Source organism: Microbacterium sp. NPDC008134 (genome assembly GCF_042957055.1).
Classification (GTDB): domain Bacteria; phylum Actinomycetota; class Actinomycetes; order Actinomycetales; family Microbacteriaceae; genus Microbacterium.
The window spans coordinates 167068-222331 of record NZ_JBIBHO010000001.1; the positions used below are offsets into that span (position 1 = coordinate 167068).

Annotated in this window: 54 protein-coding genes (2 of these 54 running past the window's edge); 27 read left to right on the top strand and 27 right to left on the bottom strand. The window is 68.2% G+C overall.

Annotated elements, in window-relative coordinates; genetic code table 11:
* The 4 genes from ACFY9N_RS00830 to ACFY9N_RS00845 form a co-directional block, all read right to left on the bottom strand.
* On the bottom strand, positions 1-299 hold the 5' portion of the coding sequence (locus ACFY9N_RS00830; RefSeq protein ID WP_391476280.1) for a DEAD/DEAH box helicase. 2743 nt of this gene lie to the left of the window's left edge; the window shows 299 of its 3042 coding nt (coding positions 1-299); its start codon is at positions 297-299; its stop codon lies beyond the left edge, outside the window.
* Positions 300-312: 13 nt separating this feature from the next.
* Complete coding sequence (locus tag ACFY9N_RS00835; RefSeq protein WP_391476281.1) at positions 313-1920, bottom strand: phospholipase D family protein; 1608 nt, start codon at positions 1918-1920, stop codon at positions 313-315.
* Between the two features lie 172 nt (positions 1921-2092).
* Positions 2093-3280 carry a DUF6361 family protein gene (locus ACFY9N_RS00840; protein ID WP_391476283.1) on the bottom strand — a complete coding sequence of 396 codons (1188 nt, stop codon included), beginning with the start codon at positions 3278-3280 and terminating at the stop codon, positions 2093-2095.
* A gap of 5 nt (positions 3281-3285) precedes the next feature.
* Entirely contained in the window at positions 3286-4572 is a 1287-nt protein-coding gene (locus ACFY9N_RS00845) for a hypothetical protein (protein ID WP_391476284.1), read from the bottom strand.
* A gap of 124 nt (positions 4573-4696) precedes the next feature.
* Between ACFY9N_RS00845 and ACFY9N_RS00850 the strand changes: the two genes are divergently transcribed.
* Positions 4697-5911 (top strand): exonuclease domain-containing protein, encoded by a 1215-nt coding sequence (locus ACFY9N_RS00850; protein ID WP_391476285.1) that lies wholly within the window; start codon positions 4697-4699, stop codon positions 5909-5911.
* 310 nt (positions 5912-6221) lie between these two features.
* Here the strand turns inward: ACFY9N_RS00850 and ACFY9N_RS00855 are convergent, their stop codons facing one another.
* The 3 genes from ACFY9N_RS00855 to ACFY9N_RS00865 all read right to left on the bottom strand — a co-directional run bounded on the left by ACFY9N_RS00855 (position 6222) and on the right by ACFY9N_RS00865 (position 9437).
* Positions 6222-7070 carry a hypothetical protein gene (locus ACFY9N_RS00855; protein ID WP_391476287.1) on the bottom strand — a complete coding sequence of 283 codons (849 nt, stop codon included), beginning with the start codon at positions 7068-7070 and terminating at the stop codon, positions 6222-6224.
* A 199-nt stretch (positions 7071-7269) separates the two neighbouring features.
* Positions 7270-8217, bottom strand: a complete 948-nt coding sequence (locus tag ACFY9N_RS00860; protein ID WP_391476288.1) for an ADP-ribosylglycohydrolase family protein — start codon at positions 8215-8217, stop codon at positions 7270-7272.
* Positions 8218-8531: 314 nt separating this feature from the next.
* Positions 8532-9437: a hypothetical protein gene (locus ACFY9N_RS00865; protein ID WP_391476290.1), complete on the bottom strand. Its 906-nt coding sequence runs from the start codon at positions 9435-9437 to the stop codon at positions 8532-8534.
* Between the two features lie 233 nt (positions 9438-9670).
* Between ACFY9N_RS00865 and ACFY9N_RS00870 the strand changes: the two genes are divergently transcribed.
* The 3 genes from ACFY9N_RS00870 to ACFY9N_RS00880 are packed head-to-tail and all read left to right on the top strand — an operon-like array spanning position 9671 to position 10798.
* Complete coding sequence (locus ACFY9N_RS00870; RefSeq protein ID WP_391476291.1) at positions 9671-9994, top strand: hypothetical protein; 324 nt, start codon at positions 9671-9673, stop codon at positions 9992-9994.
* An 11-nt stretch (positions 9995-10005) separates the two neighbouring features.
* Positions 10006-10572 (top strand): hypothetical protein, encoded by a 567-nt coding sequence (locus tag ACFY9N_RS00875; protein WP_391476293.1) that lies wholly within the window; start codon positions 10006-10008, stop codon positions 10570-10572.
* Entirely contained in the window at positions 10565-10798 is a 234-nt protein-coding gene (locus ACFY9N_RS00880; protein WP_391476294.1) for a hypothetical protein, read from the top strand. The genes ACFY9N_RS00875 and ACFY9N_RS00880 overlap by 8 nt, the downstream gene beginning before the upstream one ends.
* A 1-nt stretch (position 10799) precedes the next feature.
* Here the strand turns inward: ACFY9N_RS00880 and ACFY9N_RS00885 are convergent, their stop codons facing one another.
* Positions 10800-12050 (bottom strand): MFS transporter, encoded by a 1251-nt coding sequence (locus ACFY9N_RS00885; RefSeq protein WP_391476296.1) that lies wholly within the window; start codon positions 12048-12050, stop codon positions 10800-10802.
* A gap of 82 nt (positions 12051-12132) precedes the next feature.
* Between ACFY9N_RS00885 and ACFY9N_RS00890 the strand changes: the two genes are divergently transcribed.
* Entirely contained in the window at positions 12133-12438 is a 306-nt protein-coding gene (locus ACFY9N_RS00890; RefSeq protein ID WP_391476298.1) for an ArsR/SmtB family transcription factor, read from the top strand.
* Positions 12439-12482: 44 nt separating this feature from the next.
* Positions 12483-12920: a hypothetical protein gene (locus ACFY9N_RS00895; protein ID WP_391476299.1), complete on the top strand. Its 438-nt coding sequence runs from the start codon at positions 12483-12485 to the stop codon at positions 12918-12920.
* Positions 12921-13055: 135 nt separating this feature from the next.
* On the opposite strand, the gene ACFY9N_RS00900 is transcribed toward ACFY9N_RS00895, so the two are convergent.
* Complete coding sequence (locus ACFY9N_RS00900; RefSeq protein WP_391476300.1) at positions 13056-13283, bottom strand: hypothetical protein; 228 nt, start codon at positions 13281-13283, stop codon at positions 13056-13058.
* Positions 13280-13552: a helix-turn-helix domain-containing protein gene (locus tag ACFY9N_RS00905; RefSeq protein WP_391478430.1), complete on the bottom strand. Its 273-nt coding sequence runs from the start codon at positions 13550-13552 to the stop codon at positions 13280-13282. The genes ACFY9N_RS00900 and ACFY9N_RS00905 overlap by 4 nt, the downstream gene beginning before the upstream one ends.
* Before the next feature lie 69 nt (positions 13553-13621).
* Between ACFY9N_RS00905 and map the strand changes: the two genes are divergently transcribed.
* Entirely contained in the window at positions 13622-14395 is a 774-nt protein-coding gene (gene map / locus ACFY9N_RS00910) for a type I methionyl aminopeptidase (RefSeq protein WP_391476301.1), read from the top strand.
* Between the two features lie 128 nt (positions 14396-14523).
* Here the strand turns inward: map and ACFY9N_RS00915 are convergent, their stop codons facing one another.
* Complete coding sequence (locus ACFY9N_RS00915) at positions 14524-16083, bottom strand: glycosyltransferase family 2 protein (protein ID WP_391476303.1); 1560 nt, start codon at positions 16081-16083, stop codon at positions 14524-14526.
* 225 nt (positions 16084-16308) lie between these two features.
* Positions 16309-16566 (bottom strand): hypothetical protein, encoded by a 258-nt coding sequence (locus ACFY9N_RS00920; RefSeq protein ID WP_391476304.1) that lies wholly within the window; start codon positions 16564-16566, stop codon positions 16309-16311.
* 147 nt (positions 16567-16713) lie between these two features.
* Between ACFY9N_RS00920 and ACFY9N_RS00925 the strand changes: the two genes are divergently transcribed.
* The 3 genes from ACFY9N_RS00925 (at position 16714) to ACFY9N_RS00935 (ending at position 21206) form a co-directional block, all read left to right on the top strand.
* The gene (locus ACFY9N_RS00925; RefSeq protein ID WP_391476306.1) at positions 16714-17343 is read left to right on the top strand and encodes a PadR family transcriptional regulator; all 630 of its coding nucleotides are present in this window, start codon (positions 16714-16716) and stop codon (positions 17341-17343) included.
* Between the two features lie 75 nt (positions 17344-17418).
* On the top strand, positions 17419-19113 hold the full coding sequence (locus tag ACFY9N_RS00930; RefSeq protein ID WP_391476307.1) for an ABC1 kinase family protein: 1695 nt from the start codon (positions 17419-17421) through the stop codon (positions 19111-19113).
* Positions 19114-19268: 155 nt separating this feature from the next.
* Positions 19269-21206, top strand: a complete 1938-nt coding sequence (locus ACFY9N_RS00935) for a BCCT family transporter (RefSeq protein WP_391476308.1) — start codon at positions 19269-19271, stop codon at positions 21204-21206.
* A gap of 95 nt (positions 21207-21301) precedes the next feature.
* On the opposite strand, the gene ACFY9N_RS00940 is transcribed toward ACFY9N_RS00935, so the two are convergent.
* Together ACFY9N_RS00940 and ACFY9N_RS00945 are read right to left on the bottom strand one after the other, a co-directional pair.
* Complete coding sequence (locus tag ACFY9N_RS00940; protein ID WP_391476309.1) at positions 21302-21574, bottom strand: hypothetical protein; 273 nt, start codon at positions 21572-21574, stop codon at positions 21302-21304.
* 107 nt (positions 21575-21681) lie between these two features.
* A complete protein-coding gene (locus ACFY9N_RS00945; protein ID WP_391476310.1) occupies positions 21682-23244 on the bottom strand; it encodes an SDR family oxidoreductase in 1563 nt (520 codons plus the stop codon).
* A 92-nt stretch (positions 23245-23336) separates the two neighbouring features.
* Here ACFY9N_RS00945 and ACFY9N_RS00950 point away from each other — a divergent pair, with 92 nt between their 5' ends.
* Complete coding sequence (locus tag ACFY9N_RS00950; RefSeq protein ID WP_391476312.1) at positions 23337-23570, top strand: hypothetical protein; 234 nt, start codon at positions 23337-23339, stop codon at positions 23568-23570.
* Between the two features lie 160 nt (positions 23571-23730).
* On the top strand, positions 23731-25299 hold the full coding sequence (locus ACFY9N_RS00955) for an MFS transporter (RefSeq protein ID WP_391476313.1): 1569 nt from the start codon (positions 23731-23733) through the stop codon (positions 25297-25299).
* Positions 25300-25313: 14 nt separating this feature from the next.
* Here ACFY9N_RS00955 and ACFY9N_RS00960 read toward each other — a convergent pair whose 3' ends face one another.
* Together ACFY9N_RS00960 and ACFY9N_RS00965 are read right to left on the bottom strand one after the other, a co-directional pair.
* Positions 25314-25880, bottom strand: coding sequence for a MarR family winged helix-turn-helix transcriptional regulator (locus tag ACFY9N_RS00960; protein ID WP_391476314.1), 567 nt, complete (start codon positions 25878-25880; stop codon positions 25314-25316).
* Positions 25880-26119 carry a hypothetical protein gene (locus tag ACFY9N_RS00965; protein WP_391476316.1) on the bottom strand — a complete coding sequence of 80 codons (240 nt, stop codon included), beginning with the start codon at positions 26117-26119 and terminating at the stop codon, positions 25880-25882. Before ACFY9N_RS00965 ends, ACFY9N_RS00960 begins: the two co-directional genes overlap by 1 nt.
* Positions 26120-26245: 126 nt before the next feature.
* On the opposite strand from ACFY9N_RS00965, the gene ACFY9N_RS00970 reads away from it, so the two are divergent.
* The 4 genes from ACFY9N_RS00970 to ACFY9N_RS00985 all read left to right on the top strand — a co-directional run bounded on the left by ACFY9N_RS00970 (position 26246) and on the right by ACFY9N_RS00985 (position 28746).
* A complete protein-coding gene (locus ACFY9N_RS00970) occupies positions 26246-26689 on the top strand; it encodes a MarR family winged helix-turn-helix transcriptional regulator (protein ID WP_391478431.1) in 444 nt (147 codons plus the stop codon).
* Positions 26690-26771: 82 nt separating this feature from the next.
* Positions 26772-27101: a hypothetical protein gene (locus ACFY9N_RS00975; protein ID WP_391476317.1), complete on the top strand. Its 330-nt coding sequence runs from the start codon at positions 26772-26774 to the stop codon at positions 27099-27101.
* 1 nt (position 27102) lies between these two features.
* On the top strand, positions 27103-27393 hold the full coding sequence (locus ACFY9N_RS00980) for a hypothetical protein (RefSeq protein ID WP_391476318.1): 291 nt from the start codon (positions 27103-27105) through the stop codon (positions 27391-27393).
* Between the two features lie 159 nt (positions 27394-27552).
* Entirely contained in the window at positions 27553-28746 is a 1194-nt protein-coding gene (locus tag ACFY9N_RS00985; RefSeq protein WP_391476319.1) for an MFS transporter, read from the top strand.
* A gap of 253 nt (positions 28747-28999) precedes the next feature.
* Here ACFY9N_RS00985 and ACFY9N_RS00990 read toward each other — a convergent pair whose 3' ends face one another.
* The 5 genes from ACFY9N_RS00990 to ACFY9N_RS01010 all read right to left on the bottom strand — a co-directional run bounded on the left by ACFY9N_RS00990 (position 29000) and on the right by ACFY9N_RS01010 (position 37271).
* Entirely contained in the window at positions 29000-34453 is a 5454-nt protein-coding gene (locus ACFY9N_RS00990) for a GH92 family glycosyl hydrolase (protein WP_391476321.1), read from the bottom strand.
* Positions 34454-34743: 290 nt separating this feature from the next.
* Positions 34744-35496 carry an SDR family NAD(P)-dependent oxidoreductase gene (locus tag ACFY9N_RS00995; protein WP_391476322.1) on the bottom strand — a complete coding sequence of 251 codons (753 nt, stop codon included), beginning with the start codon at positions 35494-35496 and terminating at the stop codon, positions 34744-34746.
* A 298-nt stretch (positions 35497-35794) separates the two neighbouring features.
* Positions 35795-36118 (bottom strand): hypothetical protein, encoded by a 324-nt coding sequence (locus tag ACFY9N_RS01000; protein WP_391476323.1) that lies wholly within the window; start codon positions 36116-36118, stop codon positions 35795-35797.
* Complete coding sequence (locus tag ACFY9N_RS01005; RefSeq protein ID WP_391476325.1) at positions 36115-36702, bottom strand: Asp23/Gls24 family envelope stress response protein; 588 nt, start codon at positions 36700-36702, stop codon at positions 36115-36117. The genes ACFY9N_RS01000 and ACFY9N_RS01005 overlap by 4 nt, the downstream gene beginning before the upstream one ends.
* Complete coding sequence (locus ACFY9N_RS01010; protein WP_391476326.1) at positions 36699-37271, bottom strand: RNA polymerase sigma factor; 573 nt, start codon at positions 37269-37271, stop codon at positions 36699-36701. The genes ACFY9N_RS01005 and ACFY9N_RS01010 overlap by 4 nt, the downstream gene beginning before the upstream one ends.
* Positions 37272-37409: 138 nt before the next feature.
* On the opposite strand from ACFY9N_RS01010, the gene ACFY9N_RS01015 reads away from it, so the two are divergent.
* From ACFY9N_RS01015 to ACFY9N_RS01055, 9 genes are all read left to right on the top strand, one after another.
* Entirely contained in the window at positions 37410-37934 is a 525-nt protein-coding gene (locus tag ACFY9N_RS01015) for an Asp23/Gls24 family envelope stress response protein (protein ID WP_391476328.1), read from the top strand.
* On the top strand, positions 37931-38119 hold the full coding sequence (locus tag ACFY9N_RS01020) for a DUF2273 domain-containing protein (protein ID WP_391476329.1): 189 nt from the start codon (positions 37931-37933) through the stop codon (positions 38117-38119). The genes ACFY9N_RS01015 and ACFY9N_RS01020 overlap by 4 nt, the downstream gene beginning before the upstream one ends.
* Positions 38119-38514 (top strand): hypothetical protein, encoded by a 396-nt coding sequence (locus ACFY9N_RS01025; protein WP_391476331.1) that lies wholly within the window; start codon positions 38119-38121, stop codon positions 38512-38514. Before ACFY9N_RS01020 ends, ACFY9N_RS01025 begins: the two co-directional genes overlap by 1 nt.
* On the top strand, positions 38511-39092 hold the full coding sequence (locus ACFY9N_RS01030) for a DUF6286 domain-containing protein (RefSeq protein ID WP_391476333.1): 582 nt from the start codon (positions 38511-38513) through the stop codon (positions 39090-39092). Before ACFY9N_RS01025 ends, ACFY9N_RS01030 begins: the two co-directional genes overlap by 4 nt.
* Entirely contained in the window at positions 39089-39703 is a 615-nt protein-coding gene (locus tag ACFY9N_RS01035) for a hypothetical protein (RefSeq protein ID WP_391476334.1), read from the top strand. Before ACFY9N_RS01030 ends, ACFY9N_RS01035 begins: the two co-directional genes overlap by 4 nt.
* 120 nt (positions 39704-39823) lie before the next feature.
* Positions 39824-39997 carry a CsbD family protein gene (locus ACFY9N_RS01040; protein ID WP_247623784.1) on the top strand — a complete coding sequence of 58 codons (174 nt, stop codon included), beginning with the start codon at positions 39824-39826 and terminating at the stop codon, positions 39995-39997.
* 410 nt (positions 39998-40407) lie between these two features.
* The gene (locus ACFY9N_RS01045) at positions 40408-40977 is read left to right on the top strand and encodes a 2'-5' RNA ligase family protein (RefSeq protein WP_391476336.1); all 570 of its coding nucleotides are present in this window, start codon (positions 40408-40410) and stop codon (positions 40975-40977) included.
* Between the two features lie 213 nt (positions 40978-41190).
* The gene (locus ACFY9N_RS01050; protein ID WP_391476338.1) at positions 41191-42492 is read left to right on the top strand and encodes an ABC transporter substrate-binding protein; all 1302 of its coding nucleotides are present in this window, start codon (positions 41191-41193) and stop codon (positions 42490-42492) included.
* 123 nt (positions 42493-42615) lie between these two features.
* A complete protein-coding gene (locus tag ACFY9N_RS01055) occupies positions 42616-47160 on the top strand; it encodes a discoidin domain-containing protein (protein ID WP_391476339.1) in 4545 nt (1514 codons plus the stop codon).
* A gap of 232 nt (positions 47161-47392) precedes the next feature.
* Here the strand turns inward: ACFY9N_RS01055 and ACFY9N_RS01060 are convergent, their stop codons facing one another.
* The 3 genes from ACFY9N_RS01060 to ACFY9N_RS01070 are packed head-to-tail and all read right to left on the bottom strand — an operon-like array spanning position 47393 to position 50326.
* The gene (locus ACFY9N_RS01060; protein ID WP_391476341.1) at positions 47393-48475 is read right to left on the bottom strand and encodes a glycosidase; all 1083 of its coding nucleotides are present in this window, start codon (positions 48473-48475) and stop codon (positions 47393-47395) included.
* Positions 48476-48509: 34 nt separating this feature from the next.
* The gene (locus ACFY9N_RS01065) at positions 48510-49388 is read right to left on the bottom strand and encodes a carbohydrate ABC transporter permease (protein ID WP_391476342.1); all 879 of its coding nucleotides are present in this window, start codon (positions 49386-49388) and stop codon (positions 48510-48512) included.
* Positions 49385-50326 carry a carbohydrate ABC transporter permease gene (locus ACFY9N_RS01070; protein WP_391476343.1) on the bottom strand — a complete coding sequence of 314 codons (942 nt, stop codon included), beginning with the start codon at positions 50324-50326 and terminating at the stop codon, positions 49385-49387. The genes ACFY9N_RS01065 and ACFY9N_RS01070 overlap by 4 nt, the downstream gene beginning before the upstream one ends.
* Positions 50327-50444: 118 nt before the next feature.
* On the opposite strand from ACFY9N_RS01070, the gene ACFY9N_RS01075 reads away from it, so the two are divergent.
* Positions 50445-51557: a LacI family DNA-binding transcriptional regulator gene (locus tag ACFY9N_RS01075; protein WP_391476344.1), complete on the top strand. Its 1113-nt coding sequence runs from the start codon at positions 50445-50447 to the stop codon at positions 51555-51557.
* On the top strand, positions 51554-52315 hold the full coding sequence (locus ACFY9N_RS01080) for an HAD-IIB family hydrolase (RefSeq protein WP_391476346.1): 762 nt from the start codon (positions 51554-51556) through the stop codon (positions 52313-52315). Before ACFY9N_RS01075 ends, ACFY9N_RS01080 begins: the two co-directional genes overlap by 4 nt.
* Positions 52316-52437: 122 nt before the next feature.
* Here the strand turns inward: ACFY9N_RS01080 and aztD are convergent, their stop codons facing one another.
* The 3 genes in view from aztD to ACFY9N_RS01095 are tightly spaced (at most 29 nt apart) and all read right to left on the bottom strand, a layout consistent with a single transcriptional unit that may run on beyond the window.
* Complete coding sequence (gene aztD / locus ACFY9N_RS01085; protein WP_391476347.1) at positions 52438-53640, bottom strand: zinc metallochaperone AztD; 1203 nt, start codon at positions 53638-53640, stop codon at positions 52438-52440.
* 29 nt (positions 53641-53669) lie between these two features.
* A complete protein-coding gene (gene aztC / locus ACFY9N_RS01090; protein ID WP_391476348.1) occupies positions 53670-54587 on the bottom strand; it encodes a zinc ABC transporter substrate-binding protein AztC in 918 nt (305 codons plus the stop codon).
* A 1-nt stretch (position 54588) separates the two neighbouring features.
* A protein-coding gene (locus ACFY9N_RS01095) for an ABC transporter (RefSeq protein WP_391476350.1) crosses the window boundary here: on the bottom strand, positions 54589-55264 show its 3' portion. Its footprint extends 608 nt past the window's final position; only the last 676 of its 1284 coding nucleotides appear in the window; the start codon falls outside the window, past its right edge — the gene reads right to left on this strand; it ends in the stop codon at positions 54589-54591.

A 55264-nucleotide genomic window follows, 5' to 3' on the forward strand; every position in this document is an offset into this window, starting at 1 on the left:
GCGAGAAGAGTCAAACGTGTGGCCATTGCGAGATGCTTGTCGCCGGTGACATTAAGGCGCTTCAGGTTCTGATTCGCCAGGTCGGCGTTGCTGCAGATGTAGACGATGTCGATGCGTCCGACACTGTCGTCGTTTTCGAGCTTCTCGATGGCTCGCGCGATCACACCGCGGGCGATCACGCTCTTGCCGAGGCCCGTCTCGTCAGCGATGAGGAATCTGCCAGTGCTGGACTCGCTTCCATAGAAACGGTCGATCACGTGGTTGACGGCATCCCGCTGGAAGCCCTTGAGGCCGGCCATGACCCTTTCGGCGTCAACGGCCACTGGGTTGACTCCTGTTCGCGTCGACCGCGTCGACAACGGAGGCCCAGAGGTGAGAGAAACCGTCGGGAAGAGCGTGCGCCTGTTCCTCGTCAGACAGATGAGCGAGCACGCCCTCGATATCGGTGAGCACGTGCGGAGAACTCGCTGAAGCCCGGACGAGCAGTTCCAGCAGCCCGGAACCGTCCTCCGAGATGCCGCTGCCGAAGCCGGTGGCGAACGCGGCGAAAGTAGTCGAAGAGCTCGACGCCACGCCTCCTGCAGACTGCAGCATGAGGCGAATGAAGCGCGCGAGTGCGCCTGGCTCGGTCAAGTGGCCGGCCACAATCGCGTCGCCCCGCCCAGGAACGTCGTTGATGATCTCCGCGATCACGAGCGTCTGCGCTCGACGCCCTTCGTCGTCTTTCACAGTCAGAACGATGAATGGCGTGATCTGATCGAGAGGAAGCGGCCCCCACCGCCGCGGAGCATCGGCCGGTGGGAAGGAACCATCGAAGGCCTCGCTCTGCGTGAGAAGGCGCCACGAGAGATGGACGTCGGCAGGGGGAGCCGGCGTGTCGTCATCTACCCATAGCGATAGAGCGAAGGGATCGTCGATGTGGATCTGCAGCGATAGGCGAGACGATGCGAGGCGGCGAAGGACATCATCGAGGCGGCGTTCCGCTTCTTCGTCTTCGGATGCCGTTTGCCCGCCGTCCGTCTCATAGTTCTCGAGGAGTGGCGCGAGCGACTGGGCGATGACGTCGACGCCGAGACGCTTGGTCGGTCCGTCCAGCTCGACCATCGCTTCGACATTCCGCGTCCACGCGGGGATAGTGGCGTTTGCGGAGCCGATCACCATCGTTGAGCCGCCGCCGGCGCGATCATGCACGAGCAACTTGGCGTGGAGGCCGCTCAGTGAAGATGCGACGGTATCCTGCACCTCGGCATCCGCCAGCGCCTGATCGACGTAGTCGTCGAGCACCTGCATCGTGAGGTCGGGGAACGACGAGGGCTGTAGCCGATCAAGTTGTTCGGGGCGGCTCACAAGAATCGTCTCGTGGTCGGCCCGAGCTCGAAGACGACGAACGCCGTCGTCGGTCACGAAAGGCGACACGATGAGCGTCTTGATTGCGTCGTGCGAGATCTGCGGGTCCTGCCCCACACCGAGAATGTGGACGTTCATGCGTTTGGCGTCGTCTGGACGTTCCCACTCGACGGTCTCCCACGCATCGGCTAAGTGGTCAACGCGGGCTCGTCGAGCTTCGGTCATGCGGGGTGCCGTGCGGCGGTCCGTGGCAAGCCACCTCAGGAGCCGGACCATGCCGGCGTTCGCTCGCTCGGTCGCGGCTTCCCTCGCCGAAGCGGGCGCCCCGTCGAGCGTCACGACGGCATCCCAGGTTCGATCATTCGTCAAGTTGCGGCTACTGCAGATGAATCGATACCGGCGCTCATCACCAGCGGCGAACTCGAGGAACCACACTTTCGGGTGAAACAGTCCGTGGGGCATGAGCACCGGGTGAATCATGGGCTCAAGTACGGTGACCAGATCGCTGGCGGCGCCGAGGCCGATAAACCCGGCATGTGCAAAAACATCCACACGATCGACGGTGCGACGCACGGAGCTGAGTATCCCGACTGAGTCCTCCGATGAACCGGTGGCTCCCATGAGAGACAGCGGAACCGCGAGGGCTGCCTCCAGAGTGAGCGTGAACGTCGTGCCCACCGCATGGGACAGAGTGAACCCTGCGGGAGGACGGAGGAGATCAGAGAGCAGTGAGCGGGAATCAGGTTCAAGCACGCTTCAGCCCTTCGTGGATGTCGCGCACGACGCCCTGTACCGTGCTCCAACGGAACGTGAGTCGATTACTGCCGGATGCGCCGCCCCAAGTCTCCAAGCGGCGGGCGTTACCAAGGCGTGCTTTCGCGCCCTTGGTGAGTCTTTCGCGTCGGCGGATGATGGTTTGCGCATCGAGGTTGTCGGCGATCGCTGCTACGTCCGATTCTCGAACGATCGAGCTCCACTCGGTGATGAACTGACGTGTTGCGCGCGGGATCGAGGAAGGCACTGTGCCCTCGGCTCGGAGGGTGCCGATGAGTTCCTCCAATTCCCACGATCTTGCGCGGGGGGCGAGCGTGGCTGCCCACCCGTCGAGCGCGTCGCGATAGTGATCGACTCGGGAATCCTCTCGGGAAGTCAGCCGGTCGGCGTCGACCGCGAGGAGGTAGTTGTAAAGGAGCTGCGCACCGAGCATGACGGCAGAGAAGTCCTCGCCCTGCTCCATCACGCCGCGTGCCCGGGCGGGTGCTGTGCGTATGGCGGCATCTGTCCACGGAGCGGAACTCTCGGGATCGGGCGCTACCTGCGTAAGGTGCGCGAGGAGCGATCCATTCGCGTGCTCGAGAATACGGTCCCGCAGCCAAGCTGCTTCGTCGTGACGGAGCGCGAAGCCTTCGGGGATTGACTCCGGAAAGCCGTCGGGTTTCGTGGGCACTGACCAGATCGACGCGATGGTCGTGTTGCCGTCGTCGTCGACTCGCCGCGTCGGAGAAGACATGTCGAGCGCGTCCGCGCGACTTGTGGGATGCGAGAGGATGCCGTAACGCTGGAGCATCGACCAGTACACGGACGACGGCAGATTCTTCAGCGCGGCGCCAGCGCGCTCGCCGAGCAGCCCTTGCGAGTCGATCGACGATCGAAGAGGCGAGATGATGGCGCGTTCGATCTCATCGAGTCGCCGCGCGCGCTGGCCAGGGTTAGCCCGAGCAGCGTGTTGGAAGCACCACGGAACGAAGAGGAGGTACCGCGCTCGGGTGTGAAGCGTCGAGGTGCCGGGGAAGAGCGCGTCGGCGATGGCATCCCGCAGAAGACCGAGGCCGAGTTCGTCGCGACTGTCGCGGAGGGTGAATAGCGATGCTAGCTCGCGCATTCGCCGTTGCTCGTCGGCGGAGACGTCGAGCCAAGTGATCGAGGAGGGCATCGGGACTAGCTGTCCTTATCAGCGTCCTTGCGCCGCCGAAGAGTCCTCTCCGCAAAGCTCGCAAACGACCCCGCCGCATCCTTCGCCCGATCGACGGCATCCGATCCGAACCGCATCGAAGCGTTGACGACGTCTGCTCCCGTCCGTAGCGCGGCCTCGACGCCGTCCGTACCGGCTTCGACGATGTCGTCGCGGGTGTCGCCGACCGCCGTCGTCCATCGCCGCGCATCCACCGATGCGTCGCCGGCCTCGATCCCGAGGCGGCCATGGAAGTCGCCGACGCGGCCGACCACGCGATTGCGCGAACGCACCACCGTCGGCGACTCGATCGGGTTGAAGAGCACTTTCGCGTTGGCGGTGGAAGCAGCCGCGTCGATCCTCTCGATCATGCGAAGTGTCGAGCGGGAGATGAGCTCGATGCGATTGGCGCGCGCCGTCTGCAGCGCGATGCGGTGCTTGTCGAGCTCGTCGGGCGAGGTGTCGAGCACGCGGTCGAGTTCGAGGATCGCGAGCGCATCATGCAGCTGGAAACAGCGCGCGATGACCGCGAGCCACTCCTGCACCTTGTCTTCGGCATCCTTCGTCGAGTCGACGAGCTCGCTGATGCGCGACTTCTTCTCGATCTTCTCCGCCAAGGCGTCGAGCTGTCGAAGCGCGTAGGCCTGCGTGCGGGTGATCGTCATCGACGTGCCCTGGATCTTCGACCAGGTCACGTCCGACACCCGCCCGACCTGCTTGCGGATCACCATCGCTTCTTCGATCACCAGATCGACGCCGATCATGTCGGCGATCACGGCATCCTTCTGCGCGCGAAGGATGTCATCGACCTTCTCGTCGATGACGGCGAGGTAGTCGGTGATCTCGTCCATCGTCTGCTGCATCGCGAGCTGCGCCATAATGCCCGCTGCTCCCGCGAGCATCGCGGGGTTGGTGAGGATCGAACCCGGGGTCTTGAGGAACTGGAGGTTCTTCGCGATTCCTCCTCCGGGCGCTTTCAATGAAGCGTGCCAATTGCCGGTCGTCGAGTTCTGCATCTTGGGGAGTAGCTTGGTCGCGGCATACGACTCCTCGGTCAGCTTCATCCAGCGACCGGAGTTGGCAGCAATCTCCGAACCCGTCTGGAGGGTTGCCGCTCCGCCGCCGAAGGCGCTGCTCAGCCGAGGCAGGTCAAGCTCACGCGATGCAAGGCCGTGCGACGTGAGGAAAAGCTCGACGGCCGACGGCGGGCCGATGAGGGCGATCCCGTCACCGTCGCTGATCAGTTCGATCTCGGAGAGGTCGGCGTCGTCCATCGAGAGTCCTTTTTCTTATGCGCCGGAGCGCGCTCTTGTTGATTCTGGCGCATGGAACCGACATGCGCATTCATCGCATGGGACATTTCGCACTGGCACGATGCTCCATCGATACAGTGACCTCATGTCGTTGATTCCCCCTCCGTCCACCGGCTTCGCAACGATCGATTTCGAGACCACCGGCTTCTATGCCGAAGGCACTGATCGCGCGATCGAGATCTCCGTGGTGCACTCCGAGCCTGACGGCACCATAACGGGCCAGTGGGAGACGCTGATCAACCCCGGGCGCGACCTGGGGCGGCAAGACATCCATGGCATCTCCGCGCGTGAGATCCTGCGGGCTCCCCTGTTCGGCGGCATCACGGGCGACCTCGTCGATCTGCTGTCCCAGCGGGTGATCGTCGCCCACAACGCATCCTTCGACATGCGGTTCCTCGAGGCCGAGCTGAGTCGCGCGGCTTACTGGGCCGGCGTGCCGTTCGTCAGCCTGTGCACGATGCGACTAGCTCGCACCCACATCGGCGGCAGCAGCACACTCGCCGACTGCTGCGCGGCGTTCGACATCGATCTGAGCGGGGCGCACCGCGCGGCCGTCGATGCTCGGGCGACCGCGGAGCTGCTCGCCGCGTTCGTCGCCAGCACCGGTCAGTCGAGCTGGCAGGAGTTGCTGGGACGGGCCGAACGTCTCGCCCCACACGCCGGCGACCGGGCTGAGTGGCTCGCGCGGTCTGCGGTGGTGGACTACTCGCCGAGTTTCCTCGAACGCATCATCGACCGTGTTCCCGACGTCAGTGACACCGACGAGCAGGCGGAGTACATCGCCCTCGTCGAGCGCTGCCTGCTCGATCGATATCTTTCCGAGCACGAGAAGGACGCTCTGGTCGCGCTCGCCGATCGCGCGGGCATCTCGCGTTCCACGGTCGAGTCGTTGCATCGTGACTACCTCGCCGCGCTCGTGAAGGTCGCGTGGTCCGACGGCGTCGTCACCGAGGAGGAGCGTGAAGACCTGATCGCGGTCGCGCTCCTTCTCGAGGTTCCCGTTGAGATCGTGTTGGATGCCGTCGCTCGGCCGGTCGAGGTCGATGTGGTCGCCGAACCGACGAGCTTCACGCTCAGTCCAGGGGATGTGGTCGTGCTCACGGGCGAGATGACACGCGCCCGCTCTGAATGGGAGCAGCGCCTTCGCGAGCACGGCATCATCCCGAAGCCCGCGGTGACGAAGGCGGCGCGGCTCGTGATCGCGGCCGATCCCGACTCGCTCTCGGGCAAGGCGCGGAAAGCTCGTGACTACGGCATCCCCATCGTGGGGGAGGCGTGGCTCGCCGAGCGGTACTCCTGATCAACCCGGGTTGATCAGAGGTGCTTTCGCGCACGCTGCGGGCGGGTGGGTGCGTGAACCGGCCCACCCACCCGCATCGGTTACTCGTGAGGCTCTGTCGCCGCTGACCAGCGCGCTCGGTTCTGTCGGTACCTCTTCATCATGAAGAGGTACCAGCCCACGACGGGTGCGGCGCCCACGGCGCCGAACAGGCCCATCCAGGAGGGATGCAGAACCGACAGCACGACGCAAGTGATGAGGACAGCGAAGACGGCGCACGTTGCGATGAGATGACTCGCCGGACGCGTGATGGTCTCAACCCATGGATCTCTCATGTGCACGGCCCTCCTGCGTAGGTGTCCACCCACCACACCATGCCAGGAACCACCATGGGCTGGGTAGCGGTGACCTGGACGCACTTCTTCGGGCTCGAGTTCTGCGCGACGCCAGCGTTGTAGGCGAGCGAACCCGTGGCGAGTGCGCACACCGGAGCCATGACACCGCAGCTGAACGAGCCGACGACACCACCCCAGCCGCCCGAGGCGATTGCGGCGGTCTCAGCCCGGTCGAATCTGACGCGGTACTGGAAGATACTCGGTTGGTCGACGGTCGGGTCGGCCACGACGGGGTACGTCGTGTCACCGCTCCGGTGCTCCACGACCTGGGTCAGGACCGGTCCTTCGGCCACGTAGTGCGTGGCAACGGGAGCTCCCGAGGCATCGGTCGCCCAAGGCGCATCGATGCTGGCGACGATCACCTCGGTCTCCGGGGATCCAGCGGCGGGCTGATCGCTGACAACGACAGCGCTTCCATCGCCCTGAATCTCAACGGAGTTTCCCGCGCCGAAGTCGTAGGCGAACTCCTGTGGCTGTAGCGACGAAGTGATCACGGTGCTGATTCGCACTGCATCTTCGGAGGCGACGACGTTCACGGCAGGGGTCAGCTGGTTTCCGGCGTAGGTCACGGATCCGTCGGCGCTCACCGCTGCGTCGCCCAGGGCGGATGCTCCCGGCAGCGAGATCGTGGTGCTTTGCTCTCCGGAATCGGATGAGAAGGTGAGGCCGTCGCTCGCAGCGCGGCTTATGACCGTTTCACCCCCTTGAGCGAGCGGGGCGCTGAGGTGATCCTCGTGCTCGTGGATGTCGACCGCGCTGAGCTCGGTGGGCGCTACAGCCGCCACTATCTGAGCGGCCTGGTCAGGGTCGGCGTCAAGCGATGCATACGCGGGCGCGGTTCCGCTCGCTAAAAGGCCGAGGAGTATTGCGCTTGCGACCAGCGGGGCGTGAGGTCGTCGAATCTTCATGCTTAGTCCTTTCGCCAAGGGATTGGATTGGGCACCGGCGACGATACGTATCTCGAAAGCTGATGTCTGTAAGGGATCACCCGTACATCGCCACTGCTCGCTCCACCTGTCCCCGCAAGTCCCCCGCCGAGTACCCCGGCCACCCGTGCAACACCGGGATCCACTCCTGCGGCAACGCCGAAGCACCCCACACCGCCCCGCCCAACGACCCAGCGATCGCGGCAACCGTATCCGTATCGGCCCCACCCCGCACGGCCCCCTCCAACGTATCCACCATCGACGAAGCCCCAACCACCGCCGCCAACGCCCCCTGGAATGCCCGCACGACCCACCCGTTCTGCGCCATGAAGTCCCGCGGATGCGCCCCGGGCGCCATCGCCTCATCGATCAACGCGCCCCAGCGCGCAGCATCCGCCGCCGGCAGCAGGGACAGCTGACCGCGCACGTCCAACTCGCCGGTGAGGATCGTGTGCCGGATCGCCGCCGACCAGAGGATGCAGGCCGAGGCGCTGTCCTGCTCCCAGTGCGTGAGCTTCGAGATGACTTCGGCGGCGGCCGCGAGTTCCGTGGCGGGCCGATCGAGATACCCGAGCGCGAGCGGACCCGTGCGCATGAGCGCCCCGTTGCCACCGCTGCGTCCGGCGCGTTCGTGCTCGGAGCGGGATGCCGCGAGCACGTCGGTCTCGGTGAACGGCTGCGGGATGCGCGCGAGCACCGCGCGGGTCTGCGCGCCGACGTCCTTCGCGGTCTGCGACCACCCGATCCAGCGCCCGACGATCTCCTCGCGCGACGCGGCATCCTCGAGGCGATCACCGCGCGCGAGCACGTCGAGGATCGGCACGGCCATGCTCGTGTCATCGGTCCACTCGCCGACACCGTGCCCGAACTGCCCGACGCCGAACACGGGCGTCACCGCATCGTCGAGCGCCGGACCGAACTCGTACTGCGACCCGAGCGCATCGCCTGCGGCCGAGGCGAGCACGGCGCCGATCGCGCGGTCGAGCTGAGGGGCGGTGAGGGGCATAGCGCGGGCCTTCCGATGATCATGGTCGATTCAGTTGTATCAAGACCGGGAAGTCGCGCTCCTGAACATCGACGGCGTCGGAACTCTTCCGGCGCACGATTGCAAAGGAGCAAGTATGCGAGTCGCGGCCTATTACTCGATTAACCCGAGCGACCCGGACGTTCACCACGTCTACGACGACTGTGTGAGCGGGAAGCAGATCCCGCCGTACAACCGGCGCTCCGGCACCAACGGATATCGGATGTGCGACCACTGCGCCGAACGTTGACGCGATGTGGTGGGGCGCGGATTGCGCCCCACCACATTGATCTCGTTTACAGTCCTCGTCCGGCTGGTAGGCGATGGAAGCTCTCTCCATTGGCGAGCTTCCGCGCGGCTTCCCGCGCGGCATCGTGCCGACGTTTCCGCAGACGGTAGTAGAGCGAGGCGGCAATGCGACGCGCTTCAGGCGCGGGGTTGCCTGCGAGGGCGATGGAAGCATTGGCCGCGAGGGCGGTGAGTTCATCGTGGGCTTCAGCCGACGACCCCGTCCTCGGATCGTACGCGTGCAGTACCTCTCGAGCCAGTTCCTCTGCGGGATCGAAGAGTGCCTTGGAACGAAAGCTGATGACGAGTTGAGCGGCTAGAAGGAGTGGCGCGAACACCGGCGCGATGAAGAGGAAAAGGATGTCGGTCAGATAGTCCGTGACTATGGACGGCCAGAAGTAATAGTGGCGCGGTTCGTCCTCTGGATCCCGCCTGTGACCTCGGATGAAAGCGAGCGCGCATGCATATGCGGCAGGAACTGCCGCCAGCATGAGGATCCAGGCTACGGGAGCGAGCGATCCTTCGATCTCGCACGCGATTGCCGCAGACACTAAAGCGACGGTGCGAAGGCCTGAGAAGGAGCGGCTACGAACAGCAGAGACACACGTCACTACAGAGATGACCAGCAATGGCGCAGCGAGCCACGCGCGCGCCGGATCGACTACCCAGACGATGCTCCCACTGAGCCACTCAGGCGGAGCCATGCCGAGCGAGCCGAAGAAATCCTCGAGCCCGGAGAGAGGTCCTCCGGCCCAGCTGGGAGGTTCCGTCATGTTCCAAATGGGTGAAGTCCAGAACCAGATGCTGAGCCAAGAGATCACCACCCATTCGACCAAGGTGTCCCAGCGGATTCCGAAGAGAGCGTTGACCTCAGCGCGGATGGTCGTGGCGTCGGGATGCTTTAGATCTGACATCTGTTCCTCGTTTCTGACCGCATCGCGCGGCCACTCACCCTATGCGCCACAACTGACATGGCGAGTGCTTCGGGCGCATGCTCCATGCGTTACGGACCCTTCGACAGGCTCAGGGACCCAGGTGTGCGCAGGGACCGGAGCCGTGCGCCCCGCTGTCAACCCTCCGCACCCCCATCCACCCACCCGCTAACCTGGCCCCACCGACACACCGATCCCGACCGGAGGGGACCCGCATGTCATCCGAAGCCACCACCACGTTCCATTCGAACGCCGACGCCGCGACCACCGCGGCAGCCGTGCAGAAGACGCTCGCCGACACGAAGGCGAAGGTGCTCGGGCAGAGCCCCGACGGCACGCAGATCGACTTCCAGACCCGCAAGACCATGCTCAACTGGGAGCTCATCGGACGCGCGACGGTGACGCCCGCGGCATCCGGATCCGACGTGCACCTCTGGCTCAACGTGCACCACAACCGCCCGCCGGCGCTCATGGACGGCGTCAAGAACAAGAAGGCCGTCGAGAAGCTCGCGGGTCAGATTCAGGCGAACCTCGGCTGACGGCATCCACTGTGTCTTTCGTCCAGATCGCCGACGGCCTCGCGATCATGGACGAGGTCGAGCGCATCCGGCGGGGTGAGCGCCGCGGGTCGAACGGGTGTATCGACGTCGAGGTGCACTGGCGCGAGCTGAGCCCGAGGGCGATCGAGCACGATGACGTGACGATCGTGCCGCTCGCGCGGTCGGATGGGTCGTTCGAGAACGACGCCCGCATGGCGTCGCTCGAAAACACCCTGATGCGCGACTTCGTGCACTTCTTCGGCGGTGACGGTTTCCATGCCGAGTCGGTCCTCGACCCCGAAGACGGATACGGCAAGACGCTGAGCAGGCGAGAGCTCGTCACCTTCCCCCGCTACGTCTGGCGCGTGCGCGAGTACGCCGTCACGATCGTGCGCGAGGTCGATCCGCAGGCCTCGGATGCCTCGACCCTCGCCCTGCACGTCTTTCCCGCCGAGTGGCGCTTCCCTCCGGTCGGTAACTCCGAGACGAAGCGTGCCGCTTCGCGTCGCCGCACGATGGAGAAGCGGACACAGCAGGCCGACCTCGATTGGACCTGGCCGGAGGATGCCGGTGGCTGACCGGCATCCGTGTTGCGAGCCGTTCCGCGACGACGACCGCACCGACCCGAACGACGAGCAGCGCGCGGGCCGCGTGCGGATCGTCGAGACGTCCGAGCCCGGCTGGTCGATGACCTACCGCGTCGAATGCACGACCTGCGCCCGCCGCTTCACCGTGAAGCAGATCGACGGCCCGGCGCTGCGGTGGACCTGGGTGCCGCCGGTTGAGAAGCGTAAGCGCGCCTGAATCAGCGCCGCCGCACCCGCAGCCCGAACGCGACCACCGCCAGCGCGATCACCACGATCCCGTACCCGACGCACACCGCCTCGAGCCCGACGACGCCGACGAGCAACCCCGCAACCACCGCCGGAACCCCGAACGCGAGATACGCCAGCACGTAGATCACGGCGAACGTGTCGGCGCGCTCGGTCGCGGGGATCTTCGGCGTGAGCGACGCGACCATTCCCGAGAACGCGGTGCCGAAGCCCATGCCCGTGACGCCCGCGGCGACGAGGTAGAACGCCAGCGACTCCACCGAGAGTGCTGCGAGGGACAGCGCGGTTCCGACGGCGAGGGCCGCGGTGCCGAACAACACCGTGGTGCGAGCGGGCAGCTTGCGAAGAGTGAAAGCCGTCACGGCCCCGACTCCCGCGAGCAGCACGACGCCGAGCCCCTGCCAGATGTGCGCCTCGCCGCCGAGCTCGCCGCGCACGATGTTCGCGCCCAAAGAGAGGAACAGCCCGCCGGTCGCCCAGCCCGCGATGATCGCGGGGGCTCCGCGCCAGAAATCCGAACGGATGCCGGTGGGCACCGACAACCGGAAACTCAACGACGCCCAGACTCCGGGTCGACGCGGCGAGGTCTCGGGGATTGCGAAGAACAGCGCCGCGAGCAGCACGTAGGCGGTGGTGAGCGGCGCGAAGACGTCGAGCAGCGCCTCGCCGGTCCCGTCGAGCAGCAGGCCCGAGAGTAGTGCGCCGGAGGCGAGGCCGATCCCGGGGCTCAAGGAGTTCCAGAGGGCGGCGGCCTTCGGTCGTCCGGCCGGGGCGAAGTCGAGTACCGTCGCCGAGAGCGCCGAGATGAGGAGTCCACTCGCCGCGCCCTGCAGGATGCGGGCGAGGAAGAGGGTGGCGACGGCATCCGCATGCCAGAACAGCACCATGCTGGCGGCGAGCACCAGGAATCCGCCGACCGCCACCGGCCGCCGGCCGATGTGGTCGGAGAGCGATCCGGCCATGAGGAGAGTGAGCAGCAGCGCGACCGCATATACGGCGAACACCGCGCTGATCACGATCGCGTCGAACCCGATCTGCTGCGCGAGCACCGGGTAGAACGGCGACGGCGCGCTCGCGCCCATCATCATCAGGATCTGCGCGACGACCGCGAGCGGGAACCCGATGCGGGAGCGGATGCCGGCAGCCGCCGCACTGGGTCCCTGAGCCTGTCGAAGGGCCCCACCCCGCTGCACCGGCACGGTGATCGACTCGTTACTGGTCATGCGACACTCCTCAACCGTTCGAGATTTATCGAACCATCCGACCGTACTCGCCATCCGTCGATTGTTCAACTATTCTCGAACTATGCCTGGCGATCTTCCGCACCCGCAGCGCTCCGAGATCCAGCTGACCGACGTGCTCTTCGCCCTCAGCGACCCCGAGCGCCTCGCGATCACGCGCCAGCTCGCCGACGGCCCGCTCGACATGGCCGCCTGCCACGCCACCGACCCGAATCTGCCGAAGTCGACCAAGTCGCACTTCATGAAGGTGCTGCGCGAGGCAGGCGTCATCCGTAACGAGCCCGACGGCCGGCGCCGTCGCCTGACCCTGCGCCGCGACGACCTCGACGCGCGGTTCCCGGGACTCCTGGACTCGGTCCTCGCGGAGTAGCCCGACCCGTTGCATCCGCCCCCGACCTCAGCGAGGCTCGATGCATGACCATCAGCGCTGACAGACTCGACGAGTACTTCACCCGCTACGCGGCCGCCCTCACGAACTTCGATGCCGAGGCATCCGCTCGGCTGTGGGCCGAACCCGGCGTGATCGTCGACGACCGTGCGTCGATGGTCGCCGAATCGCGCGAGACCATGGTCGAGGGGCTGACCATGTCATACCCCCTGTACAAGAAGCTCGGACTCGCCTCGGTGCGCCACGAGGTGCTCGACAGCACCGACGTCTCCGAGAAGCTCGCCCTCGTGCGCGTGCGCTTCGTCTTCCTCGATGCGTCCGGCGCGCAGCTCACCGACACGACCAGTTACTACCTGCTGCGCGACGGCGGCTCCGGCCTGCGCGCCACGGTATGCATCGAGACGGATGCCGCCGAGAAGATTCAGGAACTCGCGGCGTCGCGCGGCGTGGAGCTGCCGGGCTGAGTCGCGCGCGGTTCATAACTCCTCAGATCTGGTCGCCGCAGGCGGATGGTTGCGCAGTTCCGGGGCGAATCGCGATGAATCTCCGGAGTTATGCACGCCTGATGGCGACGACGGATGCCGCGGCTCTCGCTCGCGCTAGTCGTCGCCGAGTTTCCCGCTGAGGAACGGCCCCAGGATCGTCGCGCCGATGAGCGCTCCGATCGCGCCCCCGACGCCGAGGCCGAGCCAGAGGTTGTCGCCGAACACCAGGAGCCCGCCCGGTGCGCCCAGCGCGGCGCCGAGGAGGCCGCCGAGCGTGGTGCCCATCGCGGTCGCCCGACGCGGTGCGGTGGGCTCCTGCGGATCATCGGGCTCGCGAGTCATGACGCTACGCGCCGCGGAGCCGCGGCATCCGCCCCGATCTCCGCCCACACCGCATCGAGCGACAGGCCCAGGACCCCGGCGATCGCGGCGATCGTCGAGAAGGCGGGGGTCGCAACGCGTCCGGACTCGATCTTGCGCAGCGTCTCGGGCGAGACTCCGGCGTCGAGCGCCACGCCCAGCATCGACCGCTTGCCCCGCGCGGCGCGCAGGAGGGCGCCGAGGCGCTCGCCGCGTTCGACCTCGGCGGGGGTGAGGGGCAGGCGGACCATCATGGTGCCCATACTAATCCCGGGATAGGATTACCGGGATAGTTATCGGTACGAATCGGAAAGTACGCCATGATCGAGATCCTCACGCCCGACCAGGTCGACCGCGCCCGCGCGACCGGAGCCCTCGTCGGCGACATCCTGCACGCGCTGAAGGCCCGGGCATCCGTCGGCACCAACCTGCTCGACATCGACCGCTGGGCGAAGCAGATGATCGAGGATGCCGGCGCCGAATCCTGCTACGTCGACTACGCCCCCTCGTTCGGCGACGGACCCTTCGGGCACTACATCTGCACCGCCGTGAACGACGCCGTGCTGCACGGCATGCCCCACGACTACACGCTCGCCGACGGCGACCTGCTCACCCTCGACCTCGCCGTCTCGCTGCACGGCATCGCGGCCGACGCGGCGATCAGCTTCATCGTCGGCGCGAAGCGCGACCCCGAGGACGAGCGCCTGATCGAGACGACCGAACGCGCGCTCGCCGCCGGGATCGCCGCGGCGCGCCCCGGCGCGCGCATCGGCGACATCTCGCGCGCGATCGGCACCGTGCTCAAGGCCGAGGGCTACTCCATCAACATGGATTTCGGTGGCCACGGCATCGGTTCGACCATGCACCAGGACCCGCACGTCGCCAACAACGGACGCCCCGGCCGTGGCTACGTGCTCCGCCCGGGGCTGCTGCTCGCGCTCGAGCCGTGGATCATGGCCGACACCGCCGAACTCGTGACGGATGCCGACGGCTGGACCCTGCGCAGCGCCACGGGCGCTCGCACGGCGCACACCGAGCACACGGTCGCGATCACCGAGGACGGGGCTGAGATCCTGACGCTGCCGACGCGGTAGGCCAAGTTTCTCGGGGAGAGGCCCTTCGACAGGCTCAGGGACCCAGTTGGCGGGGCCCTTCGACAGGCTCAGGGACCCATACAGAGCTGGGTTGCTGAGCCTGTCGAAGCATCCCCGCCAAGGAACCGCTACCCCCGCCGCGCGGCCCGCACCTTCCGCGCCGTCCGCCCGGCGAGGTCGCGCACGCGCCCACCGCTCGACCGTCGCAGTTCGACCCCGCCGCCCTCGACCGTCCCGAGCGCCACCGGACTCCCGGCCAGGAACGGCGACGACCCTGCCGAGCCGAGAGTCGAGGCATCCGCCGTCACCGGCACCTCGAACGTCCACCCCGCCTTGCGCACCTTCGCCGTCAGGTGCAACGCGCCCGATTTGCCGCCGAACACGCGCAGAGGATCGATCGCGATCTTCGCCCGTCCGCGGTGATCGAGCTTCGCGGTCGTGAGGCGTCGGTCGTCGTCGGGGCGCTCGCCCGCGAGGAACACCTCGATACTGTCGTTGCCGAGCTCTTTGCCTGCGACGAGCGCGTCGGGCGGCAGCTCGTTCGCGGACTCCAACGGCAGCGACGACAGGCGCCCGCTCTCGGGATCGAACACCAGGGCATCCCGATCGTCACGGGTCACGCGCACCTCGAGGTCGAGATGGAGGCCGCCACCGCGCGACCACTGCGCTTCGGTGATGCTCGCCGTGCAGTCCAGGGCGCTCTCGAACTCGGCGAAGCGCACGAGATCGTCGCGCAGCCCGGCGCGGAGGAGCGCCACCCGGATGCGTCCGGGGAAGGCGAGGCCGCGATCGACTCCCGGCCCGAAACGCCGTTCGACGAGCGGGGTGACGGTGTCGAGCAGGCGGTCGCGGTACTCGGCGGGGTAGCGCAGCATCCGCTTTCCGGCCAGGCGTTTCAGCACCTTGCCGCGCAGCCAGTGTCGCAGCAGCCGATCTCGCAGCGCGCCCGGATCGGTGTTCCGCTCGACGATGTCGAGTACGGCTTCGAGGTGCGGGTAGTACGACTCGGGATCGATGCGCGACGAGCTCGCGCTGCCGGGTTGCTTGACCCAGGCGTAGCAGGGCGTGCTCGCCAGGATCGAGATGGTCGATGCCTTGAAGTACGCCTGCATGACGTAGAGGTGGTCTTCGAGTCGCACGCGGCCGTCGGGAAAGCGGATGCCGTTGCCGCGCAGGAACGCCGTGCGGAAGAGCTTGTGCGGGGTGAGCATCTCGAGGAGCGGATCCGCGCCGACCTTCGCATTCGGAACATCGCGTCGCCAGATGCGCGTGGGGAGGGGTCGTCCGACCCCGACCTCACGGCCGACGACGACGTCGGATCCGTTCGCGTCGGCGTAGTCGCAGAGCGCCTCGAGGGCGGTGTCGAAGAGGTAGTCGTCCTGATCCACGAACTGCACGTACGTGCCCTGGGCGGCGTCGACGCCGGCGTTGCGCGGGGTTCCGGGCCAGCCGGAGTGCGGCAGGTTCAGGATGCGCACGTGCGGGCGATCCTCCGCGATGCGCACGAGGCGCTGCTGGGTCGCCTCATCGGAGCCGTCGTCGCAGAGCAGGATCTCGAACTGGTCGGGGCGCAGGCTCTGCCGGTCGAGCGAGGCGATCAGGTCGCGGAAGCTCTGCCGCGGATTGAAGACGGGCACGATCACACTGACCCGGATGGACGACTTTTGAATTCCGATATACGACGACATTGATGCCAGTGGAACATCTGTGGCTGTGCCGCGCACCGGGATTGCATTTCCGCCGGGCGTGTGGTGCTTCGCCGGGGTGGGGCCCTTCGGCAGGCTCAGGGACCCAGTCGTGCGGGGTGGGGCCCTTCGACAGGCTCAGGGACCCAGTGGCTCGCCGCAGGAGCCCGGTCGCTCGAGGCACTCAGCCCTGGGGCGCTGAGCCTGTCGAAGCGTCGCAGGGCGGCCTCACGGCGCAGGCGGTGCCGGAGGAGCGTCGGGACCAGGCGGCGCCTCTGCCGAAGCATCCGCCTCCCGGGTCTTCTTCTTCTGCGCGTCGAACGCGACCCCGATCGCGATGCCGATCGACATGCCGAGGCCCGTGCCGAGGCCGATGTTGTCGAAGAGCAGCAGGCCGGCCAGCATGCCGAAGGACAGGCCGAGGGCGATGCCCATGACGAGGCCGTTCTGGGTCTCCTTCTCCGGCTTCTCTTTCGGATCTGTCATGTCTTCGACGGTACGGATGCGGGCGAGCGGGCGCATCCCCCGCGCGGGGGACCCTTCGACAGGCTCAGGGACCCAGAGTTCCCACCCCACTTCCAGGCTGAACGATATATCGTTGAGTATCGTTCACCACCCCATCTGGAGGTCATCATGAACAACGCATTCCCCTTCGGCGGAACCGGCAGCAGCGGCAACAGCTCCGACAACCCGCTCGGCAACATCTTCGGAACCGGCGGCCTCGGCGGCCCGAACGGTCCGGCCGGCGCCCTCTTCGACGCCTTCGATCAGCTGCGCAAGTCGTTCGACCAGCAGCGTCCCTCCGGCGGCAGCCGCATGGCTCGCGGCGACGTGCGCGCGGCGGTGCTCTCGCTTCTCGCCGAGCGCCCGATGCACGGCTACCAGATCATCAACGAGATCTCCGAGCGCAGCGGCGGATCGTGGAAGCCGAGCGCCGGCTCGGTGTACCCGACGCTCCAGCTGCTCGCCGACGAGGGCCTGATCGCGGCCGATGAGCAGAACGGTCGTAAGACCTACTCGCTCACCGAGGCCGGTCGCGCCGTCGCCGATGAGACGACCGAGACCAAGGCGCCGTGGGTCGCGAGCGACGGCAACAGCAAGCGCAACGATCCTCGTTTCCACGCCCTGCCCAAGGCCGGCGTCGACCTCGCCGCCGCCGCAGCCCAGGTCGGCCGTAGCGGATCCGCCGAGCAGGTGCAGGCCGCGATCGACGTGCTCGACGACGCCCGCCGTAAGCTGTACAGCATCCTCGCGCAGGACTGATCCGGCCGGGATGACGCGCTTCTCCCCGCCCGGTCGCCGGGTGGGCTTTCCCGACGACGGCGGAGGAAGAACACGATGACGGATGCCCCGGCGCAGAGCGCCCACCGCGCTCGCTACCGTCGCATCATCTCCTTCGCCGCGCGCGAATTCGTGAAGATCTGGTGGTTCGAGCTCGTGCTGCCGAAGTTCGGCATGAGCGGCGTCTCGGAGCGCACGCGCGCCCCGCGCATGCAGAAGTTCGCGCGCCGTTTCCACGGGCTGGCGGTCGAGCTCGGCGGGCTCATGATCAAGGTCGGCCAGTTCATGTCATCGCGCCTCGACGTGCTGCCGCCCGAGATCACCGCCGAGCTCGCCGGGCTGCAGGACGAGGTGCCCGCCGTACCGTTCCCTGCGATCCGGGCGCTCGCGGAGGCTGAACTCGGCATCCCGCTCGAGCGCGCGTTCGCCTGGGTCGACGAGGCGCCGCTCGCCGCGGCATCCCTCGGTCAGGCCCACCGGGCCACGCTGTCGGAGCAGGATGCCGCCGACACCGGCCTCGACACCGTCGTGATCAAGGTGCAGCGCCCGGGCATCGACGGCATCGTCGCGACCGACCTGTCGGCGCTCCGCCGGGTCGGGAAGTGGCTCACCCGGGTGCGCATAGTGTCGGACCGGGTGGATGCTCCCGCCCTCGTCGAGGAGTTCGCGGCCACGAGCCTCGAGGAGATCGACTACCTGCACGAAGCGGCATCCGCCGAGCGTTTCCGGGAGGCCTTCGCCGACGACCCGCGCGTCGATGCCCCCGAGATCGTCTGGGAGCGCTCGACCCGCCGCGTGCTGACGCTGTCGGACGTCACGGCCATCAAGATCAACGACACCGACGCGCTGCGCGCCGTCGGCATCGACCCCGCGCAGGTCGCCGAGGTGTTCGCCGAGGTCATGTTCGACCAGGTGTTCACGCACGGTTTCGTGCACGCCGACCCGCACCCCGGCAACATGTTCGTGACGCCGCGGGCGCCGGGAGCGGATGCCGGTGCACCCCCGTGGCACCTGACCTTCATCGACTTCGGCATGATGGCCGAGGTCCCGGCGAACCTGCGGGCCGGCCTGCGGACCCTGCTGATCGCGGTGACCGCGCGGGACAGCCGCGGGCTCGTCACGGCCGCGAAGGAGATCGGGGTGCTGCTGCCCTCGGCCGACACCGGCGAGCTCGAACGTGCCCTCACCGCCCTGTTCGCGCGGTTCGGCGGAATGGGGTTCGCGGAGCTGGCGAAGGTCGACCCGCGCGAGTTCGCCGACTTCGCCGACGAGTTCGGCGACATGGTGCGTCGGCTGCCGCTGCAGCTTCCCGAGCACCTGTTGCTGCTGATCCGCGCGGTCTCGCTCACTTCGGGCATGTGCAGCGCACTCGACCCGACCTTCAACGTGTGGGATGCCGCCGAGCCCTACGCCAACCGCCTGCTGCGCGACGAGAGCGGCAACCTCGTGCAGGACTTCGCCCAGCGCGCCATGAAGACCGCCGGCATCACGATGCGCCTGCCCGACAAGATCGACGCGATCATCACCCGCGTCGACGACGGCAATGTCACCTTCGACACCTCGCGCCTCGAGCGGCGGCTGGACCGGCTCGAGGGCATCGCCCGCCGGATCGGGTCGGGCGTGCTGTTCGCCGCGATGCTCGTCGGCGGGGCTCTGCTCGTCGAACCGGTGCCCGGTCTGGGCTACGCATTGCTCTGGGCATCCGCTCTGCCGCTGCTGCACTCGGTCTTCGGCGGGTTCTTCCGGCGGTAGGCGCGGGGTGCCCTGCGACGCTTCGACAGGCTCAGCGACCCAGGCCGGAGCTTCGGTGTCGCTGAACTCGATTCCTGAGCGAGCGAAGCGAGACGAAGGGCCGCCCCGCGCAAGCCCCCCGTCCCTATGAACCCGCCGTGAGAGAATCGATGTCCATGGAGACACCCGACCAGAAGCCTCCCCGCACCACCGCCACCAACATCGTGCCCAAGGCCACGGAGACGGGCCGCAAGATCGTCCGCGATATCTCGGCTGTTCCGCCGCGCGGACTGCACCCCGCGCTGATCCCCGGAGTATCGGTCGAGGAGACCGGTCGCACCTACCGCACCGACCGCCTCGTGTTCGGCGTCGCGCTCGCCGCGACCGTGGCGTTCATCGCCTGGGGCGTGCTCGCGGGCGACAACCTCTCGGGCACCGCCAGCACCGTGCTCGCCTGGGTGACCGAGTACTTCGGCTTCTTCTTCACGACGATCGCCACCGTCATCCTCGTGTTCATGCTGTTCGTCGGCTTCAGCAAGTACGGGCGCATCCCGCTCGGCCGCGACGACGAGGAACCCGAGTTCTCGATGTTCTCGTGGATCTCGATGCTCTTCGCCGCGGGCATGGGCATCGGCCTGGTGTTCTGGGGTGCCGCTGAGCCGCTGACGTTCTTCGAGACCCCGCCGCCCGGCACCGTCGAGGCGAGCACCCTCGAGGCCATGCACACCGCGCAGGCCCAGGTGCTCTACCACTGGGGTCCACAGGCCTGGGCGTTCTACGCGCTCGTCGGAGGCGCGATCGCCTACGGCGCGTTCCGTCGCGGTCGCACCCCGCTGATCTCGTCGATCTTCGCGCCGTTCCTCGGCGAGGGCCGCACGACCGGACCCCTCGGCCGCACGATCGACATCTTCTCGATCATCGTCACCCTCTTCGGCACGGCGGCGTCGCTCGGACTCGGCGCCCTGCAGATCGGACACGGCGTCGAGATCGTCAGCGGCATCGGTGAGGTCGGCAACGGCATCCTCATCGCGGTCATCGCCGTGCTCACCGCCTGCTTCATCGCCTCGGCCGTGTCGGGGGTCTCGAAGGGCATCCGCGCGCTGTCGAACACGAACGCCGTCATGGCACTGGTTCTCGCGTTCTTCGTGTTCTTCGTCGGGCCGTCGATGCTCATCCTCAACGTGATCCCCTCGGTGGCCGTGCAGTTCCTCGGCGACCTGCCGACGATGATCGCCCGCTCGGCGTCGCAAGGCCCCGAGGCCGAGGCGTTCCTCTCCGGCTGGACGATCTTCTACTGGGCGTGGTGGATCTCGTGGTCGCCCTTCGTCGGCATGTTCATCGCCAAGATCTCGCGCGGCCGCTCGCTTCGCCAGTTCGTGTCGGTCGTCATCGTCGTGCCCTCGGCGATCTCACTCGTCTGGTTCGCGATCTTCGGCACGACGGCCATCCAGCAGCAGATGGACGGTGCCGGCCTCATCGTCGACCCGCCCGAGGAAGTGCTCTTCGGCGTGCTCGAGAACCTGCCGTTCCCGTTGATCACCAGCATCCTGCTGATCCTGTTGATCTCGATCTTCTTCATCACGGGCGCCGACTCCGCCTCGCTCGTCATGGGCACCTTGTCACAGCAGGGTCGCCCCGAGCCCTCGCGCTGGGTCACGGTGACCTGGGGTGCGCTCGTCGGCGCGATCGCCGCCGTCGTGCTCGTCTCGGGCGACGAGGGGAGCGGACTGCAGTCGCTGCAGAACGTGACGATCATCGCGGCGCTGCCGTTCGCGGTGATCATGGCGTTCATGATGGTCGCGTTCATGATCGACCTGCGCCGCGACCCCATGATCCTGCGCGACCGGTATGCCCGTGCGGCGGTGCGCCACAGCGTCATGGCCGGTCTCGAGGAGTACGGCGACGACTTCGCCCTCGTGCCCGTCGAGTACGACCACTCCGAGGACGACCTCGCCTGGATCGACGAGGAGACCGTCGACGAGACGCTCTCCGAGGTCTACGAGGCGGCGACGGAGGCGATCGACATCATCCCGCCCGCGGAGGTCGAGGCCGCGGTGGATGCCGCGGTCGATCCCGAGCAGACGGATGCCCCGGAGCGGCCGCGCGTGGACTGATCGGGTGTGTGCGGGGTGGGTGCTTCGACAGGCTCAGCAACCCAGTTTCGACACTGGGTCCCCGAGCCTGTCGAAGGGTCCCGCCGCGCGAAAACCTAGCCGAACAGGCGCGTCAGGCGCACGACCAACAGGCCGACCGAGGTCAGTAGTACGAAGTAGCTGAGCACGAGGCCGAGGATCGCGGCGAGCAGCATCCGTCCGCGGTGACGCACGGCGCGGTGCCCGACGAACACGGCCACCCCGGCGACGACGATCGACACGAGATACCCGACGACACCGCTCGTGAACGTGAGGAACACGATCAGCGCCGCGATTCCGGCCGCCAGGGCGATGAGGTGACGGTACGGGTTGGGCTCGGCGTCGGTCATCCCCGAGCCTATCCAGGCGGATGCCGCCGCCCCTCCCGTTTCGAATCGCTCACTTCGTCGTTTCTCCGGCCGGATTTCTGCAAAGTGAGCGATTCGAAAGCCAAAGGCTACTTCGCACCCTCGGCCGCGCCGGTGATGCGGGCGGCCATGCCGGCGAAGATCGCGCCGTGGAACGGCAGCACCGCGAACCAGTACAGGCGCCCACCGAGCCCACGTGGGAAGAACACCGCGCGCTGCTCGTACCGAGCCCCCGCGCCGTGCGGCAGTGCCCGCAGCTCGAGCCACGCCGATCCCGGCACCTTCATCTCGGCGCGCAGCCGCAGCAGACCGCCACCGGCATCCGAGGCATCCGTCTCGACCCCCGGCTCCTCGACGGCCTCGACGCGCCAGAAGTCGATCGCGTCGCCGACCCGCGCTTCGGTGCGGCTGCGGCGCCCGCGGCGCAGGCCGACGCCGCCGACGAGGCGGTCCATCCACCCGCGCACGGCCCACAGGAACGGCGACGAGTACCACCCGTTGGTGCCGCCGATGCCCTCGATCACGCGCCACAACTGGTCGACGGATGCCTTCGTCTCGAGCGACCGGGCATCGGTGAACACCGTCCGGCCGGCCCAGTCGGGGTCGCTCGGCAGCGGATCGCTCGGAGCGCCCGAGACCTCGGAGTCCTGCCAACTGGTCTCGATCGTGTCGGCATCCGTGCGCCCGATCGCGAGCGCGACGGCCCGACGATACGGCGTCAGCCCGCCAGAGGGCCGCGGGATCAGCTCGTCGACGTCGTGGTTCTTCACGACGCACTCGTTCTGCAGCGAGGCGACGAGCGGCCGAGCGATCGAGCGTGGCACCGGCGTCACCAGGTTCACCCAATGCGAGGCGAGGCCCGGGGTGAGCACGGGCAGGGCGGCGATCGCGCGCTGGGGGAGTCCGGCTTCGACCGCGTAGCCGTTCATCATCTGCCCGTACCGCAGCACGTCGGGCCCACCGATGTCGACCGCACGGTTCACACTCGAATCGACCCGCGCCGCGCCGAGCAGGTAGTGCAGCACGTCACGGATCGCGATCGGCTGGATGTGATTGCGCACCCACTTCGGGGCGGGCATGTACGGCAGCACCTCGGTGAGGTGGCGGATCATCTCGAACGACGCCGATCCCGACCCGATCACGACACCGGCCTGCAGCACGAGTGTGGGCACTCCGGATTCGAGGAACACCTCACCCACCCGCACGCGCGAGCGCAGGTGCGGCGACAGCTTCACGTCGTCGGGATGCAGCCCGCCGAGGTAGACGATGCGGCGCGCTCCGGCCTTCGCCGCGGCATCCGCCACCGTCTGCGCCGCGCGCTCGTCGGCCTCTTCGAAGCCCTTGCCCGCCCCCATCGAGTGGATCAGGTAGTAGACGACGTCGACGTCGCGCATGGCCTCGGCGACGGCATCCGCATCGTCGGCCGAGCCCTCGACGATCTCGCAGTCGGCACCCCAGGGGAAGGATGCCGCGCGCGCCGCGTCTCTGGCCAGCACCCGCACCCGGTACCCGGCGTTCAGCAGGCGCGGTGTCAGGCGTCCGCCGATGTAACCGGTGGCGCCGAGCACCAGCGCGACGGGGGCGCTGCCGTCGTCGCGGGGGGTCGCGCGAAGGTCGTCTTCACGTCCGGTGGGCTGCGTGAGTTCGGTCATGCGTCGAGCGTAGGTCGGACGGGCCGGTACTTCACTAGGCTGGCGCTTCACTAGTCAATCTAGTAATCTTTCGGCGGAGGAGAGTGGTCATCATGTCCCGCAGTGCGGAGAACGCCGTCACAAAGCTCGATCACCGCGCCCGCGCGCAGCCCATCGACCTCACGCCCGTCTCAGCCCGAACGGCCGTCGGCAGATACTCGGGCATCGCGAAATCCCCCCGCCGCACGACGCCGCTGTGGCAGAGCGCGGGCATCGTAGGTCTCATCGCGCTCGTCGCCGCCGGCTCGCTCCCGCTGGTCGCCGACCTGCTGTCGGTCGCGAGCTGAGACGAGAACCCATCGATTCCGCGGTGACCCACCGCGGCCGCTCTCGATGAGGAGTGCGCAGTGAGAGTTCGGGGAGGCGATGGGGTATCGCCTCCCCGACACCTGCCCCCGGCATCCTGCCCCGGGCGCCGCACCTCCGGGTGCAGAAAGTGAGAACGACATGTCCGATCCCGTGAAGAGCGAATCCCTCTGGCAGCGGCTGTGGCGCAGGTTCCGCCCCGCGCCCACTGAGCCGCGACGCCTCACGGTCGACGACGTGACGGTGGTCGACCGCCCCATGCTCCGTCGCGCGGTCGCCGGTACCGTAGTCGGCAACCTCATGGAGTGGTACGACATCGGCGTCTACGGCTACCTGGCGGTGATCATCGGGCGGGCGTTCCTGCCGGATGCCGAACCCGGGGCGCAGTCGCTCTTCTCGCTCGGTGTGTTCGCCGTGACGTTCGTCGCCCGCCCGCTCGGCGGCATCGTGCTCGGCCAGCTCGGTGATCGGATGGGTCGCCAGCGCGTGCTCGCGTTCACGCTGATCATGATGGCCGCCGCGACGTTCCTCATCGGCGTGCTACCGGATTTCTCGGTCATCGGCGTCTGGGCGCCGATCCTGCTGATCGTGCTCAAGCTCGCCCAGGGCTTCTCGACGGGCGGCGAGTATGCCGGTGCGACCACCTTCATCACCGAGTACGCGCCTGACAAGCGCCGCGGGTTCTACGCCTCGCTGCTCGACCTCGGCTCGTACATGGGCTTCGCGATCGGTGCCGCGTTCGTCTCGATCCTCCAGCTCACGCTGTCGGCCGACGTCATGCAGGGCTTCGCTTGGCGCATCCCGTTCCTGGTGGCGCTGCCGCTCGGACTCATCGCCATCTACTTCCGGCTCAAGATCGAAGACACGCCCGCCTTCCAGGAGGCGCAGGATGCCGCGGCCCGCGCCGCCGACGAGGCGCAGGCGGCGGCCGACGCCCCCAAGGGCGTCATCGCCCTCATCCGCGCGTACTGGCGCGAACTGCTCACGGCGTTCGTGCTCGTCGCCGCGGCGAACACCGTCGGCTACGCGCTCACCTCGTACATGCCGACGTATCTCACCGGAACCCTTGGCTACGACGAGGTGCACGGCACGCTGCTGACCCTGCCGGTGCTCGTGGCGATGGCCCTCTGCATCCCGCTCACGGGGCGTCTCTCCGATCGCATCGGCCGCAAGAAGGTGCTGTTCATCGGCTCGGTCTCGGCGATCGTGCTCGCGGTGCCCGCGTTCCTGTTCATGATGCACGGCGCGATCTGGTCGACCGTACTCGGGCTCGTACTGCTCGCGTTCCCGGTGACGTTCTACGTCGCCAACCTCGCCTCGTCGCTGCCGGCCCTCTTCCCGACGTCGTCGCGCTACGGCGGCATGGGCATTTCGTACAACCTCGCCGTGGCACTCTTCGCCGGTACCGCGCCGGTCGTGATGGAAGCGCTCGTGCAGATGACGGGCTCGTCGCTGGCGCCCGCGTTCTACGTGATCGGCACGTCGATCGCCGGGTTCGTCGCGGTGGTGGTGCTCAAGGAGTCGGCACGGCGCCCGCTTCCGGGGGCGATGCCGAGCGTGCAGACCGAGGAGGAGGCGATCGCTCTCGTCGAGGGGCAGGACGACAACCCCGACCTCGATCTCGACGAGCTCTTCCCTGAGCGGGTGGAGCAGGCGGCGGATGCTGACGGGGCCGAGCCTGCCGAACCGGCCGAACCCGAGAAGGTCTGAGGCGGGGCGGGCGGCTACTCGCCCGCCGCTCCCTCTTCCTGCGCCTCTTCGTGATCGCGGATCACGTCGCGCAGCTCCTGGTCGAGATCGGCGGCCTCTTCGATCGCCGACGTCATGCCGGCGAGGAAGCGAGTGACCACCGCGCGCTCCTTGTCGGACATCTCGTCGACGAGCGACAGCATCCGTCGGTGCATCGCGCCCAACGTCTGGCGCACCTCGTCGTCGCTGCTCACGGTCGGAACCACGATGCCGGCGCGACGGTCGGTCGGGTGCGCCTCACGACGGACGTGGCCGCCCTTCTCGAGGCGGTCGATGAGGGTGGTGGTGGATGCCGTGGAGATCTGCAGCATGCGGGCGATGTCGATGGAGCGCACGATGCGGCCGGCGCGCTGCTCGCGCAGCAGGAAGCGCAGGGCGACCAGATCGGTCTCGTTCATGCGCATCGACGCGCGGGTGCGTGCGCGCATCGCGGTCTCGGCGGAGCGGTAGCGGCGCAGCAGGTTGAGCACGTCGACCGTGCTGGCGGAGTCGGCGTCGGGGTACCAGTAGCCGGAGCGGCCGAATTCTTCGGAGTTCTCCATCACGCCACCACCTCGTCGTCGCCCGCGATCGTCTGCTCGCTCTCCAGCATCTCGATCACGCCGGTCTCGACCTCTGCGGGAACGATGCGCAGGAGCCCACCGGTGATCGCGTCGTTCTCGGCGGCGGCGATCTGCTCGAGCCGCCATAGGGGCACGGTGGGGAAGCGCTCGCGCAGGCGCTCGAGCATCTCGGAATACAGGATGTATCCCGCCTCGTCGAGCGTGAATCGGTCGGCCATGGGGTCCCTTCCAGTGGCGGTATTCCATCCTCTCACCCGGAACACCCCTGATCGGCCATTGAAAATCGCTAGCCCACCTTGTTACCTGGGTGTCTTGTAGCATGGAGGTGTCAGGGGGTGACGAACATGATGAACGAGACGGCCACGATCACGTCGGTGCTGGTGCACTGCGTCGACGAGTTCCGTCGTGTCGATGCGCAGCTCGCCCGGCGTCAGGCGGCCAAGCGCGAGCCGAACGACACCGATCGCGTCGCGATGCGATTCATCACGGATGCTCCCACCGACGCTCCGGTGACGCCCGGCGACCTCGCTGCGCACCTCAGCGTGAGCACGGCCGCGATCACCAGCGTGATCCGCCGCCTGCAGGAACGCGGGCAGATCGTCGTCGCTGCGCATCCGGCGGACGCTCGGTCGAAGGTCCTCCGGCCGTCGCTGCGCGACCTCAACTCTCCGGCCGACGAGCTCACGCAGCGCATCGAATCGATCTCGAGCGAGTTCACGCCCGAGCAGACCGAGACGGTGGCTCGTTTCCTTCGCCGTTTGACCGAAGAGATCTCGGATCTGACGTAGAACCGGTAAATCCGAGTTGGCAAAGTAACTAGGTAACCTAGTAAAGTAAATCCCACGCAGTCTCGATTACGAGGAGAGCAGCATGGGACATCTGACCTACGGCAACACCGACGCAGCGATCGAAGTCGCGGACGCATTGCTCGTGCACTTGCGCGCCGTGACGGTCACGAAGCTGAGACGCAACGAGTCGTTCGCGCTCACTGTCCCCACCTGCGACGGATCGGTGCAGACCCTCTGGGTGCACGCGTCCATCCCCCTCCGGTTCTCGTTCGAGGGTGACCCGCAGCTGCACCGTCCGCTGCTCGCGAAGATGATGGAGGCCGCGAACTCGGCGAACGGCCTCGACCTCTCGCGCGACGAGTACACCGAGTCGCTCGAGCAGGCCCGCGAACTCCAGGCTGTGAGCGCCTGACATGCCCGGTCGAGATCGCAAGGCGTCGCGCGCGTCGCTCGCGCAGCCGCGGCGCCGCTTCACGCTCGCCCGTCCTCCTCGCGGCCTGTGGGTCGAGGTCGAGCGCGGGTTCCACGTCGGCAACGAGCGGGGAGTGTTCCTCGGATCGGTCAAGGCCGCCGACCCCGAGCCCGGGTACCACGCGTTCGGTGCGACCTCGGAGCACGTCGGGTGGTTCGACGAGCTCGAAGCGGCCAAGTCGGCCGTGGTCGCGGCATCCGCTCTTCCGGCGGCGGGCGAGCTGACGCACTGAGGTTTCGCGGGGTGGGGCCCTTCGACAGGCTCAGGGACCCAGTCGCGCACCTGGGTTGCTGAGCCTGTCGAAGCATCCCCCGCGAGGGACCCGGTCGAGCGGCTGGGTTGCTGGGCCTGTCGACGCATCCCCCCGTGGCGCGACGATAGCGTCGTGGTGATGAGAAACGACCGCCCCGACCGCACCACGCGGCGCGCACGTCTCGCCGTGTCGGCACTGTTCCTGACCAACGGCGCACTCTTCGCGAACATCCTGCCGCGGTACCCCGAGATCAAGGCCGCGCTCGGACTCGACAACCTCGGCTACGGGATCAGCGTCGCCGCGTTCCCGGCCGGCGCGATCGTTGCCGGTCTCGCCGCGGCCGTGCTCATCCGTCGAGCCGGGTCCGCGCGGGTGGCCGTGATCGGCACCGTGCTCACGAGCCTCGGTCTGCTCTCCGCCGCGCTCGCACCGTCGGGCGCGCTGTTCGCGGTCGCGCTCTTCTTGGGCGGGGCATCCGATGCGATCACCGACGTCGCCCAGAACGCGCACGGACTGCGTGTGCAACGGCGTTACGGACGCTCGATCATCAACTCCTTCCATGCGATCTGGTCGATCGGAGCAGTCATCGGCGGTGTCATGGCGGCCGGCGCGATCGCGCTGCGGCTCCCGGTGGGGATCCATCTCGGCATCTCGACCGCGGTGTTCGCGACCGTCGCCCTGATCGCGCTGCGCTTCTGCCTGCCCGGTCGTGACGACGAATCCGCCGACGCCGCACCGAACGGAGCATTCGCAATCGTCCGAGGTCGCCCGTCGGCGCGCACCCTGCTGATGCTCGTCGCGCTCACCCTCATCGCCATGGCCGGGGCAGTCGCCGAAGACGTCGGCAACACCTGGGCGACGCTGTACATCGGCCAGGAACTCGGGGCAGCGGCCGCCATCGCGCCCCTCGGATTCATCGCGCTCGTCGGCGCGCAGTTCATCGGACGGATGCTGGGCGACCCCCTGACCGATCGCTTCGGGCAGCGCGCGGTCGCCCGAGCCGGCGGCCTCATCGCGGCAACCGGGATGACAGTTGCGCTCCTGTTCCCGAGCGTGCCCGGAACGATCGCCGGGTTCGCGGCCGTCGGGTTCGGGATCGCGACGCTCATCCCGGCGGCAATGCACGCCGCCGACGAACTCCCGGGGCTGCGCCCGGGCGCAGGGCTCACGGTGGTGTCGTGGTTGCTGCGACTCGGGTTCCTGCTGTCACCGCCGTTCATCGGATTCCTCGCCGAGACCGAGGGGCTGCGCGTAGGGCTCGTCGTTGCGCCGGTCGCCGCTCTCGTCGCGGTCGTGCTGGCTGGTGCGTTGGAGGGGCGCCGCATTCGGTAGGGGTGTCTCGGGGCGGGGCCCTTCGACGGGCTCAGGGACCCAGTTTCTGGGGCGGGGCTCGAAGCACCCCCACGCGGAGGAGATCTCGCCTAACTCAGGAGAGTTCGCGGCATCCGCTCCTGCGTTACGTGAGATCTCCTCCGCTGGTGCGCGGTGGGGCCCTTCGACGGGCTCAGGAACCCCCAGTGTCCGGGGCGGGGCCACGCACGGGAGAGGGGCCCGCTGGCGAACCTGCGGGCCCCTCTCCGTGCACTCAGACCTGCGCGCCTCGGCGACGGATCATCAGCCCCGCGCCGGCGAGCAGTGCCAGGATGCCGAGCATCCAGAGCAGCGATGCCTCGCCGCCCGTCGCGGGCAGCGTGCCCTCGTCGGAACCGGTGCCGTCACCGGCATCCGTCCCGTCGCCCGGGGTGACGGCCCCGCCGCCGCCCGTGCCGGGGTCGGTCGGGTCGGCCTGCGGCGCCACCGTGACGATGCTCTGCGCGGTCGCCGTCGTGCCGTAGTCGTCGGTCACCGTGTAGACGAGCGTGTACGCGCCCGCCGACGGTGCGACCATGCGCGCCAGGGCTTCCGTCTGCACGAGCTCGACCTCGATCCGGTCGGTGAGGTCGACGCCGTTCGCGTCCTTCGCCGAGACTCCGGCGAGCTCGTCGAACTCCTCGCCCTCGACGACGGTGCGGGTCGGCGGGACGCCGCCGAACGTCGGCTCGACCGCGGTCACGGTCACCGTCCGCTCGACGACCGTCTCGTTGCCGGCCAGGTCGGTCACCCGGTAGGTGAGCGTGTAGACACCGGGCTTCGTGGTGTCGACCGTGCCCTCGACCGTGATGGCCGACGTCACGTCGCCGTCGATCTCGTCGGTCGCCGAGACGCCCGCGAGCGGCTCGAACGGCTGACCCTGCGCCACCTCGGACTCGGCGGGCAGGCCCGCGAACTCCGGACCCTTCTCGTCGTCGGCCGTGCGGGTGAGCGTGACCTCGTCGATCACCTTGCGATCCATCGTCTGATAGGTCGTGAGGGTGATCGCCTCGGGCGTCACATCGACGTCGGTGTACTGCGGCTGGTTCGACTGGTCCTTGATGGCCGCCTCGGGAGACGACGCGTCGAGACCGTAGAACTTGCTGCCGCTCGAGGAGTTGCCGGTCACGTACAGCACCTGCCCCTCCTCGGCCGCGAGGGTCACGCCCGACTTCTCCTGCGCCTCGAGGTCTCCGGCCGGCGTCGTGCCGTCCATGAGGTAGCTGCGCGTATAGATGTGGTCGTGACCGGCGAGCACCAGGTCGACACCGAGTTCGCTGAACACCGGTGCGAGGGCCGCACGGCGCTCCTTGACGTCCTGCTCCACGGAGTGGAACGCGGCGGAGTACAGCGAGTGGTGCATGACCACGACGATCCAGTTCGCCTCGGCGCCCTGCTCCTCGACCACCTGACGCAGGAAGGCCGCGTGGTCCTCCTCGTTCGCGCTGCGCGCGTTGGTGTTGATGTTGAGGTAGAGCACGCCGTTGTAGGTGTACCAGTAGTCGCCGCCTGCACGCCCGTCGATGCCCTCGTACCCGTGGATCTCGGAGCGGTTCGGGGTGAAGAAGTGCGAGTTGAACTGGTCGGACTGGTTGTCATGGTTACCGATGGTCGCCGTGAAGGGCACCTGCTTGAGCAACTCGGGGGCGATCAGCGAGGCGTACTCGTCTTCGGAACGGTGCGTCTCGATCTGGTCACCACCGCTCACGATCATCGAGGCATCCTTCTCGTACTGGTCGATCTGGGTGAGCGATGCGGCCCAGCGGTCGCGGTCGTTCTGCCAGCTGCCCGACGCACCGATCTGCGCGTCCGTCAGGTAGACGAAGCTGTACGACTCGTCGAACGTGCCGGTCCACAGCTCGTACGAGCGCGACCATCCCATCTCGTCGTTGCCGACCCGGTACAGGTACGAGGTCTCCTCGGCCAGGCCGTCGATGATGACCTGGTTCGAGTAGCGACCGTCGCGCGCCTGCGCGGTGGTGGCATCGATCGTGCGCGCCTCGGCGACCGGGAACCCGGCGCCGGTACGAGCGGATGCCGGTGCGACCTGCACCTGCGCGGCGATCTGACGGTCGGTGTAGAACGTCAGGTTGCGCTGCGTCTCGTCGGATCCGACGTGCAGGAGCACGTCGGAGATCGCGGCGGGAGCACCCTCGGCGGCGATGGTGAGCGACTTCAGCTGCATGAACACGTCGGAGCTCGTGGCGTTGGTGTTGTGCACCTGCACCGTGATCGTGTTCGTGCCCGCCTGCAGGACGGATGCCGGAACCGTGAACGCACCGGTCAGCGGAGCCGTGCCGTTGTCTCCGGCGTAGACCATGTTGCTCGGGCCGTTGCCGATGCGTGCATCCGCGAAGCCACCGACGAGCGTGCCGTTGACGTAGACGCGCGCGGCGTCGTCGTAGGCCAGCTCGCCGTTCAGCTGCGTGATCTGCGCGAGATCAGCGGCGTCGATGTCGAACGTCGTGCGGAAGAAGAACGCCTCCGTGTTGGTGGTGCCCGCCTTGTACTGGGTGACGAGGGTGTTCGGCGTGTAGCCGCCCCCCAGGTCGCCGATCGCGCCGCCCTTCGCCCCGAAGCTGACGGTGCCGGTCTTCCACGACGAGTCGTCGTAGTCGGCGGCGGTCCAGCCGGTGTGGGTCGGAAGGCCCGCGGCGGGGTCGTCGGCCGTGTCGTGGAAGCGCCACACGGTGTCGGCGCTCGTGACCGCGGTGCCGTCGATCTCGATCGGTGCCTGCACGGTCGGCTCGGTGGGCTCCTGCGCGTCGGGACGCACGGGAAGCGCGGGCTCGCCGGGCTCGGTCGTGTCGACCGGGCGCAGGGCGACGTCGAAGACGTGCATGATGCCCTTCGACACGTCGTTCGGCAGGGTGACGCTCGCGACCTGCTTCTTCGGGTCGAGCGGAACGACCGCCGTCGCGAAGAGGTTCGGCTTGGCGGTGTCGGAGCCACCGCTGAGCGTGTTGCGCTTCGTGAGCGGCACCAGGCGGATGTTGCCGGGCTCGGCGCCCGTGTTCGTCCAGTCGGTGAGACGCACGTCGACCTTCTTGGTCGTGCCGTCGGAGTACGTCACGAGAGCGGTGCCGCGCGACGGTCCGTTGGTCGCGAGACCCAGGAACGAGATCCCGGATGCCGAGACGTCGCCGAAGTCGAGGACCTGGCCGTTCGGGATCCAGTGGTCGACCTCGCCGGCCACCGTGTCGGGCCACGTGAATTCGACACCGGTCTCGCCGAGCGGGAGCTTCGCCCCGCCCGTGACGCCGGCCGCCGCGAGGTCTTCACGCGAGAGACCGATGCCACCGGCATCCAGCCCACCCATGTTCACCGCGCCGTCGGACGTGATGCCGACCGAGTTGCGGCTGTCGCTGCCGTCGCGGAACGACGGGGGCACGTCGCCCTCGCCGGTGCCCCACGTTCCGGCCGTCGCGCCCATCGTGAAGTCGAGCGTGCCGCCCGAGCGCGCGAAGTCGGCGGGCAGCCACGACGCGGTCTGCGCCTGACCGTTCACCGACAGGCCCGTCGTATAGCGACGGTCGTCGCCGGCGCCGGGTGCGTCGATCGTGATGGTGCGGTCGGAGCCGATCGAGGTGATCTCGATGTGCTCGAACATCGGCGCCGAGACCAGCAGGTCGGCGGTGCCCCAGATCGCGGGCATCAGACCGATGTTGGCCCAGACGTACCAGGCGCTGAACGAGCCGAGGTCGTCGTTGCCGAACAGGCCGTCCGGGTCGGTCGTGAAGAGCTCGTCGGCCGCGCGGTACAGCGTCTCGGTCGTCTTGTGCGGAGCCTGCAGCCAGTTGTACACCCAGGGGAGGCCGAAGCTGGGCTGATTGGCGATGTACGCCGCGTCGCTGAACGCGCCCGCGTCGAGGTCGCGCAGGATGTGGTCGAGCTGCTCGGTCGCGGCGTCCTCCCCGCCGCGCAGGTCGATGAGCTCGGCCATGTTGTGCGCCACGTTGAAGCCGTACTGGTAGCCGGTCGACTGCTCGAACTGCGCGCCCTGGGTGGTGAGCGAGGTGTTCAGGAAGCCGTTGCGGTTGCGGGCGTCGATGTGCCCGGTGGCCGTGTTGAAGATGTTCTTCCAGTTCTGCGAACGGGTCGAGAACTGCTCGTACGCCGCCTCGTCCCCGAGGCGCTTCGCGAGCTGCGCGATCGCGAAGTCGTTCGTCGTGTACTCGATCGTGCGCGAGGTCGCGGCGCCCTGCTTGTCTCCGTCGATCCATCCGTGGATGCCGTACATCACGGCATCCGATCGTCCGGTGTTCGTCATCGGCAGCGTCTGCGTCGCGAGCATGGTCTCGAGAGCCTTCGCGCGGTCGTAGTCGGTCGAGCCGAAGTCATCCGTCGCCGCGACGATGTTCTGCAACGAGTCGCCGCTCATCTTCGTCTGGATCTGGTTGTAGGTCGGCCAGCTCGTCCACTTGCCCGACTGCGTCACCATGTCGACGATCGACTGGTTGATGTCGCTCGCGCGGTTCGGGAAGAGCAGGGCCACGAGCTGCGACTGGCCACGGTAGGTGTCCCAGCCCGAGAAGTTCACGTAGAAGTCGCGACCCTCCTCGACCTGGTGCAGCTGACCGTCGTAGCCGGTGTAGGTGCCGTCGACGTCCTGGAACGTGTTCGGGTGCAGCAGCGAGTGGTAGAGCGAGGTGTAGAAGGTGATGCGGTCGCGGTCGGTGCCGCCGGTCGCATCGATCGACCCGAGGGCCTCTTCCCACGTCGCGCGCGCCTGGGCGCGGGTCTGGTCGAAGTCGAGGGCCGCGGTCTCGGCCTGCGCGTTCGCGCGGGCGCCGTCGACCGAGACGTAGCTCAGGCCGATCTTGGCCGTGACGTCGGCGCCGTCGGCGAAGGTCAGGTAGGCGCCGGCGCCGTGCTTGGTGGCGGCGGATGCGTCGGTGCCACCCGCCTGCACGCCTGCCGGCGTCCAGGTGCCGAACGACTCGACCGGCTGGTCGAAGGTCGCCGAGAAGTAGGCGGTGTACTGCGAGCCGCCGTTGCAGACGATGTTCGCCTTGACCGAGCCGGAGAGCTCACCCGTCGCCGGGTCGAAGGCGATGTCGGAGGCGTGCACCTGGTTGTTCGACCCGCCGGCTTCGAACAGCAGCGTCGAGGTCTCGGCTGCGGCGTCGAACGAGTAGCGGCTCACCGCGGTGCGGGTCGTGCTGGTGAGCTCGGCCTGCACGTTCTCGAGGCCGATGGAGTAGTACCCGGGCTCGGTCTCTTCGTTCGCGTGGTCGAAGTCGAGGAAGTACTCGCCGATCGCGCTCGCCGGGTTGCTCGGCAGGGCGCCGTCGCTCAGGGCGCCGGTGAAGGGGATGACCGGGAAGTCGAAGCCACCGAAGTTCGACCGGCATCCGGTGCCCGAGAGGCGGGTCATGCCGAAGCCGCGGAGCTGATCGGCGTTGTACTCGTAGCCGCCGTACTGCTGGCCGTTGCCGGTCTCGAAGGTGGTCGGGCTCGACTGCACCATGCCGAACGGCACGGTCGCGCCGGGGTAGGTGTTGCCGTAGTGGTCGTTGCCGCGGGCGGTGTTCTGGTCGTTCATCTCGGTGCCGATGAACTGGTCGACGGCCTCGAACGGGGTGAGGGTCGAGACCTCTTCGGCGTAGGCGGCGGGCGTCACGAGGACGGACGACGCCGTGAGGGCGGTGATGACTCCGGCGGCGAGGGCCGCACGGCGCCTTCTCATGTGTCGGCCGGGGGCGGCCGAACGCATGGGGGGCATGGATTACCTCCGTGTGGTGGGTGGGGAGGCGTTGCCCACATATCTGACAACGCTGTCAGGAACACTATGGAGGTTTCTGGACGGGATGTCCAACAAAAGGTGAACGTTTGGGGTGGAGGTGCGCGGGGTGGGCCCTTCGACAGGCTCACGGACCCAGTCACTCAACTGGGACCCGGTCGAACAAGTGCTTTGCTGAGCCCCAGAAACTGGGTTGCTGAGCCTGTCGAAGCAGCTCGCCCCGCGGCATCCGTCCGTTACTGGGCGGTGTAGCCGCCGTCGACGAGGTGGTAGCTGCCGGTGACGAAGCTGGCGGCGTCGCTGGCGAGGAAGGCGATGAGGTTCGCGACCTCGTCGGCCTGGCCGAGGCGGCCGATCGGGTGCTTGCTCACGAGGTATGCCTTCGCCTCTTCGCCCATGGTGGCGAGCAGCGGGGTGTCGATGAAGCCGGGGCCGACCGAGTTCACGCGCACGCCCTGCGCCGAGTACTCGAGCGCGGCCGACTTCGTCATGCCGACGACGGCGTGCTTGGCGGCGACGTAGGCGGGCGAGTTCGCGAAGCCGACGCTGCCGAGGATCGACGCGATGTTGACGACCGAACCGCCGCCGTTCGCGAGGATCGCGGGCAGCTGCGCCTTCATGTTGCGGAAGACGGCGTTGAGGTTGATCGAGATGACCTTGTCCCAGGCCTCGTCGGTGTACTCGGCGGTGGGGGCGGATGCTCCGCCGATGCCCGCGTTGTTCACGCCGATGCGCAGCGGGGCGAGGGAGTTCGCGAGTTCGACCGACGAGGCGATCCAGGCCGGGTCGGTCGCATCGCCGACGGATGCCTCGGCGACGCCGCCCGCGGCACGGATCTCTTCGACGACCGCGTTCGCGTGCTCGGCGTTCAAGTCGTTCACGACGACCGCGGCGCCGTTCTTCGCGAGGAGGAGGGCGGTGGCCTTGCCGATTCCGCTGCCTGCTCCGGTGACGATCGCCGAGCGGTCCGAAACGTCGTACTGAGCCATGAGTGGGCTTCTTTCCCGGGCGGGCACTGCTTCCGGGAGATCTTCTCGGGACGGTCCGTCCTTCTCTTCAGCCTACGCCCGAATGCGACAGGTGGATTCGCGTGAATAGAGTTTTTGGGTGGTGTTCGGCATCCGTCCTCCCATCACGGAGTTCTCCTCCCGGGCGGGGCGGGGTGGGGCGCTTCGACAGGCTCAGCGACCCAGTTGTGGGCTCAGCGACCCAGTTGTGGGCTCAGCGACCCACGCGGCTCAGAGCACTGGGTCCCTGAGCCTGTCGAAGGGTCCCGCACGAGGCACCTCAGCGGATGCGGGCGATCTGCAGCTGGATGCGGGCCGTGTCGGGGGTGTGCGCGAGGAGCGTGTCGGCGACCCGTCGTGCGGTGTCGACGCTGCTGTCGTCGACCGAGGTCGCGATGCGCGTCGACACCGTGGTCACCTCGTCGCGGTCGGTCGTGACGAGCACGTCGGCGACGGGGCCGTCGGCGTCGGTGGCGGATGCCGCGGCGATGACCTCCGGAAGGCGGGCGAGCAGGGGCCGGGCCGTGAAGACGTTCGTCACGCCGGGGATGGTGCGCACGTGGCGCGCGAGGTCAGCGGGCTCGCCGGGGGTGATGAGGCTCATGACGCATCCTTGCTGTCGGTGTGGATGTCTTCGACGGAGATGTTGACCGCGGTGACGTTCAGGTCGGTGTGCTTCGCGAGCGCGGCATACGCCACCTCGCGCAACTCGTCGGTGAGCTTCTGGATGGAGGTTCCGAAGCGCACGGATGCCGTGAGGTTGATCTCGACCGGCGCCCCGAGCGTCTCGGCGTCGCCGACGATCTCGGTGCGGCTGACGAAGACGCCGTCGATCGCGTCACCGCTGTCGCGCAGCAACGCGCGCACCGCACCCTCGGTCACGGTGATCTGCACGCGCGGGTCGGGGTGGCTGATAGGCAGGCTGCGCCCGGCGTGCAGCTCTTCCTGGATCGAGGTGAAGATGCGCTCGAACCAGGATTCCGGCGGGGCGGGGAGTTCGGCGGCATCCGCATCGATGAGGTCGCGTGAGAGGCGACCGACGCGCTCCAGCGCCTCGAGGGCGTTGAGGCAGTCGGGGCAGCTCTCGATGTGCGGGTCTGCCGGCGTGCGATCACGGTCGAGGTAGTCGGAGAGCTCGTCGATGGTCGTGCCGCAGTCGAGCGCGGCATCGTGGTCGTGCGCGGTCATCGCCAGCCTCCCATCTGGATCGTGATGCTCGATCGGGCACGGGAGAGGAGTCCTCTGACCGTGCTGGGTGAGGTGTCCATTTCCTCTGCAATCTCGGCGTAGCTGAGTTCTGCGACCTGTCGCAGCAACCAGCACCGTCGTTGGTCTTCGGGAAGTGTGTCCAGCGCTTGCGACAGGGCCGCGAGCTGGGCGTTGCGGATGGCGATCTGCTCGGGTTGGACGCTCTCGTTATGAGGGGCATCGTAGCCGGTGAGCGACGCATCCGAGGGGCGCTTGCGCAGGTGCGCGAAGGCCTCGCGGCTGGCGATCCGCATGAGCCACGACTTCACGGCATCCGGGTCGCGCAGCGAGTCGAGCTGCCGCCAGGCGGTGACGAGCGCGTTCTGTACGACGTCGTCGGCCTCGCTCAGCGACCCGACGACCCGTGACACGTAGGCGCGCATCGATCCGGCGTAGCGCCGCACGATCTCGCGGAACGCCGCCGAATCCCCGTCGACGGCGCGGTGCACGAGCACGCGGTCCGAGACCGCTGCCAGGCGCCCGCCCGGCGTTCCCGATGCCTGTGCCATCGGTCCTCCGAAACTTCTTCAGAAGTTTTTTGTGACGAATCCCACGTTCCGTCGCTCTTACTTTTGAGCGACGCTAATCGCTCCCGGTGCGGCCCGGCGAGGGCTTGCGTCCGGAACTCGGAAGAGATAGGACTCGTCATGGCAACGCAGGACCAGAAGAACACCGTCGCCACCCCCGCCGAGAAGGAGCTGTCGAACGGCACGCCCTCCACCCCGGCCGTGCCCGCACCCCGGGTCGACCGTTCGGCCGGTTTCTCGACGTCGCGCATCCCGGCGGATGTGGATGCTGCCGGCACGACGACCATCGCCGAAGGCGTGGTGGCCAAGGTCGCCGGCATCGCCGCCCGCGAGGTCGCCGGTGTCTACGCGCTCGGTGGCGGCGGAGCCCGCGCCTTCGGTGCGATCCGCGATGTGATCAACGCCACCGACCTGGCGCAGGGCGTCAAGGTCGAGGTCGGCGAGACGCAGGCCGCCGCCGACATCACCATCGTCGTCGAGTACCCGGCGCCGATCCAGGATGTCGCGAACAACGTGCGCGCGGCCGTGGCCGGTGCGATCACCCGCCTCGTCGGTCTCGAGGTCGTCGAGGTCAACGTCGAGGTCAATGACGTGCACGTGCCCGGCGACGACACCACCGACCACGACGAGTCGCGCGTCTCATGAGCGCCACCGCCACCGGTGCCCTGATCGGCGCCCTCCTCGCGTTCGCCGCCCTGATGTTCGGGTTCTGGGGGTTCCTCCTCACGGCCGTGTTCGTCGGGATCGGCGCACTCGTGGGGCGCATCGCCTCGGGCAAGCTCGACGTCCGCGGACTCGCCGACGTCTTCACGGGGCGGCGCACCTCCTGATGCGCGTCGACCGGATCGTCTCTACCGGTGCCGGCCCGACCGGGCCGGCCACCGGTGGCGAGGCCGTCGCCGGCCGCGTCGTGGTGCGCGAGCGCGTCTATCGGACCGTGGCGGAACAGGCATCCGCCGCACTGATCGGCGTCTCCCGCGGTGACGTGAAGGCCGATGTCGTCGAGCGCGGAGCGGGTCTCGCCCTGCGCATCTCGTCACCGCTGCCCGTGCCGGATCTCGCCGACACGGCGGCGATCGCGGCGACCACCCCGGTGCTCGAACGGGCCCGCGAGCTGCAGGAACAGCTGCAACAGAACCTGACCGGCGTCTTCGGACGCGAGGTCACCCGGATCGCCGTCACCATCACCGGCGCCATCATCCCCGAAAGGAGGCGTGTGCGATGAGCACTCCCGCTCTGCGTCGCGTCGTCCGACGCGAGACGCACTCGCCGCGCACGGTCGCGATGTTCGTCGCCGTCGTGCTGCTGGTGCTGGCGCTCGCGTACGTCGGCCTCGAGATCGTGTTGAGTCTCGCCGCGCAGCCCGCGCTGCTGGTCGGACCGGGCGCTGCTGCCGGATGGCTGATCGGGTTGCCGACCTTCCCGGCCGGACTCGTGATCGCGGGCAGCGTCGTGCTCGCGCTGATCGGACTCCTCTTCGTCGTGCTGGCGGTGACCCCGGGGCGGCTGTCGAAGCACACCCTCGAAGCGGGGGACCGCGCGATCGTCGTCGACAACGGCGTGATCGCGAGCGCCCTCGCCCAGCACCTCGCCGAAGAGACCGGTATCGCCCGCGACGACATCACCGTCGGCGTCGGCCACCGCAGCGTCGACGTGACGATGCGCCCGGGTGCCGGCATCCCCCTCGACCGTGCCGAGGTGCAGTCGGCCGCCGAGGCCGAGCTGCAGACCTACCGTCTGACCCGCACCGTGCGCACGCACGTGCGAATCGAGCGCCCCATCGAGAAGGAGGACGAGCTGTGAACGCCACCAATCGTGCGCTGAATCGCGTGCTCCTCCTCGTGATCGGGTTGCTGCTGCTCGCCCTCGGTGCGGCCGGCATCGCGATCGCGAGCTGGCCCACCGCTGCCGAGATCTGGAAGGAGGCGGGTCGGAACGCCGAGTCCTGGTTCGACCAGGCGGGCGCCGCGACACGCATCGCCGGAGGTGCAGCCTCGTGGATCGGCATCGGCGCGCTCGCCGCGGTCGTCGTGGTGATCGTGCTGCTGATCCTCGCGCTCGGCAGCGTGATCGGTCGGCGGTCGAAGACGGCGATCCGGTCGTCGGGCGCGCAGAACGCGCTGGGGCGGGTCACGGTCACCGAATCGTTCGTGTCGGATGCCGTGAAGAACTCGCTCGCGCGACGCGACGAGATCCTCTCGGCCAGCGTCACCGCGAACGACATCCGCCGGGAGCCGGTGCTGCACGTGTCGGTCACGCCGCGGCAGAACACCGATCCGCGGGAGCTCGTCGACCACGTCGACCAGTTGCTCACGAACCTCGCGACCCTTACCGGCCGCGACACCGCCGCCTACGTCTCGATCCACACGGGGCTCCGCGCGCGGCTCGCCCACGATCGGCGGAGGTTGTCGTGACGGCATCCGCCCGCTGACCCGGGCTGAACAGACTCATCACCGGTCGCGATCGGCCGGGCGATGAGACGGCGGGAGCAGCATCCCGCCGTCGGAATCACCACCACAACGAAGGGAAACATCATGGGACTCGACGACAAGATCAAGAACGCTGCCGAAGACATCGCCGGTAAGGCGAAGGAGGCCGCGGGCAAGGTGACCGGCAACGAGAAGCTCGAGGCCGAGGGCAAGGCCGATCAGGCCAAGGCCGACGTCAAGAAGGCCGGCGAGAACGTCAAGGACGCGTTCAAGGGCTGAAACGCTTCCCAGCCGTGCGCTGGGTGAGACCTGCTGGGGACAGTAGGAGGGGGCGGGGCCATTCGACGGCCCCGCCCCTGTTTCGTGTGTGTACGGGGTGGGACGCTTCGACAGGCTCAGCGCCCCAGTTGTGTCTCAGCGACCCAGTTGTCTCTCAGCGACCCAGTTGTGTCTCAGCGACCCAGTCTCGGCCCAGGGGCCCGAAGCCACTGGGTCCCTGAGCCTGTCGAAGGATCCCGCCACGAGAAACGCCGGTGAGTTCCGGTTCCCCCGTCGCGGCGGTCGTCCGGCGTCAGGCGATCCGGGAGTGGGCCGCGGCTCTGCACGTCTCGATGGGGTGATGGCATCAAGGCAGGGCGGGTGGTCATCGCCGACGTGACGACTAGCGTCGTCTTATGTATCGACCGTTCATGAACACTCCGGAGCAGCTCGAATCCCTGGAAGGACAGCAGTATCTCGTGCTGCGGCCGACGGGGGAACTGGCGGATCGCTTCAGAGCCGAACAGAACGATGCTCTGGTTCTGAGTCGGCTCCCGCACCCCTACACCGGCCATGTGACGCTGCGCGGCTTCTACGAGCCGACGCGTCGAGCAGATCTCACCGCACTCGTGCGCACCTGGGCCATGGAGCAGGATCCGATCGAGATGACCGGTGAGGCCATCGATTCTTTTCCGGACCCCTGGCAGATCCTCATCCTCCGCTTGGCTCGCACCGATTCCCTCGTCTCCGCCTATGCGACTCTGACCGAGCGGCTCGATGCGACGGACTTCCACCGGCTCGGCGAGCTCCCCCTCGATGAGTGGACGTTCCATATGTCCGTCGTCTACGGCAAGGCGCTGTCGGGCGCGGACTGGACGGCGATCGAGTCCGCACGAGTCTCGGAGTTCGCGCACCCCGTGTGCGAGACGGCCACTCAACTCGAGCTCGTCTCGTACTCGAACGGTGCGGAGCGCAGGGAGGTGATCCCGCTCGGGCGTTGAGGTGTGGAACAACCCCGCCCGCTTGTTTAGCCGAGTTTAGTGACGGGCCCAGCGGATGAATCAAATTCAAATTCCTTGAAATGAGGGCATTTCGAGCCTTGCGCGCGCACTCTTGACGTTTACCTACAAAACCGGTTTACTAGTTCGCAGGCGGCCCGGCCGCCCACACAGCAGGAAGCCGACCCGAGGCATCCGAACAAAGGAGTTTTCGCAATGAAGCGTTATGCTGGTGTTCTCGCACTCGCCGCCCTCGCCCTGCCCCTCGCGGCATGCGGCTCGACCGGCGGCGCCGCCCCCGCAGAGGGAGAGCTGACCTCCGGCCCGATCTCGATCTGGTACTCGACGAACGAGCAGGAGATCGAGTGGGCCGAAGCCGTGGTCGAGGCGTGGAACGCCGACCACCCCGACGAGCAGGTCACCGCCGCGGCCATCCCCTCCGGCAAGTCATCAGAGGATGCGATCGGTGCGGCCATCACCGCCGGCAACACCCCGTGCCTGGTCTACAACACCGCTCCGGCCGCGGTCCCCGCCTTCCAGAAGCAGGGCGGCCTGGTCAACATCTCGACGACCTTCGAGGACGGCGAGTCCTTCATCACCGAGCGTTCGGGTGATGCGGCCGACGGCTTCCGCTCGCCCGACGGCGACCTGTACCAGGTGCCGTGGAAGGCCAACCCCTTCATGCTCTACTACAACAAGGACGTCTTCACGGCCGCCGGCCTCGATGCCGAGAACCCCGAACTCGCCACCTATGACGACGTGCTGGCCGCTGCGGCAGCCATCAAGGAGAGCGGTGCCGCCGACTACTCGCTGTACCCGCCGGCATCCGGCGACTACACGAACTCGCTCTTCGACTTCTACCCGTTCTTCCTCGCGAACTCGGGCGGCACGCAGCTCGTGAGCGACGGCGCCGCCGCCTTCACCAGCGACGAGGGCCTTGAGACGCTCGAGTTCTGGAAGACCATGTACGCCGAGGGCTACTCCTCGGCTGAGGCCTACAGCGGCGACGCCTGGGCCGGCCCCTTCGCCGACGGCGTCGCGGCCATGGGTATCGCGGGGCCGTGGGGCGCCGCCGCGTTCGACGGCAAGGTCGACTACGGCGTGGTGCCGTTGCCGACCGCCGCGGGCACCGCCCCCGAAGACACCTATACCTTTGGCGACTCGAAGAACGTCGGTCTCTACACCTCGTGCGAGAACAAGCAGACAGCCTGGGACTTCGCGAAGTTCTCGATGGATGCCGAGAACGACCTCGCGCTGCTCGAGACGACGGGCCAGTTCCCGACGCGCACCGATGTCGACGCGATCGCCGGTGACTACCTCGCCGAGAACCCGGTGCTGGCGACCTTCTCGGCATCCGTCCCGCTCACCGTCGACGTGCCCAACGTCGCCGACGCGACCGAGATGTGGCAGACCTTCCGCGACGCGTGGGGTCAGGCCGTTCAGGCCGGTGAGGGTGATCTCGAAGAGACGTTCACGACCGCCGCAGACAAGATCGATGCACTGATCGCCCAGGGCTGATCGATCGGGAACGGCCCCCGGCCGGTCACCTCCGGGGTGCGCGTGTCATGGCGCGCACCCCGGTCCTCCGCCTCGATGCCCGAACATCGAGGCCCCTGCAGCACCCGGCAAAGGAGCCCCGCCATGAAACGCATCGCCGCGTTCATCGCCTTCACCCTCGCACTCGTCCTCGGGTCTTCCGCCCTCGCGACCCCGGCATCCGCCGCTCCGGAGGACGACGTCGCCACCGTGATCGATCGCCTCGAGGAGTACTACCTCGGTCAGGGCGACGAGATCATCATCGCCAACGGCATCTACCTCGCCCGCACCTCGGAAGCGCTCGACTACGTCGCCTCGCAGAACGCCGACGGCTCGTGGTCGGATGTGGACTACGCCGACCGCACCAGTTCGGCGAACGGCAGCGTGTGGTCGGCGTACACGGCGCTGTATCGGATGCTGGCGATGACGCAGGCCTTCAAGGACCCGAACGCCGAGGGCTTCGGCGACCCGCGTCTCGTCGACGCGGTGGGGCGCGCTCTGCTGCATTGGGACCGCGTGAACCCGGGCAACACCAACTGGTGGGAGACCGAGATCGGCGAGTCCATCGCGATGGGACGCATCTCGATGTTCCTCGGCGAGGCGCTCAGCCCCGAGGCCTTCGACGTCGCGCTGAAACACAACACCGGCAAGCTCGACCCCGTCGGAGCGAACGGCTCGTGGCGCACGTCGAACTACATCTTCGAGGCTCTGTCGACCCGCGACATCGCGAAGGTCAAGGAGGGCTTCGCGACCATCATCGCCACGATCGCGGTCGACCACTCGGGCTCGGTGCAGGAGGCCGTGCAGCCGGACGGCAGCTTCTGGGCCCACGGTGCGCAGCTCTACAGCGAGGGCTACGGCATGGTGCTGTTCACCTACGCGGCGCTGTGGTCGGACGTGGCTCGCGGCACCGGGCTCGCGTTCACGCGCGATCAGCTCGATTCGATCGCCTTCTACTTCATCAGCGGAACACGCTGGCTCATCCGCGGCGAGATCGGCATGCTCTACCTCAACTACCGTCCGCCGAAGACGGTGAACGACATCACCAGCCACGCGTCGGAGTTCATCGAGCCGCTGCAGCGGATGGTGCGCACGGACGCCCTCTACGCCACCGCGTACCAGGCCGTCCTCGACGGGGTGCTCGGCAAGACCGAGACGAACGGCGTCACCGGCAACAAGTACTTCTGGCGCTCGGAGTTCTCCTCTCATCTGCGTGACGGGTACGGCATCTTCACGCGCCTCAATTCATCGCGCACGTTCGGCGCCGAGCTTCGCACCTCGTACCGCGACGAGCTCGGCAACCCGGTCTACTGGAATGCGATGGGTTCGACCGCGATCCAGGTGAACAACCGCGAGTACCTCGACCTCGGCCCCGCGTTCGACTGGTGGCACTACCCGGGCGTGACCGCGCCGAACATCAAGCGCACCGAGCGCGGCTTCGAGAACCGCGGCCGCAACGGCGACGGCGGAAGCTTCACAGGCGGCACCTCGAACGGCGAGTTCGGCGTGAGCGTGCTCACCCTCGACACCGCGGGCACCGCCGCCCAGAAGAGCTACTTCTCGTTCGACGAGGGCATGGTGGCGCTCGGCGCCGGCATCGGCTCGACGAGCGACGCGGCCGTGCACACGACCGTCAACCAGGCATCCGCCAAGCCGAACGCGAGCGTCGGAGGGCAGCCGGTCGCCGCGGGCACCGATCAGCAGGGCGTCGGCACCGCGACCTGGGCGTACAACGACGAGGTCGGCTACGTCTTCGCCGCGGGTCAGGACGTGAAGGTCTCGAACAAGACGCAGTCCGGCAGCTGGGAGGGCGAGGAGACTCTCAGCCGCGACGCGTTCTCGCTCTACGTCGACCACGGCACGAAGCCGTCGGCCGCCACCTACGACTACACCGTCCTGCCGGCGGCGACCCCGGCCGAGGTCGAGGCGTACGCGGCGAAGCCCGCGATCCGCACCCTGCGCAACGACACCTCCGTGCAGGCGGTGCGCAGCGCCGACGCGGGCATCACGATGGCGACCTTCTACGCCGCCGGCGACCTCGATCTGGGCGACGGCCGCACACTGTCGGTCGACCAGCCCGCGACCGTGCTCCTCGACGAGCGCGGCGACGCCCCCGTCGTGAGCCTGTCGAACCCCGATCGCGCTGGGCTCTCGGTCGGCGTGAACCTCACCGGTGCCGGACAGGAGCGGCACGGTGTGTTCACGCTCGGCTCGGGCGAGAACCTCGGCAAGACGGTGACCGCCGCGCTCGCCGAGGGCGCGCTGCCGACGGCATCGCCGTACGCGGCGAGCAGCACGGTCGACGGCGCCTCCGCTGCGGCGCTCGGCGACGGCGACACCGCGTCGGCCTGGCACTCGGCATCCGATGGCACGCAGTGGGTCTCGACTCGGCTTCCGCGCGGATCGTGGGTCACGAAGGCGACGATCGATTGGACGGATGCCTACGCCACCGAATATGTCGTGCAGACCTCGCCGAACGGCGTCGACTGGACCGATCGTGCCGCCGTCACCGGCGGTGACGGCGGGGTCGACGAGGTGCCGATCAACCCCACCGCGGCCGAGCACGTCCGCGTGCTGCTGCTGGACGGCGAGGGCGCGGGCTACGGCATCCGCGAGCTGACCGTCGCATCGAGTGTGAACCTGGCGATCGACAGTGCGACCCGGGCATCCGGATACGCGGGCTACAACCTCGTGTTCTCGCTCGCCGACGGCGATCCGAACACCCGTTGGCGCGGCAACAACGCCGACAGCGCCTGGGCGCAGATCGACCTCGGCTCGTCGAAGCCGGTCTCGACCGTGCGGCTGTCGTGGGAGGCGGCGTTCGCCAAGACCTACAAGATCCAGCTGTCGGACGACGGCCGCGCGTGGCGCGATGCGTACGCGACGCCGGCGGGAGGCAGCGACGGCGGCATCGACGTCATCACGCTCGACGGCCAGACCGCGCGCTACGTGCGGATGCAGACGCTCACCCGTGCGCTCAACTACGGGCCGTCGCTCTGGGAGTTCGAGATCTTCTCCGACCGTCTGGTCGCCGAGGCGCCGGCGATCCCCGCGGCCAACGCGAACCTCGCGCTGGGGCGCCCGACCACGGTCGACAGCGTTCACCAGAACAACGCCACGATCATCGGTCCGAAGGCGACCGACGGCTCGAAGTCGACCAAGTGGTCGTCGGCGCGCGCCGTGGCCGAGCACTGGATCCAGGTCGACCTCGAGAGCGTGCGATCGGTGTCGCGCGCCGTGGTGGCGTGGGAGGCCGGAACGTCGAACGACTATCGGATCGAGGGCTCGGTCGACGGCGCCACCTGGCAGCCGCTCGCCCGCGTGCAGGCGGCGCAGCCCACTCTCACGCACACGCACGACTTCGCGCCCGCCGAGGTGCGGTACGTGCGCCTGGCCGGGCTGCCTTCGACGCAGTACGGACTCAACATCTGGGAGTTCGAGCTCTACGGCGGCTACACGTTCGAGTGCACGGGACCGGTGACGGCGGCGCGCGGATCGGTCGCCGTGGCATCGGCGACCGTCTCGCCGATCAACCCCGCCGACCGCTTCAGCGCGATCTCGATGGACGAGTCCGTCGTGACCGTGGAGGGAGATGCCCGGGTCTCGGCCGACGGACGCATCGACGTCGACCTCCAGGCCCGTGAGCCCGGTCGCACGACCGTCGGCATTCGGCACGACGGCGGCACCGAGATCGCCTGGTGCGCGGTGACGGTCAGCGCCGACACGGCAGGGCTTCAGGCGCAGATCGACGCGGCGAACGCGCTCGACAGCACGGCATACACCCCCGGCAGCTGGGCGCCGGTGCTGCCTGCGTTGGAAGAGGCGAAGGCCGTGCTGCGCGCGGGCGGTTCGCCGCAGGCCGAAGTGGATGCCGCGGCCGCCGCTCTTCAGGTCGCGCTCGCCGGACTGGTTCGCCTCGACGCCGTCTCGAGCGCTCCGCGCGACGTCGCGGCGACGGCATCCGGTCATGTCGTCACCGTGCAGTGGTCGGCACCGGAGAACACCGGCGGATCGCCGATCACCGCCTACGAGGTGACCGTCGGGGACCGCGTGGTGCAGAGCGAGGGCGGTGTGCTCAGGGCATCCGTCACCGATCTCGACGCCGGTGACTACGTCGTGACCGTGCGTGCGCGGAACGCGGGCGGATCGTCGGAGCCGTCGGCGCCGATCACGGTCACCGTCGATCCCGACGTCGTGACGCCCGTCATCACCGTCGAGGGCACGCCTCGCGTCGGCGGACGCATCGACGTCAGCGGCACCGGATTCGAACCCGGGGTCGAGTACACGATCCAGCTGCGCTCGATCCCGGCCGACCTCGGCACCGTCACGGCAACTGACGACGGCGTGATCGCATTCCGCGGTACGGTGCCCACGGGCACCGAACCCGGCGAGCACACGATCGTCGCGATGCTGACGGCTGCCGACGTCGCCTCGACCCCGGTGCTGATCCTCGCGGCCGACGAGCCCGGCACCCCGGGTGGACCCGGCACGCCGGGGACCCCGGGCGGCGCGGATGGTTCAGACGACTCCGGATCCCTGCCCGGGACCGGCGGCGAGCTGACCTGGCTGCCGTGGACGCTCGCGATCGCGCTGCTGCTGCTCGTCTCGGGCGCCGCCGCGGTGAAGGTGCGGCGCGGCCGGACCGACTGACTCCCCGAACGGCGGGGCCGCTCCCTCAGGGGCGGCCCCGTCGTCGTGCCCGGGTCTCTCGGGGCGGTGCTTCGACAGGCTCAGCAACCCGGCGATGGGTGCAGCACGGGGTCCCTGAGGGTGGGTGCAGCACGGGGTCTGAGCTTTTCGACGGGTCTCCGCGTGAGAAACCGGCGTCCGCACACGACGAAGGCCGCCTCCCGGAGGAAGCGGCCTTCGAGAGGAACGCGGCTCAGAGGTGCGTGAGCTCCGCCACGCCGATCGAGGAATCCGCCATGCCGTAGAACACGAACGTGCGGTCGCCGATCTTCTCGATCGCGGTCGGGAAGACGACGTTCGCGAGAGTGCCCTGTGTCTCCTCGGCGGTCTCCGGGGCGAGCAGGGGCTCGGCCGAGCGTTCGAGCACTCGGCGGGGGTCCTCGGCGTCGAGCAGGATCGCTCCGGCCGAGTACACCGACCCGTGCGCCAGCTCGAAGCCCTTGGGCGTCGCACCGGAGACGCCGTGGTGCAGGAGAAGCCACCCCTCCGGCACGCGCAGCGGGGAGGGTCCCGCGCCGATCTTCGCACTCTCGTACGCCATCTCCGGTGCCACGATCATGGCCGAGTCGCGCACGCGGGTGAGGGCGCGCACATCCGTGCGAACCTCCTCGGCATCGACGTAGCCGATCCAGATCGACGGGCGATCGTCGTCGATGCCCGCCGGCGGGCGGGACCCTTCGCCGGGGCGCAGCCAGTCGAGGTCCCACATGGGACGGTGCAGCAGAGCGATGCTCGGGCGACCGTCGGGACCGGGCACGAGCTCGGGGAAGAACACGATGTCCTTGTTGGCGAAAAGATTGAGGTCGCTCGCCAGCTCCGGCTGATACGTGAACTGGATCGGTCCGAGCCGCTCCCATGTGACGGTGTCGCGCGAGACCGCGAGAGCGGGCCGAGGGCCGAGGGGGCCGTAGGCGATGTAGGTCATGACGTGGAAGCCGAGCGGCTCGAGGAAGGTGATGCGCGGATCTTCGACTCCGGCGTTCCGGCGGCCGTGCTCCCACTGCTCGTCGGGCGAGAGCACGACGCCGAGACGCTCGACGTCGACAGGCACGCCGTTCTCGACGATCACCCTCGCGCGCGCGATGCGCGAGACGTTGCCCTCGGCGACGACGCGCGGGTACAGATACAGCGTGCCGTCGGGTCCCCAGGCGGTGCCCGGGTTGAGGACCCCCTCGGCTTCGAGCGGGTCGCCGGCGTTCGCCGTCATGATGACGCCCTGGCGGGTCAGCGCGTAGGGAATCGTCGTGCGGGCGGCGGGTGCGGAGGATGATGTCATTGCGGTGCCTTCGGGCTCTTTCGGTGTCGAGTGCTCAGCCCTTGATGGCCGAGCCGAGGTTCGCGGACGTGAAGTGCCGCTGGAACAGGAGGAAGAGCACGACGACAGGAACGGCGAGCACGCAGGCGCCCGCCAGCACGGCGCCCATCGGGTTCTCGAGGAACGAACCGTTCGTCTGCGAGAAGTTCGCCAGGCTCACCGCGAGGGTCTGCTTCGTCGCGTCCTTGGTGACGAGGAAGGGCCAGAGGAACTCGTTCCAGGGACCGATGAAAGTGACGAGCATCGCGGTGAGCACCGCAGGACGAACCAGGGGGACGGCGATGAAGACGAGGATGCGCAGTTCGCTCGCGCCGTCGATGCGCGCAGCGTCGAAGACGTCGCGCGGGATCTGCAGGAAGTACTGGCGGAAGATGAGCACCGCGACCGAGTTGATCGCGAACGGCAGGATCATGCCGATGAAATTGTCGGCGAGGCCGAAGTAGCGCACGACCATCACGTACAGCGGGATCATGAGCAGCTGGAACGGAATGGCCTGCACGAGCAGCACGAGCGCGAACACCATGCCGCGGCCGCGGAACGACAGCACCGCGAGCGCGTAGCCCACGAGCAGACCGAAGACGAGGGTGCAGCCCACGACTCCGGCGGTGAAGATCAGCGAGTTCAGCAGCGAGCCGACCAGATTGACCGATTCGTTGACCTCGGCGAAGTTGTCGAGGGTGAGGTTCTGCGGCAGCGGCAGCAGCCCGAACAGACTGGTGTCGCGCTTGCGCTGCAGGGCGCCGATCACCATGTAGTAGAACGGCACGAGAGCCGCGAGGGCGCCGATGAAGAGCAGAGCGAAGCGCAGGACCGAGAGCACCCGGCCGCTGCGCGCGGGGCGGTGGGATCGAGCGCGGGTCGTCGGCGTGGTCATCGGTTCTTGCCTTCCGTGATGCGACGCGAGACGAGCGAGACGATCATCACGGCGATCACGAGGATCATGCCGATCGCCGCCGCGATATCCGGCTTCCCCTGCTGGATGCCCTGCTGGTACATGAGCAGCGCCGGGGTCATCGAAGCGTTGTTGGGGCCGCCGCCGGTGAGCAGGTACGGCTCGGTGAAGATCTGACCGGTGGTGATGATCGAGAGCAGCACGACCAGTGAGGTGACCGGCCGGACGGCCGGCAGTGTCACCGAGCGGAATCGCTGCCAGCGACCCGCGCCGTCTAGCTGGGCGGCCTCGTGCAGCTCCTTCGGCACGTTCTGGAGAGCGGCGAGGTAGAGCAGGATGTAGAACCCGAGATTCTTCCAGGTGACGTAGACCGCGATGAGGGGCATGATCAGGGCCGGATTTGCGAGCCAGGACGGGTCGGGGGCGAGCGAGCCGAGCAGGGAGTTCACGACGCCGTTGCCGTTGAAGAGGAAGATCCACACCGCGAGAGTCGCGACGGATGCCGTCACGTACGGCACGTAGTACGAGATGCGGAAGAACCCCTTCCAGTGCACGACCGCGTCGAGTCCCGACGACAGCAGCAGACCGAGAACGACCGTGAGGGGCACGTTGATCACGAGGAAGATCAGCAGGTTGCCGAACGCCTGGCGCACGATCGGGTCGGCGAGCACGGTCGCGAAGTTCTCGAAGCCGACGAACGGATGCTCGACCGCGACACCCGGCGCCGTGAAGTAGAAGTCGTGCACGGACATCCAGATCCCGAAGCCGAACGGGATGAGGAAGACGACGATGACGAAGAGCGTGTACGGAGCGCTCAGCAGCAGGCCGAGCGGATTGTCGCCGAGCCATCGGTGCAGCGCGCTCCCGCGACGGGGCGGGGCGTCGGCTGTCGATCTCTGCGCTGGTGCGGCACTGCCCATTGCGTTCGTTCCTCACTGATTCGTTGACGACTTCTTTAGTAAACCGGTTTTGCTGTTCGAGGTCAACCCGCCACAAAGCGGCGCTAAATCCCGCTAAACGGTCGGTTACACTACAACCATGAAAGCCACCTCCCCCGACGCCGCGGGCGCCGAACGGTCCACCTCGTCCGCCGCATCGCCGGTGCGCGAGCGCAAGATCACCATCGGTGACGTCGCCGCCAGGGCCGGGGTGTCGAAGAGCGCGGTGTCGTTCGTCTTCAACGGTCGCTCCGGGGTCGGCGAAGAGGCGCGCGAGCGCATCCTCGAGGCGGCGCGCGAACTCGAATGGCGGCCGGATGCCCGTGCTCGTGCCCTGTCGCGCAGTCGGGCACAGGCGCTCGGCCTCGTGGTCCGTCGCGCCCCCGAGCTGCTCAGCACCGACCCCTTCTTCCCCCAGTTCGTCGCCGGCGTCGAGAGCTTCCTCTCGACTGTTGGCTACGCCCTCGTTCTGCAGGTCGTCGACGGTGAGGAGGCCGAGCGAGAAGCATACTCGCGCTTCGCGCACGAGGCCCGAGTAGACGGAGTCTTCCTCACCGATCTCCGCGTCGAGGACGAACGCCCCGCCGAACTCAGTGCGCTGGGTATGCCCTGCGTCCTTCTCGGGTGGGGCCCGGGCGAGGGGACGGAGCCGATCGGGCTCGACGACGCCGCCGGCATCCGTCGTGCCGTCCGCCATCTGCACGCCCTCGGGCACGAGCGCATCGCGCACGTCTCGGGCGCCGACCGCTACGTGCATTCGCGCGTGCGTCGCGACGCCTGGCGGAGCGAACTCGCGGCGCTGGGGCTTCAGCCGGGAGCCGTCGTCGAGGCCGACTTCACCGGCGCGGCCGGCGCGCGCGCGACCCACGAACTGCTCGACGATCCCGAACCGCCGACCGCGATCATCTACGCCAACGACATCATGGCGATCGCCGGGATCTCGGCGGCGATCGACCGGGGGGTGCGCGTGCCGCACGACCTCTCGATCATCGGATTCGACGACATCCCGCTCGCGCCCTACATCATCCCCCCGTTGACGACCGTCCGTCAGGACGTCTTCCAGTGGGGAAACGCCTGCGCGAGGGCGCTGGTCTCGATCGTCGAGGAGCGCGAGCCGGGCCCGATCGATCTGCCTCCTGTCGAGTTCGTGGTGCGGGGCAGCACGGGACCGGCGCGCGGGTCGGCCGATGTGACGATCGAGGCCGCCGGATGACCACGGTCACCCCGCGCCTGGTGGCCTTCGACCTCGACGACACCCTGGCGCCGTCGAAGAGCGCCATCGACCCACGGATCGGGCGGTTGCTCCTCGCGCTCGCGGAGAAGGCGGCCGTCGCCATCATCTCGGGCGGACGCCTCGAGCAGTTCACCGCGCAGGTGGTCGACCGGTTGCCCGACCCGACGCCCGAGGCGCTCGCGAACTTCCACCTGCTTCCGGCATGCGGCACCCAGTACTATCGCATCCGCCCCGACGGGATCGAGACGGTCTACGCGCGCGAGCTGACCGACGCGCAGCGGGCCGAGGCGACGAGAGTCCTCGAGGAGGAGGCTCGTGTTCTCGGGCTGTGGGAGCCGACGACCTGGGGCGACATCGTCGAGGACCGCGGTTCGCAGATCACCTTCTCGGCGCTCGGGCAGCAGGCGCCGCTCGCCGCCAAGGCGGCATGGGACCCCACCGGTGACAAGCGCAACACCCTGAGCGCCGCAGTCGCTGAACGGCTGCCGGATCTCGAGGTGCGCTCCGGCGGATCGACATCGATCGACATCACCGAGCGCGGCATCGATAAGGCGTACGGCATGCGGCGGCTCGTCGAGCAGACCGGCATCCCCCTCGACGACATGTTGTTCGTCGGTGACCGGCTCGACCCCGCCGGCAACGACTATCCGGTGCTTGCGATGGGCGTCGCGTGCCAGGCCGTGACCGGCTGGGACTCGACGGCTGAGTTCCTGGAGGGGCTGATCCCGCAGTTGTGACACGGGGCCTCGCCCGCGGCATCCGTTCGGGAGGAGATCACACGAATGGGAGGACGGATTTCGCGACTCCGTCCTCCCATCGCGGAGTTCTCCTCCCGAACGGGCGGAGAGGATGCCGCGACTCAGCCGGCGGCCGGAGCGATCTCGTTCGGCGTCACGTCGAGTTCGGTGCTCGCGACCACCTCGCCGGTGGTGAGGTCGACCGCGTGCACGCTGTTCGCGGCGGGCTCGGTGACGTAGGCGATGTCACCGGCGACGACGATCGCGGGGTGGGCGTCCTGCCACTCGACCGGGCTCTCCCACGGCTCGACGACGGGGTACTCGGCCGTGATCTCGCCCGTCTCCGGGTCGAGCACGTGGATCGAGCCGTCCGCCGACAGGATGTACGCGAGCTCGCCGGGGCCGCGCACGACGTCGCGGAACGTGTACTCCACGCCCTCGGGCAGGTCGACGACCTCGTAGGTCAGGGCTTCGGTGTCGATGAGGGTGACGGCGCCGAGCAGGTAGCCCTCGGCATCCGGGTCGTTCTTGTAGTCGCCGACGATGATCGGGCTGGACTCGCTCACGTAGGCGTTGCCCATGCGGCCGTAGGGCTGGTCGGGGGCGGTGAGCTTCGTGATCTCGCCGTCGGCGTAGACGAGCGCGCCGTCCTCGCAGCCGAAGACGACGACCTCGTTCGCGGCCGTGCCCTCGCCGTGCACGCCCGGGCACTGGTCCGACGTCGCGATCGTCGCGCCGGAGGCATCCTGCGCGATGATGCCGTTGCGTCCGTCGGCATTGCCGACCGTGGTCAGGAAGGTGCCGTCGTCGAGCACGATCGAGACGCCGTGGTGCGCTTCGACGCCCGCGATCGTCTCGACCTCGGGAAGGCCGTCGGATGCCGCGAGCTCGGCCGTGTCGAAGATCGTCGTGTCGCTCGTGCCGTCGGCGTAGAGGATCGTCTTGCCGCCGTGGCGCACGACGTGTCCGGGGGTGTCGGCCTCGAAGATCGTGTCGGTCAGGGCGGCGGCGTCGGTCGAACCGGCGCCGGTGTCGAGCACCTGGAAGCCCTCGCTCATGGTCACCATGACATGGCGGTCGTCACCGGCGGCGTTGAGGCGGGTGAACTCCTCGGAGTCGAAGTCGGCGACCGTCTCGAGGGTCTCGCCGTCGAGCACGAGGATGCCGCCCTCATAGGCGACGGCGACGCGGGCGCCGGCCTCGGTGGCGGATGCTTCGCTCGACGGGGCGTCCGCGGCGGGGGTCGTCGAGCACGAGGCGAGGGTCACGACCGCGCCGAGGGCGACGGCTCCGACCAGCGCTCGGCGCAGGGGGAGTTTCTTCATGCGTGTGTCTCTTTCTTGGTGGGGTGGTCTCAGCGGGTGAGACCGGAGGTGATGCGCTCGGTGTTGACGCGCATCATGGTCAGGTAGTCGGGGGCGCCGCCGTCGGCATCGGTGAGCGACTCGGTGAAGAGCTCGATCACCTCGACGTCGAGGTCGGCCTCGTCGGCGAGGGCGCGGGCGAGGCGGTCGGGGGACGAGGACTCGGCGAAGATCGCCGGCACACCGGTGTCGTCGACGGCCTCCACGAGGTCGGCGAGATCGGATGCCGAGGGTGCGGCGAGCGTCGTGCCACCGGGGATCACGGCCCCCACGACCTCGAAATCGAACCGGTCGGCGAGGTAACCGAAGACGTGGTGATTCGTGACGAGCGCGCGGCGCTCGGCGGGGATCGACTCGAAGGCCGCCGTCATCTCGGCATCCAGTTCGTAGAGGTCGCCGCGGTAGTCGGAGACGCTCGCCTGCAGCGCGGTGGCGTCGATGCCGTCGATCTCGGCGAGGGCGGGTTCGAGCGCATCGACGACGTCGAGCATGCGTGAGGGGTCGGTCCAGAAGTGCGAGTCGGGCATGCCCGCGGCATCGCCCTCGCTGTAGTCGAGCACGTCGATCGCATCGCCGGCGACGAAGGTCGCGACGTCGGTGGCGGATGCCGAATCGAGGTGCTGCTGCAGCCCCTCTTCGAGCCCGAGGCCGTTGGAGACGAGCAGGTCGGCCTCGCGGAGGGTGGCTGCTTCCTGGGCGGAGATCTCGAAGGAGTGCGGGTCGGCGTTCGGCTTCATGAGCGTGACCACACGGGCCTGGTCGCCGACGAGGTTCTCGACGACGTCGCCGAGGATGTTGGTGGAGACGACGATGAGCGGGCGGTCGTCGGTCGGGGCCGCGCAGGCCGTGAGGGACACGGCCGCGAGGGCGATCGCGCTCGCCGTGGCGAGGGGGCGAAACATCCGCATGTCAACGTCCCGTCTCGGCGACGAACGCCGGCTCGGTGGTGGTGTCGAAGGTGCGGGCGAGGCGCGCGCCATCGGCGTAGTCGATCTCGAACAGCTGCTTCTCGACCGGGGCGCTGAGGTAGGCGCGGTGCTGATCCGCGATGAGCACCGGGGCGGCTCCGGCAGCGAGCGAGGCGGCGACGAGAGGCTCGGTCTGGGCGAGCAGTGATCCGTCCGCGGCGCTGAGCACCAGCATCCGTCCGTCTTCCGTGAGGGCGAGCAGGTGCTCGTCCTCGTCGTCGACCGCCGTCACGTGCACGAGCGGGGTGGGAGCGGTGAGGAGCGTCCAGGTGCGTGCGCGGGTGTCGAGCAGGCGGATGTCGGTGGGGCTCGCGAGGCCGGCGATCGTCGGGCGGCCCTCGCGGTTGTCGAACGAGGAGACCGCGCCGGCGGGAGCATCCGCCGGGTACGGGATGCGCTCGACGACGAGCTCTCCGTCGTCGACGTGGGCGAGGAGCGCGCCGTCGGCGCAGCCGATCACGGCGCCGACCCGCGTCGTGATCGTACCCGCCGGGGCGGCGCAGGGCTCCTCGAGTCCGGTCGGTTCGCCGCCGTCGGTGTAGCCCGCGAGGGTGGCGCCGACACCGTCGACGGGCTCGGTGACGAGGGCGAACGAGCCCACCGGAACGACGAGCCCG

What these genes read in the sequence shown, in the direction of transcription:
- ACFY9N_RS01050 (WP_391476338.1), top strand. Translation starts at nt 41,191, where the DNA reads ATGAAGCGTTATGCTGGTGTTCTCGCACTCGCCGCCCTCGCCCTGCCC.
- ACFY9N_RS00940 (WP_391476309.1), bottom strand. Translation starts at nt 21,574, where the DNA reads ATGACCGACGCCGAGCCCAACCCGTACCGTCACCTCATCGCCCTGGCG.
- ACFY9N_RS01020 (WP_391476329.1), top strand. Translation starts at nt 37,931, where the DNA reads ATGAGCGCCACCGCCACCGGTGCCCTGATCGGCGCCCTCCTCGCGTTC.
- ACFY9N_RS00970 (WP_391478431.1), top strand. Translation starts at nt 26,246, where the DNA reads ATGATGAACGAGACGGCCACGATCACGTCGGTGCTGGTGCACTGCGTC.
- ACFY9N_RS00915 (WP_391476303.1), bottom strand. Translation starts at nt 16,083, where the DNA reads ATGTCGTCGTATATCGGAATTCAAAAGTCGTCCATCCGGGTCAGTGTG.
- ACFY9N_RS01055 (WP_391476339.1), top strand. Translation starts at nt 42,616, where the DNA reads ATGAAACGCATCGCCGCGTTCATCGCCTTCACCCTCGCACTCGTCCTC.
- ACFY9N_RS00945 (WP_391476310.1), bottom strand. Translation starts at nt 23,244, where the DNA reads ATGACCGAACTCACGCAGCCCACCGGACGTGAAGACGACCTTCGCGCG.
- ACFY9N_RS00995 (WP_391476322.1), bottom strand. Translation starts at nt 35,496, where the DNA reads ATGGCTCAGTACGACGTTTCGGACCGCTCGGCGATCGTCACCGGAGCA.
- aztC (WP_391476348.1), bottom strand. Translation starts at nt 54,587, where the DNA reads ATGCGGATGTTTCGCCCCCTCGCCACGGCGAGCGCGATCGCCCTCGCG.
- ACFY9N_RS00980 (WP_391476318.1), top strand. Translation starts at nt 27,103, where the DNA reads ATGCCCGGTCGAGATCGCAAGGCGTCGCGCGCGTCGCTCGCGCAGCCG.
- ACFY9N_RS01025 (WP_391476331.1), top strand. Translation starts at nt 38,119, where the DNA reads ATGCGCGTCGACCGGATCGTCTCTACCGGTGCCGGCCCGACCGGGCCG.
- ACFY9N_RS00905 (WP_391478430.1), bottom strand. Translation starts at nt 13,552, where the DNA reads ATGGTCCGCCTGCCCCTCACCCCCGCCGAGGTCGAACGCGGCGAGCGC.
- ACFY9N_RS00885 (WP_391476296.1), bottom strand. Translation starts at nt 12,050, where the DNA reads ATGACCAGTAACGAGTCGATCACCGTGCCGGTGCAGCGGGGTGGGGCC.
- ACFY9N_RS00990 (WP_391476321.1), bottom strand. Translation starts at nt 34,453, where the DNA reads ATGAGAAGGCGCCGTGCGGCCCTCGCCGCCGGAGTCATCACCGCCCTC.
- ACFY9N_RS01015 (WP_391476328.1), top strand. Translation starts at nt 37,410, where the DNA reads ATGGCAACGCAGGACCAGAAGAACACCGTCGCCACCCCCGCCGAGAAG.
- ACFY9N_RS00965 (WP_391476316.1), bottom strand. Translation starts at nt 26,119, where the DNA reads ATGGCCGACCGATTCACGCTCGACGAGGCGGGATACATCCTGTATTCC.
- ACFY9N_RS01070 (WP_391476343.1), bottom strand. Translation starts at nt 50,326, where the DNA reads ATGGGCAGTGCCGCACCAGCGCAGAGATCGACAGCCGACGCCCCGCCC.
- ACFY9N_RS00850 (WP_391476285.1), top strand. Translation starts at nt 4,697, where the DNA reads ATGTCGTTGATTCCCCCTCCGTCCACCGGCTTCGCAACGATCGATTTC.
- ACFY9N_RS01075 (WP_391476344.1), top strand. Translation starts at nt 50,445, where the DNA reads ATGAAAGCCACCTCCCCCGACGCCGCGGGCGCCGAACGGTCCACCTCG.
- ACFY9N_RS00870 (WP_391476291.1), top strand. Translation starts at nt 9,671, where the DNA reads ATGTCATCCGAAGCCACCACCACGTTCCATTCGAACGCCGACGCCGCG.
- ACFY9N_RS00960 (WP_391476314.1), bottom strand. Translation starts at nt 25,880, where the DNA reads ATGGAGAACTCCGAAGAATTCGGCCGCTCCGGCTACTGGTACCCCGAC.
- ACFY9N_RS00890 (WP_391476298.1), top strand. Translation starts at nt 12,133, where the DNA reads ATGCCTGGCGATCTTCCGCACCCGCAGCGCTCCGAGATCCAGCTGACC.
- ACFY9N_RS01065 (WP_391476342.1), bottom strand. Translation starts at nt 49,388, where the DNA reads ATGACCACGCCGACGACCCGCGCTCGATCCCACCGCCCCGCGCGCAGC.
- ACFY9N_RS00900 (WP_391476300.1), bottom strand. Translation starts at nt 13,283, where the DNA reads ATGACTCGCGAGCCCGATGATCCGCAGGAGCCCACCGCACCGCGTCGG.
- ACFY9N_RS00925 (WP_391476306.1), top strand. Translation starts at nt 16,714, where the DNA reads ATGAACAACGCATTCCCCTTCGGCGGAACCGGCAGCAGCGGCAACAGC.
- ACFY9N_RS00865 (WP_391476290.1), bottom strand. Translation starts at nt 9,437, where the DNA reads ATGTCAGATCTAAAGCATCCCGACGCCACGACCATCCGCGCTGAGGTC.
- ACFY9N_RS00920 (WP_391476304.1), bottom strand. Translation starts at nt 16,566, where the DNA reads ATGACAGATCCGAAAGAGAAGCCGGAGAAGGAGACCCAGAACGGCCTC.
- aztD (WP_391476347.1), bottom strand. Translation starts at nt 53,640, where the DNA reads ATGAAGAAACTCCCCCTGCGCCGAGCGCTGGTCGGAGCCGTCGCCCTC.
- ACFY9N_RS01045 (WP_391476336.1), top strand. Translation starts at nt 40,408, where the DNA reads ATGAACACTCCGGAGCAGCTCGAATCCCTGGAAGGACAGCAGTATCTC.
- ACFY9N_RS01010 (WP_391476326.1), bottom strand. Translation starts at nt 37,271, where the DNA reads ATGGCACAGGCATCGGGAACGCCGGGCGGGCGCCTGGCAGCGGTCTCG.
- ACFY9N_RS01080 (WP_391476346.1), top strand. Translation starts at nt 51,554, where the DNA reads ATGACCACGGTCACCCCGCGCCTGGTGGCCTTCGACCTCGACGACACC.
- ACFY9N_RS01000 (WP_391476323.1), bottom strand. Translation starts at nt 36,118, where the DNA reads ATGAGCCTCATCACCCCCGGCGAGCCCGCTGACCTCGCGCGCCACGTG.
- ACFY9N_RS01060 (WP_391476341.1), bottom strand. Translation starts at nt 48,475, where the DNA reads ATGACATCATCCTCCGCACCCGCCGCCCGCACGACGATTCCCTACGCG.
- ACFY9N_RS00860 (WP_391476288.1), bottom strand. Translation starts at nt 8,217, where the DNA reads ATGCCCCTCACCGCCCCTCAGCTCGACCGCGCGATCGGCGCCGTGCTC.
- ACFY9N_RS00935 (WP_391476308.1), top strand. Translation starts at nt 19,269, where the DNA reads ATGGAGACACCCGACCAGAAGCCTCCCCGCACCACCGCCACCAACATC.
- ACFY9N_RS00950 (WP_391476312.1), top strand. Translation starts at nt 23,337, where the DNA reads ATGTCCCGCAGTGCGGAGAACGCCGTCACAAAGCTCGATCACCGCGCC.
- ACFY9N_RS00955 (WP_391476313.1), top strand. Translation starts at nt 23,731, where the DNA reads ATGTCCGATCCCGTGAAGAGCGAATCCCTCTGGCAGCGGCTGTGGCGC.
- ACFY9N_RS00895 (WP_391476299.1), top strand. Translation starts at nt 12,483, where the DNA reads ATGACCATCAGCGCTGACAGACTCGACGAGTACTTCACCCGCTACGCG.
- ACFY9N_RS01040 (WP_247623784.1), top strand. Translation starts at nt 39,824, where the DNA reads ATGGGACTCGACGACAAGATCAAGAACGCTGCCGAAGACATCGCCGGT.
- map (WP_391476301.1), top strand. Translation starts at nt 13,622, where the DNA reads ATGATCGAGATCCTCACGCCCGACCAGGTCGACCGCGCCCGCGCGACC.
- ACFY9N_RS00975 (WP_391476317.1), top strand. Translation starts at nt 26,772, where the DNA reads ATGGGACATCTGACCTACGGCAACACCGACGCAGCGATCGAAGTCGCG.
- ACFY9N_RS00840 (WP_391476283.1), bottom strand. Translation starts at nt 3,280, where the DNA reads ATGCCCTCCTCGATCACTTGGCTCGACGTCTCCGCCGACGAGCAACGG.
- ACFY9N_RS01005 (WP_391476325.1), bottom strand. Translation starts at nt 36,702, where the DNA reads ATGACCGCGCACGACCACGATGCCGCGCTCGACTGCGGCACGACCATC.
- ACFY9N_RS01030 (WP_391476333.1), top strand. Translation starts at nt 38,511, where the DNA reads ATGAGCACTCCCGCTCTGCGTCGCGTCGTCCGACGCGAGACGCACTCG.
- ACFY9N_RS00930 (WP_391476307.1), top strand. Translation starts at nt 17,419, where the DNA reads ATGACGGATGCCCCGGCGCAGAGCGCCCACCGCGCTCGCTACCGTCGC.
- ACFY9N_RS00985 (WP_391476319.1), top strand. Translation starts at nt 27,553, where the DNA reads ATGAGAAACGACCGCCCCGACCGCACCACGCGGCGCGCACGTCTCGCC.
- ACFY9N_RS00845 (WP_391476284.1), bottom strand. Translation starts at nt 4,572, where the DNA reads ATGGACGACGCCGACCTCTCCGAGATCGAACTGATCAGCGACGGTGAC.